The sequence below is a fragment of the Bradyrhizobium ferriligni genome (assembly GCF_056837965.1).
This window is the reverse complement of the sequence record NZ_JBXEJO010000073.1, coordinates 1-50,153: the sequence shown is the minus strand read 5'-3', so window position 1 is coordinate 50,153 and position 50,153 is coordinate 1. Positions and strand designations below refer to the sequence as shown.

The following is a 50,153-nucleotide window of genomic DNA, read 5'->3' as shown; positions in this document are numbered from 1 at the left end:
CCCCAACCCTCCCCCGCAAGCGGGAGAGGGAGCCCTTGCATCGTGCGTCCCTAACGCTTCGTCCCCTTCACCGCCGCCTCAAGGCTCGCTTTCGCCGAGCCGGGCTTGAGCGGCTTCGGCTGGCTTTCATGCGGCGCCCAGCCGGAGAGCCAGACGATGTCGAAGGTGGCGCGGATGCGGCCGTCGGGATCGGCGAAGCGCTCGCCGTAGATCTGCGCCATCCGCAGCATGGTGGCGCGGCGGGTTAAGGTGTGACGGCGCTCGCGCAGCACATTGGTCGCGCCCATGCGCCTGAGATCAGCCATCAGCGCGAACGCGCTGGCATAGCGCACCACGACGCGGTCGACGTCGGTGACCGGAAGCGCGAAGCCGGCCCGCTGCAACAGCGCGCCGATATCGCGCAGATCGGCGAACGGTGCGACGCGCGGCGAGGCCCCGCCCTCGCACTCCGCCTCCGCCGCGGCAAAGCTCTGCCGCAGCTCAGTCAGCGTATCGCCGCCGAGCATCGAAGCGAGCAGCAGCCCGTCCGGCTTCAGCGCCCGGCGGAGCTGCGCCAGCACGCCCGGCAGATCATTGACGAACTGGAAGGCGAGCGCGGAGACCACAAGATCGAGCGACTCCGGCGGCAGGCCGAGCGATTCCGCCTCGCTGAATCCGATCGCATCGACCGCGGCGACACGTCCGCGCAGGGCGTCCGCGAGCCCGTTACCCGGCGTCCAGACGTCGGCCGCCGCCGAAAAGCTGCGCGACACCGCCAGCAAGCGGTCCGCCATGTCCTCGGTGGCACGCTCGAGCAGGAATGTCGCCGCCCCCTCGCGCCGCGCGCGCGCCAGCCGCGCACCGAGCAAGGCGCGATCGAACAGGATGGGGGCTGAGGGCGGGGGCGTTGCCATGCCGCTGGTTACGCCGGACCGCCGCCGCAGGCAACGCCTTGAGCCCGCGTTGCTCAAACGCTAGCCTCGCCCGCCATGGACGCCGAGGCATCACCGACACGCTCCATTACCGGACACGTCCAGCGCGCGCTTGGCGTGGTCGGGGGTGCGTGGCTGCGCACCGCGCGGCTGGCGCTCGATATCGCGCTGCCGACGCTATGCGTTTCGTGCCGTGAGCCGGTCGATGGCGAGGGGGTGTGCGCGGCCTGCTGGGCCAGATTGTCGTTCATCGCGCCGCCGTTCTGCCCGCGACTCGGGATTCCCTTTGTCTACGATCCCGGTCCCGAGCTGCTGTCGATGGAGGCGATCGCCAATCCGCCGGCCTACAGCAGAGCCCGCGCCGCGGTGCGCTACGACGACGTCGCGCGCACGCTGGTGCACGCATTGAAATACCAGGATCGCACCGATCTGGCGCCGACAATGGGTCGCTGGATGGCGCGGGCGGGGAAGGAATTGCTCCGCGACGCCGATCTGCTGGTTCCGGTTCCTCTGCACTGGCGGCGCGGCTGGAGCCGGCGCTACAACCAGTCCGGGGCGCTCGCCAAGGTGATCGCGCGCCAGAGCGGCGTCAAAATGGCTGCCGAAGCGCTGCGGCGCATCCGCGCCACCGAGCAGCAGATCGGGCAGTCACGCAAGGATCGCGCCAGCAATGTCCAGGGTGCATTCGGGGTCGCCGATGAACGCAAGGCTGACGTCCAGGGCCGCCGCGTGATCCTGATCGACGACGTCCTGACCTCGGGCGCGAGAGTGGATGCCTGCGCGCGGGCGCTGCTCCGCGCCAAAGCCGCGCAGGTCGACGTGCTGGTGTTTGCCCGGGTTGTCGATACCCACCGCGCTCCCATATAATCTGACATTCTGGTTCAACCGAGCGCACCATGACCGCTGCCATTGAAATCTACACCCGCCCGGGCTGCGGTTATTGCACCGCGGCCAAATCGCTTTTGACGCGCAAGAACGCCGCGTTCACCGAATTGAACGTCGCCAGCAACCCGGGCTATCGCGACGAGATGTACGGTCGCGCCGGTGCCGGCTCGACCTTCCCGCAGATCTTCATCGGCAAGACCCATGTCGGCGGCTGCGACGAGCTCTACGCACTCGACCGCGAGGGCAAGCTCGACGGCCTGCTCAGCAACGGAGGCGGCGCCTGATGACGGAGAACATTTTCACCGCCGCCATGGTGCAGATGCGCACCGGCCTCTTGCCGGAGCCGAGCCTGGAGCAGGGCACGCGGCTGATCCGCGAGGCGGCGGCGCAAGGTGCCAAATATGTACTGACCCCCGAGGTCAGCAACATGATGCAGCTGAACCGCAAGGCGCTGTTCGAGCATTTGGCGAGCGAAGAGGACGACAAGTCGCTGAAGGCGTATCGCGCGCTCGCGGCCGAACTGAAGATCCATCTGCATATCGGCTCGCTGGCGCTGCGCTACTCGCCGGAGAAGGCGGTCAACCGTTCGTTCCTGATCGGGCCCGAGGGCAATCTGCTCGCGAGCTACGACAAGATCCATATGTTCGATATCGATCTGCCGGGCGGCGAAAGCTACCGCGAATCGGCCAATTACCAGCCCGGCGAGACCGCCGTGATCTCCGATCTGCCCTGGGGCCGGATCGGACTGACGATCTGCTACGACGTGCGCTTCCCGGCACTGTATCGCGCGCTGGCCGAGGCCGGTGCATCGTTCCTCACCGTGCCGTCCGCCTTCACCCGCAAGACCGGCGAAGCGCATTGGCACACGCTGCTGCGCGCCCGCGCCATCGAGACCGGCTGCTTCGTGTTCGCGGCGGCGCAGGCCGGCCTGCATGAGAACAAGCGCGAGACCTTCGGCCATTCGCTGATCATCGACCCCTGGGGCGAGATCCTCGCCGAGGGCGGCGTCGAGCCGGGCGTGTTCCTGGCCGAGATCGATCCGGCCAAGGTCGAGACCGCGCGCAAGACCATTCCCTCGCTGCAGCATGGCAGGCGTTTCGGCATCGCCGACCCCAAGGCCGGCCCGGAACATCTGCACCTCGTCCGGGGTTCGGCATGATCCGCTACACGCTGCGCTGCGAGCGCGGCCACCAGTTCGAGAGCTGGTTCCAGAGCTCCTCGGCCTATGAATCGCAGGAGCGGCGTCACCTGATCGATTGCCCGTCCTGCGGCTCTGACAAGATCGAGCGCGCGATCATGGCACCGCAGGTCGTCAGCAAGAAGGGCCGCGAACCGGCTCAGCCGGCGCCGGCCGCCCCCGTCGAGGCGACGCCTAACGAATCGACGTCGCTGATGATGGCGCAGGAGCGCGAGCTGCGCAGCAAGCTGAAGGAACTGCGCGATCATATCGTGAAAAACGCGGACAATGTCGGCGAGCGCTTCCCGAACGAGGCGCGCAAGATGCATTACGGCGATATCGAGCATCGGCCGATCTACGGCGAGGCCTCGCCCGAAGAGGCGCGCGCGCTGATCGATGAGGGTGTCGAGGTCTCGCCGCTCCCGACGCTGCCGGAAGACCGGAATTGACCTCGACCTGGCAGATCTGGGCGTTTCTTTCCGCCGTCTTCGCCGCGCTGACCGCGATCTTCGCCAAGGTCGGCGTCGAGGGCATCAACTCCGACCTCGCCACCCTGATCCGCACCGTGATCGTGCTGATCACGCTGTCGGCCATCCTGTTCGCGACAGGGCAATTCACCCAGTCCGGGCCGATCTCGGGCAAGAGCTGGCTGTTCCTGCTGCTGTCCGGGCTTGGCACCGGCGCGTCGTGGATCTGCTATTTCCGCGCGCTCAAGCTCGGGCCGGCGACGCTGGTCGCGCCGATCGACAAACTGAGCGTGGTGCTGGTCGCGCTGTTCGGCGCGGTCTTTCTCGGCGAACGCCCCACGGCCTATGGCTGGATCGGGATCGCGCTGATCTCGGCAGGCGCGGTGCTGGTTGCCGTAAAGGGCTGATAGCGTTTTCGAGCGAAGTGGGCACCGGTTCGCGTGAAGACAACGCGTCAAACCAAGAGGCTACGCTGCGATCAAGAGCGCGACGCCGATCACGATCAGGACGATGCCGAACACCTCGCGCAGCGAGAACGGCTGCTTGAGCGAGAAATACGCCACGCCCTGCGCGAACAGTACCTCGATCAGCGCCAGCGTGCGCACGTTGGCGGCGGCGGTGAGCGCGAACGCCAGGAACCAGAATTGCGACGAGAATGCTCCCATGAAGCCCGCGAACATCGAGGGCCGCCACAGGCCGAGGATTTTTCGCAGCACGTCGGGCGCGCGCAGCAACAGATAGACCGACAGGATCAGCGTCTGGACGAACAGACTCCACATCAGCGTGTAGGAGGCCGCCGTCACAAACGAGACGTCCGGCACGGCAATGATGGCGCCGCGGAAGCTCACCGCCGAGATCGCGAACACCGCAGCGGCGCCGAGGCCGAGCACGGTCGGCCGCAGATCGGCAAAGCTCTTTTGACCGCCGGGCCGCAGCGCGGTGATGACGACGCCGATGGTGGCGACCACGATCGCGATTACTTTGAGGGTCGTGAGATGGTCGCCGAGGAAGATGAAGCCGAAGATCGCGGTCTGGATCGCCTCGGTCTTCATGTAGGCCGTGGTGACCACGAAGGAGCGGTCGTTCATCGCCAGCAGCATGAAGCCGGTGCCGACGATCTGGCTCAGCGCGCCGGTCACCAGCCACGGCCAGAACGCCGCCGCCGGCCACGGCACGCGATCGCCGGTCAGCAGCACCGCCAGCGCGAAGAACACCACCGAGAACGGCAGGCCGAACAGGAAACGGATATTGGTCGCGCCCCAGGTCCCGAGCGGCCCGGTCAGATGCCGCTGCATCGCATTGCGCGCCACCTGCCCGAACGCGGCGACGATGGTGAAGGGAATCCAGAGCGAGGCGATCGTGAACATGGGGGATAAGGAAAGCATGCCGGCGGGAGGACACGCACAACGTGCCGATTGCCGCTGATGCGGTCAACCGAGTGGGCGCATGACTGGATTGCGCGATGTCCGCAAACTCCCTGTCGTCCCTGCGAAAGCAGGGACCCATAACCACAGGAAGTGGTTTGGGGCACGATGATTGAACGGGCCGTAACGCCGGTCAGCTTTGGCGAGATGTAGAGCAGAACGCGTCCTGAACTCAGATCGCGCTCAGCAACGTCGGCCGGTGGTTATGGGTCCCTGCTTTCGCAGGGACGACACCTATTGTGTGGCCGAGACCATGGTAATCTAACTCACACCTCTTCCGCCACCACCATGTAGTTCACGTCCATGTCGGTCGAGACGGACCACTTGTCGGCGAGCGGGTTGTAGACCACGCCGGCCTGTTCGGTGACGGTGAGGTTGACGTCGCCGAGATAACGTTCGAGCTCGGCGGGGGTGACGAACTTGCTCCACTCATGGGTGCCGCGCGGCAGCCAGCGCAGCACGTATTCGGCGCCGACGATCGCCAGCGCGAAGCTCTTCCAGTTGCGGTTCAGGGTCGAGACCACCATCAGCCCGCCGGGCTTGAGCATGACCGCGCAGCGCTTGATGAAGGCGCCGACGTCGACGACGTGCTCGACCACCTCCATCGCCAGCACGATGTCGAAGCGCTCGCGGGCGTCCATCTCCTCCACCGTGGTGCAGCGGTAGTCGATCGACAGATGGCCCTTGTCGGCGTGCAGCTTCGCGGCGGCAATGTTGGTGGCGGAAGGATCGATCCCGATCACCTGGGCCCCGAGCCGCGTGAACGGCTCGCACAACAGGCCGGCGCCGCAGCCGATATCGAGCAGGCGCAGGCCGGACAGGCAGTTGAGGCTCTTGGCGTTGCGCTCGAACTTGCGGCAGGCGGCGTCGCGGATATAGGTCAGGCGCAGCGGGTTGATCTTGTGCAGCGGCGCCATCTTGCCGCGCGGATCCCACCATTCATCGGACAGCTTTGAAAATTTCGCGACCTCGGCCGGATCGACCGAGCTGGCGGAGGCATTGGCGGAGAAACCGGCGGAGGAACTGGAAAGAGTTGATTGCGTGGCCATGATTGCGCGCGCCCCTATCGCGCGGTGATCGAATTGCGGAACGACAGCGGCGCGGCGATGGTCTTGATGGTCTCGATGCCCTCGCCGACGCCGCGGATGGTGACGTCGCCATAATTGAGCAGGCGCCCCATGATGCTCTGGTTGACGTCGACGCTCTCGACCTTGTCGAGGCTCATCTCGAAGGTGCGCCGCTTGATGAAGCCGCTCTTGTGCACCACGCGGAAATTGGTGACGTCGGTTTCGGTGGTCCAGCGGTGGAACCAGGCCGCGGCGGTCCAGTACAGCGCCGCGACCGCGACCACGGCGGCGGCCGCCAGGCAGGCCATCACGAGGCCGTCGACCGTCGTCATCCGCGACAGGATCAAGAGCGCCAGCACCACGATCCAGGCCCCGATCGCCGGCAAATAGAACATCCAGTGCGCATTGGTGGAATACAGCACCTTCTCGCCAGGCTGCAGGATCTCGTCGATATAACGTCCCATCCAATCCGCCTTCGAGTTGTCCCGTGTTACCCGTGCGCCACAACCCGCCCGCAACCGGTCAAAACACCCCCAAAAGACACTCGAGGGCCCCCTACCTACCGGCTTGCCCCCGGGCGCGGCGCTATGTATACGCGCGTTTCGGTCCCCGCGCTTGCGGTTTTCGGCGTGGGTTAACCTACTTATCCTCTTAAAGGAATAGACGCGTCGTCATGGGCCGCCTCGTGATGAAATTCGGCGGTACGTCCGTCGCCAATATCGATCGTATCCGCAACGTCGCGCAGCATGTGAAGCGCGAGGTCGACGCGGGCCACGAGGTCGCCGTCGTCGTCTCCGCGATGTCCGGCAAGACCAATGAGCTGGTGGCCTGGTGCACCGATGCCTCGCCGATGCACGACGCGCGCGAATATGACGCGGTGGTCGCCTCCGGCGAACAGGTCACCTCGGGCCTGCTCGCGATCGTGCTGCAGGGCATCGGCATCCAGGCGCGCTCCTGGCAGGGCTGGCAGATCCCGATCAAGACCTCGGAGGCGCATGCCTCGGCGCGCATCCTCGATATCGACGGCACCGAGATCATCACCCGCTTCAAGGAGCGCAAGGAAGTCGCCGTGATCGCCGGCTTCCAGGGCATCAATCCCGACACCAGCCGCATCACCACGCTCGGCCGCGGCGGCTCGGACACCTCGGCGGTGGCGATCGCCGCCGCGCTGCGCGCCGACCGCTGCGACATCTACACCGACGTCGACGGCGTCTACACTACCGATCCCCGCGTGGTGCCGAAGGCGCGCCGACTCGACAAGATCGCCTTCGAGGACATGCTGGAACTGGCCTCGCAGGGCGCCAAGGTGCTGCAGGTTCGCTCGGTGGAACTCGGCATGGTGCACAACATGCCGATCTTCGTGCGCTCCAGCTTCGACAAGCCAGAGGATATCGACCCGCACGCCAACCAGCCGCCGGGCACGCTGATCTGCAGCGAGGAGGAAATCATGGAAATGCACGTCGTCACCGGCATCGCCTTCTCCAAGGACGAAGCCCAGATTTCCGTGCGCCAGATCGAGGACAAGCCCGGCGTCGCCGCCGCGATCTTCGGGCCGCTCGCGGATGCCAACATCAATGTCGACATGATCGTGCAGAACGTGTCCGAGGACGGCAAGACCACCGACCTCACCTTCACCGTTCCGGCCGGCGACTATAACCGCGCCAAGGACACGATTACCGCCGCCAAGGCCAAGATCGGCTACGCCAGGCTCGATACTGCGACCGACGTCGCCAAGGTCTCGGTGATCGGCAGCGGCATGCGCAGCCATGCCGGCGTCGCGGCCAAGGGGTTCAAGGCGCTGGCCGACCGCAACATCAACATCCGCGCCATCACCACCTCCGAGATCAAGTTCTCGGTCCTGATCGACGCCGCCTACACCGAGCTCGCGGTCCGCACGCTGCACACGCTGTACGGCCTGGACCAGGCGTAAATATTACGGGGAACCCTCTCCCCCTGTGGGGGAGGATCGCTTCGCGCAGCGAAGCGGGGTGAGGGTCTATCTCCGCGGATAGAGCCCCCTCATCCGTCGCGGACTTCGCATAGCCGATGCGCAGCATCGGCGTCTTCCAGGTACGGCGGCCCGTGGGCCGCCTACGGACACCTTCTCCCACAGGGGGAGAAGGGAAGAGGGTCTCGCCAGCCTCACCCCGGAGTTAGAATTTCTCTTAGCGGGCGCAGCATTGGGCTGACGCAGACGTTATTTGCTACTGGCAGGCGTTTTGCTTGGCAAAGCAAGCCTCGATTGGCTATACGGCCAGTCAGGTAGGCTGTCGCAAACTGTGGCACAGTTTCGGTGATCGCGAATCGGCGGGAACTGGCGAGCGGCGACACCGAATGACTAAAATTGTTGTTTTTGACGAGTTTTGCGCCAGCGGCCGGCCGCACCGGTGCGCCGGCTTCGTGGGGAGGGACTGAAACACATGCGGAGCGCGTCGGGAGGCCCCCGCATCCTGTTGAGACGGCTTCGCGAGACCATGGCGGAGCAAGTCTCCGCCCAGGAGCGGCTCGACAAGATCGTGGTGCTGATCGCGGCCAACATGGTGGCCGAGGTCTGCTCCTGCTACGTGCTGCGCATCGACAACACCCTCGAGCTCTATGCCACCGAAGGTCTGAACCGCGACGCCGTCCACCGCACCGTGATGAGCGCGCATGAAGGCCTGGTCGGCCTCGTCGCCAGCGAGGCGACGCCGCTCAATCTGTCCGACGCGCAGAGCCATCCGGCTTTCGCCTACCGCCCGGAGACCGGCGAAGAGGCCTACCACTCGTTCCTCGGCGTGCCGATCCTGCGCGCCGGCAACACGCTCGGCGTGCTCGTGGTGCAGAACCGCGCCAAGCGCACCTATGTCGAGGAAGAGGTCGAGGCGCTGCAGACCACCGCCATGGTGCTGGCGGAGATGATCGCCTCCGGCGAGCTTGCCGCGCTGGCGCAGCCCGGCGCCGAGCCCGCCGCGCGGCACTCGCTGCACAAGACCGGCGCGGTGCTCTCCGACGGCATCGCGCTCGGCCATGTCGTGCTGCACGAGCCGCGCGTCGTCATCACCAACTACATCGCCGAGGATCTGCCGAAGGAGATCAAGCGGCTCGACACCGCGCTCGCCAATTTGCGCGCCGATCTCGACCGCATGCTGGAGCGCGGCGATGTCGCCGACGGCGGCGAGCACCGCGAGGTGCTGGAAGCCTACCGCATGTTCGCCAACGACCAGGGCTGGTCGCACAAGCTGCATGAGGCGGTCGCCACCGGCCTCACCGCGGAAGCCGCCGTCGAGCGCGTGCAGTCCGACACCCGCGCGCGCATGCTGCGCTCGACCGATCCCTATCTGCGCGACCGCCTGCACGACCTCGAGGATCTCGGCCATCGCCTGATGCGGCAGCTGGTCGGCCAGGACCATGCGCCCTCGCGCGAGCAGCTGCCCGACAACGCCATCCTGATCGCCCGCGCGATGGGCCCCGCGGCGCTGCTCGACTATGACCGCAAGCGGCTGCGCGGCCTGGTGCTGGAGGAAGGCACCGCGAATTCCCACGTCTCGATCGTGGCGCGCGCGCTCGGCATTCCCGCGGTCGGCGAGGTACCGAACGCGCCCGGCATCGCCGATCCGGGCGATGCCATCATCGTCGACGGCATTTCCGGCGAGATCTATGTCCGCCCCTCGACCGAGATCGAATCCGCCTATGCCGAGCGCGTCCGGTTCCGGGCGCGGCGGCAGGCGCAATATTCGGCGCTGCGCGACAAGGCCTGCGTGACCAAGGACGGCCAGCCGATCGAGCTTTTGATCAATGCCGGCCTGACCATCGACCTGCCGCATATCGACGACACCGGCAGCGCCGGCATCGGCCTGTTCCGCACCGAATTGCAGTTCATGGTGAGCCCGAACCTGCCGCGCTCGAGCGACCAGCTCGCGCTGTACCGCACCGTGCTCGACGCCGCCGGCAGCAAACCCGTCACCTTCCGCACGCTCGACATCGGCGGCGACAAGGCGCTGCCCTATATGGAGACCGTGATCGAGGAAAATCCCGCGCTCGGCTGGCGCGCGATCCGGCTCGGCCTCGACCGTCCCGGCCTTTTGCGCGGCCAGATCCGCGCGCTGCTGCGTGCCGGCGGCGGCCGCGCGCTGAAGATCATGTTCCCGATGATCTCGGACATCGCCGAGTTCGACCAGGCCAAGGCGATCGTCGAGCGCGAGCTGACCTATCTGCGCCAGCACGGCCATTCGTTGCCCGAGCGGATCGATATCGGCACCATGGTCGAGGTGCCGGCGCTGCTCTACCAGCTCGACGAGCTCCTGAAGAAGGTCGACTTCGTCTCGGTCGGCTCCAACGACCTGTTCCAGTTCCTGTTCGCGGTCGACCGCGGCAATGCCAAGGTCTCCGAACGCTTCGACATCCTGTCGGCGCCGATCCTGCGCGCGCTGCGCGACATCGTGCGCAAGGCCAAGGCGGCGAAGAAGGCCGCCTCGCTGTGCGGCGAGATGGCCTCGAAGCCGATCGGCGCGCTGGCGCTGATCGCCATCGGCTACCGTTCGCTTTCATTGTCGGCAACTGCGCACGGCCCGGTCAAGGCGTTGATCCTCGACCTCGATGCCAAGAAGGCCGAGGCGATGATCAATCCGCTGCTGGATGCGCCGGTCGGCAGCGTCTCGATCCGCGCGGCGCTGACGAAGTTTGCGGAAACCGAGGGGCTGGCCTTGTAGCGATGCTGCCGTCGCCGCTGCCGCTCCTCCGTACCTTCCGCAATTCGAGATACCGCCATGCTACCCGAAGCCAAACTCGACGTCCTGCTCGCCCATCATGCCTCGCTCGAGGCCGAGCTGCTCGGCGAGGTCAAGTCCGAGCGCTATGTGCAGATCACGCGCGAGCTCGCCGAGCTCAACCCGTTGATCGACGCGGTGAAGCTCTATCGTTCCGCACGTAGCGAACTCGCCGATACCGAGGCGATGCTGGCGGATGCCGGGACCGACGCCGAAATGCGCAGCATGGCGGAAGCCGAGCTGGAAACGCTGCAGGCGCGGCTCGGCGAGCTCGAGCAGCAGATCCGGATCGCGCTGTTGCCGAAGGACGCGATGGACGACCGCAACGTGATGCTGGAAATCCGCGCGGGCACCGGCGGCGACGAGGCCTCGCTGTTCGCCGGCGACCTGTTCCGGATGTATGAGCGCTTCGCGTCCTTGCAGGGCTGGAAGGTCGAGGTGATCTCGGCGAGCGAAGGCACCGTCGGCGGCTACAAGGAAATCATCGCCGAGGTGCAGGGCCGCGGCGCATTCGCCAAGCTGAAATTCGAATCCGGCGTGCACCGCGTGCAGCGCGTGCCCGACACCGAGACGCAGGGCCGCATCCACACCTCGGCCGCCACGGTCGCCGTGCTGCCCGAGGTCGAGGACGTCGACGTCGATATCAAGGACACCGACTTGAGGATCGAGACCATGCGCGCGGGCGGCGCCGGCGGCCAGCACGTCAACAAGACCGAATCGGCGATCCGCATCACCCATCTGCCGACCGGCATCGTCGTGATGATGCAGGACAGCCGCTCGCAGCACAAGAACCGGGCGTCGGCGATGAACATCCTGCGCTCGCGCATCTATGACGCCGAGCGCCAGCGCGTCGAGGCGGCGCGCTCCGCCGACCGCAAGGAGAAGGTCGGCTCCGGCGACCGCTCCGAGCGCATCCGCACCTATAATTTCCCGCAAGGGCGCGTCACCGACCACCGCATCAACCTGACGCTCTACAAGCTGCCGCAGGTGATCGCGGGCGAAGCGCTCGGCGAATTGATCGACGCGCTGACCACCGAGCACCAGGCGGCACAGCTCGCCGCGCAGGGCGCCGCGGCCTGACGCGCGCCGCCGCTTGCGCCGGCGGATGCTACGCTCAGTCCTCTCCGGAAGACGGCGAGGACTTCAGCAAGCGGCGCAACGCCGGGCTCGCGACGCGGCGCAGTTCCTCGATGTTCTTCTTCGAAACCGCCTGGAGCTTCTGTTCTCCCTTTGCCGTCAGCTTGAGCTGAACCCGCCGCGCGTCGTCGGGATCGGCAAGGCGGCTGACCAGCCCGAGCTTTGCCATGCGGTTCATCAGCTCGACGGCGGAGTGATGCCGGATCAGCAGAAATCGGGCGATGTCGCCGACGGTCGGCGGACCGGGGTCGACGAAACCCTTGATGCCGAGCAGCGCCTGGTGCTGTCGCGGCGTCATTCCGGCCTTCCGGGCCCCCTCCTCGCTGAATGCGAGAAACCTCCGCAACTCGTAGCGAAACTGCGCCAGCGCCCGGTAGTCCACCGTCGCGGCCGCCGCCTTGCGTTTCGTTGCGCCGGCTGGCGCTCGTCGTTGCTTTGGTTGCGGCATTCGATCGTCCTGCTGCTGGCTCGCTCCGCCGGACGGCAGATGCCGCGCAACGCTATCAAGCCGGCGCCGGACGCACCATACTACCGGCCGTCCTTCCACTCATGTTTTCAACGGTTTGACGGTCGAGCGGCGGGATCGGGCAAGCTCAGGGCTGCGGCCAGCGATCGTAGGTCGAGCTCAATATCTTCAGCAGCACGATCTGGAAGGCGACCGGAATCCGCGGGCTCCTGCGGCGGATGGATTTCTCCAGCGCCTCGGTGATCTCGCTCTTGGTGAGATGTCCGGCCGAGGCCCGCGCGACCAGATCGCCCCAGACTTCCGACAATGACTTGCCGGTGTGATGCGGAGACGGGATCGTTATTCCGCGCGTCTCGGCCCAATCGATGATCTCGCGCATGGTTTGCCGTCCGCAGTTTCGCGCCGTCGCGAGATGGCGCGCGGTGAGCAGGCGCAGCAGATCGTCCGACGGCGTCCAGCCCATCTTCGCCGGCACTTCGTCGAGCAGCTCGACCGCCAGCTCCTTCAGGACGTTGACCGCGCGGATGCTCAGGCTGCCCGATTGCTCGGCGCCACCGTGCTCGGTCACGTCGTGACCGTGCTCGGTCACGGCGTGCTCTCCGGCGTTTCCGGTGCGACTTGAAGGCTCCTGGATCATCGCTCCCTCACTTACAGGACCCGCACCCGGTCGGTAAACCCTCGATACATCGTAGAACGATATTATTTCTATCGTAGGCCGATATGATTCGACGAAAGGTGACATTGACTAAATATGCCGGTGGGGAATTGTAGCTGTGACAGGCTGCTCGATTGCAGCCGGCGCATCGTACCGCCGATCGATCCGATCCGGCGACGAGTGAACATGCGCGGCAACAATCAATATAATTGGAGGATACTGAGCGATGAGCACCAAGGATTTTCGGCCGGGCAGCGCCCTGAACGTTTCGCGCCGCACTTTGCTGCAAGCCGGCGCGGGCCTGATCGGCGGCACCGTGCTGCCGGCTTCGATCGCATCGCGGGCATTCGCCGAGGACCATCCGGCGATCGGAACCTATCCCGCGGGCACGTCGGGCTCTTCGGCATTCATCGGCATCTCGGTGCCGCGCACCGGCACCTATGCGGTGCAGGGCGAGGATGAGCTCAAGGGCTATCAGCTCGCGATCGAGCACATCAACAGCGGCCACGAGCTGATCAAGAAGATCTCGCCGAAGACCAGCAAGGGCGTGCTCGGCAAGGAACTGAAGTTCGGCGTCGCGGATTCCGCGGCGAAGCCGAACGAGGCCGTGCAGGCGCAGCAGCGCTTCATCTCCGAGAACAAGGCGGTGATGATCACCGGCGGCACGTCGAGCGCGGTCGCCGTGGCGCTGAACAAGCTGGCGCAGCGCGAGAAGGTGATCTTCGTCTGCGGCATTTCCGGCTCCAACGACACCACCGGCAAGGATTGCGTGCGCTACGGCTTCCGCCAGAACTTCTTCGGCCAGACCGCCGCGGCGGCGATCGCGCCGGTGCTGATCAAGCAGTTCGGCAAGAACAAGAAGGCCGCCTACCTCACGCCCGACTACACCTACGGCCACACCGTCACCAAGTCGATGCAGGACTACCTCGCCCAGGCGGGCTGGACCACCGTCACCAACCAGGTCTCGCCGCTCGGCGCGCCGGACTATTCGTCCTATCTGCTCAACGTCGCGAACTCCGGCGCCGACGTGCTGATCAACGTCAACTGGGGTCACGACGCCGTGCTGTCGACGCAGCAGGCCAAGCAGTTCGGCGTGCTCGACAAGATGAAGCTCGTGGTGCCCTACCAGGTGCCGTTCATCGCCCGCGAGACCGGCGGTCTGATGCAGGGCGTCTACGCCGCGACCGATTATTGGTGGACCATCGAGGACAAGTATCCGCTGGCCAAGATGTTCAACGAGGCCTTCGAGAAGAAGTACGGCTACAAGCCGGAATGGGGCGCCGAGAACGCCTATGTCAGTTTCGCGCACTGGGCCCGCATGGTCGAGGAAGCCGGCAGCTTCTATCCGCCCGACGTCATCAAGGCCTACGAGAAGGGCGAGACGCTGCCTTCGCTGGTCGGCGACGTCCACTATCGCCCCGAGGATCACCAGTGCGTCCGCCCCGTCGTCATCGTCCGCGGCAAGATGGAAAAGGAGATGAAGAACAAGGAGGACTATTACGAGGTGATCGAGATCGTCCCCGGCGACGGCTTGATGCAGAAGCCGGATGCGTTCGGCTGCCATCTCGGCGACTACACCTGATTAACGTGGGAAGACTCGGCGCCGTGGGCGGGGCGACCCGGCCCGCGGCGCCGCTTTTCTCGGAACGCATCCTCCATCGACCGGGCCAGATAAACGGCTGAGTGAACGCGCGCCATGATCAACTGGCCAAATTTCGTCTCGCAACTTTTCAACGGGCTGGCGCTCGGCGCGCTGCTCGCGCTGATCAGCTCCGGATTGACGATCATCTACGGCACGCTCGGGGTGCTCAACCTCGCCCACGGCGCCATGTTCATGATCGGCGGCTACGCCGGATATGTGGCCTATTCCTACACCGGCTCGTTCATCCTCGCCGTCATCGCGGGATCGCTGTTCGTGATGCTGCTCGGCGTCGCGATGGAGCGGATCATCATCCGCCATTTCTACCATCGCCCGCATGAGGACCAGCTGCTGGTCACGTTCGGCCTCGGCATCTGCTTCGTCGAGATCGTGCGGCTGATCTTCACCAGCCAGTCGCAGGTGGTGCCGCCGCCGGCGATGCTGCAGGGCATCACCTCGCTCGGCTTCCTGTTCTACCCGACCTACCGGCTTGCGGTCGTCGGCATCGTCGCGGTCGCGCTCGGCGCGCTGTTCCTGATCCTGTACCGCACCCGGCTCGGCATGATCGTGCGCGCCGGCATCGAGGATTCGGTGATGGTCGATTCGCTCGGCATCAACGTCTACCGCGTCTTCATGATCGTGTTCGGCATCGGCGCGATGGCCGCGGGCTTCGCCGGCATCATCAATGCGCCGGTGGTGTCGCTGACGCCGGGTGTCGGCGACGACATCCTGGTCGAGACCTTCGTGGTGGTGGTGATCGGCGGCGTCGGCTCGTTTCCCGGCGCCATCCTCGGCGGACTGATCGCCGGCGAGATCATCAGCATCACCTCGATGTTCAACCCCGGTTACGCCTACGTCATGCTGTTCGCGGCGATGACGCTCGTGCTGGTGCTCAGACCGCATGGCCTGCTCGGCACGCAGGGCCGCGAATGACGACGGATATTTAGATGCTTAAACAGCGCCCATACCTGATCGAATTCCTGACCGCCGCCGGCCTGATCGTCGCGCCCTTCGTGCTGCCGTGGCTCGGCTTCGCGCCCAACACGGTGAACCGGATCCTGGTCTGGGGCCTGTTCGGCCTCGGCTTCGACATCCTGTTCGGCTTCACCGGCCTGCTGTCGTTCGGCCAGTCGGCCTTTTACGGCACCGGCGGCTTCGTCGCCGCCTATCTGCTGACGCGTGCCGGCTTCCCGTATGTCGTGCTCGCGCTCGTCATCGGCATGATCGCGGCCGCCGCCACCGGCTATCTGATCGGCCTGATCGCGCTGCGCCGCACCGGCATCTATTTCGCGATGATCACGGTGGCGATCGCCGAGGTGTTCTTCTTCGTCGAGTTCAATCCGCTGTCGGACTTCACCGGCGGCGAGAACGGGCTGCCGGGCGTGCCGACCCCGAGCTTCAATCTCGGCTTCACCACGCTGCACTTCACCACTGGCTGGTCGCTCTACCAATTCCTGGCGCTGTGCTACTTCATCGGCGTCGTGATCGCGCTGCGCATCGTGCGCTCGCCGGTCGGCGCCGTGTTCAGCGCGATCCGCGACAATCCGCTGCGCGCCACCGCGGTCGGCCACAACATCCACGGCTACAAGCTCACCGCCTTCGTGATCGCCGCCGCCTATGCCGGCTTTGCCGGCGGGCTGCTCGGCGTGCTGCAGGCCTTCATGCCGCCCGACGCGTTCACCTTCGATACGTCGGGCCAGCTCGTGATGCAGACCGCGATCGGCGGCCGCGGCACGCTGTTCGGGCCGCTGGTCGGCGCCGCGGTGTGGCTGTCGCTGCAGGACTTCCTGCAGGCGGCGCTCGGGCTCGGCGCGGCCTGGAAGCTCGTGCTCGGCATCGTGTTCGTGCTGCTGGTGTGCTTCCTGCGCCGCGGCATCATCGGCGGCCTTGCCGATCTCTACCGCCTCCTGACCGGACAGCGCGGCGCCAAGGAGCCGGACGAGAGCGCACCCGAGGTCGTCGCCATGGCAAGCGACCGGCACGTCGCAGTGCCCGCGCCGAAGCCGGCAGCGCCCCGTGCCGGCGGCAATCCGTCCGGCCCGATCCTCCAGGCCAGGGGCCTGACCAAGCGATATGGCGGGCTGCTCGCCAACAGCGACATCGACTTCACCGTCAATCACGGCGAGCTGCGCGGCATCATCGGCCCGAACGGCGCCGGCAAGTCGACCTTCTTCAAGATGCTGACCTGCGAGGTGCATCCGACTTCGGGCACCATCCTGTTCGAGGGCCGCGATATCACCGGCATGAACGTCACCGACGTCTGTCAGCTCGGCCTGACCAAGAGCTACCAGGTCAACCAGCTGTTTGCCGGGCTGACGGTGCGCGAGAATCTGGTGATCGCAGCGCTATCGGCGCTGCGCGGCAAGTTCAAGCTCGATTTGTTCCGCAGCATCGACAGCATCCCCGGCCTGTCCGAGCGCGTGCAGCAGACGCTCGAGCTGGTCAATCTCACATCCAGGCCGGATACGCCGGTGTCCGAGCTCGCCTATGGCGAGAAGCGGCGGCTCGAGATCGGGCTGGCGCTGGCGACGTCGCCGAGCCTGTTGCTGCTCGACGAACCGCTCGCCGGCATGAGCCCGCGCGAGCGCGTCGAGACCGTCAAGCTGTTGAAATCGATCAGCCAGGGCCGCACCATGATCATCATCGATCACGACATGGATGCGCTGTTCGAGCTCGCCGAGCGCGTCACCGTGCTGCAGGAGGGCCGCGTGCTGGTCGAGGGAACGCCGGAAGAGATCAAGAACAACTCGACCGTCCAGGAGGCCTATCTTGGCGGCGTGCATGGAGTGCTCGCCGCATGAGCCTGCTCGAGGTCAACGGACTGAACAGCTATTACGGGGATTCCCATATCCTGTTCGACGTCTCGATGCGCGTCGAGCGCAACGAGGTGGTGGCGCTGCTCGGCCGCAACGGCGCCGGCAAGAGCACGACGCTGAAGAGCCTGATGGGCGTCGTCACCCCGCGCCGCGGCTCGGTGATGTTCGACGGCGTCGAGATCTCCGGCCGGAAGAGCCACAAGATCGCGCAGGCCGGCATGCAGCTGGTCCATGAGGAGCGCCGCATCTTCGGCAGCCTGAGCGTCGAGGAGAACCTCGTGATCGCCGGCCTGACCGCCTCGCAGCGCTGGCCGCTCGACCGCATCTACGAAATGTTTCCGCGGCTCCGCGAGCGGCGGAGCAATCGCGGCACCGACCTGTCGGGCGGCGAGCAGCAGATGCTGGCGATCGCGCGCGCGCTGGTGCGCGATCCCAAGATCATCCTGCTCGACGAGCCGTTCGAGGGACTGGCGCCGGTGATCGTGCGCGACCTGATGAAGGCGTGCCGCGATCTGGCCGAGGCCGGACAGACCATCGTGCTGGTGGAGCAGAACCTCGCCGCGACGCTGGCGCTGGCGCAGCGCATCTACATCATCAACAACGGGCACATCGTCCACGAAGGTCCCGCGCAGGAGATCAAGGCGCAGCCCGACGTCCTGCAGCGCTATCTCGGGGTTTAACCCGCGAGCGCCGCGATCATGCGTTTGGCGTGATCTGCTAGCACATCCATCTCCGCCTTGACGGTCTGCGCGGGCAGCAGCGCGACGCCGGCCTTCACGGGCATCACATGCATGTGCAGGTGAAACACCACCTGGCCGCTGGCGGGCTCGCTGAACTGCTGGATGATGATGCCGTCGGCGGCGAACGCCTTCATCGCCGCGATGGCGATGCGCTTGGCCGACAGCGCCACGGCGGCGAGGTCGTCTTCCGTGATGTCGAGGATGCCGCGCGCGGGCGCCTTCGGAATCACCAGGGTATGTCCCGGCGATCGCGGCATGATGTCGAGAAAGGCAAAGGTCCGGTCGGTCTCGTAGACCTTGAAGCTCGGGACCTCGCCGCGCAGGATCCTGGCGAAGATGTTCTGGTCGTCATAGCCCGTCATGGTCGCGCGTTCCGGATCGATGGGTTGAGATTTCGACCGTGCGCGCCGGCCGCACGGGGCGCAAGTGATATCGACGCCGCATCGACCATCGGCTAACAACGCGCGATGAGCGAACCCGCAGGACATGGCCAGACCGTCGAGCGTATCAGGCGCAGCCTCGCCGCGCGGCTAAAGGCGGCCGGCAGCGACGCCGCCGAGCTCGATGCGCGACTGCTGGTCGGCGCCGTCCTGGGGCTCGATCTGACCGGCATGATCACGGGCGCCAAACGCACGCTGACGAAGGACGAAGCCGATCACCTCGAGCGCCTCGCGCAGCGCCGCCTCGCCGGCGAACCGGTCGCGCGCATCCTCGGCGTCAAGGAGTTCTGGGGATTGCCGCTGCATCTCTCCACCGCGACGCTGGTGCCGCGCCCGGACACCGAGACCGTGGTCGAGCGCGCACTCGAATTGCTGCGCGCCGACGGCGTGGCCGAGCGCGCCTTGCGGATCGCCGATCTCGGCACCGGTTCTGGCACGATCCTGCTGGCGCTGCTCTCGGAACTACCGAACGCACATGGTTTTGCCACCGACATCTCTGCGGAGGCGCTGCAGACCGCGAGCCGCAACGCCGCCGCGCTCGGACTTAGCCAGCGCACGACATGGATCGAGTGCGACTACGGCAGCGGGCTGGCCGGCGCGTTCGAGCTGATCGTGTCCAACCCGCCCTACATCCCCTCGGCCGAGATCGCCGGTCTCGACATCGAGGTGCGCGCGCATGATCCGCGCGCGGCGCTCGACGGCGGTGCCGACGGGCTCGACGCCTACCGCGCGCTGATTTCGCAATCCGCGGGTCTTCTGACTCCAGGAGGATTTCTGGTTGTGGAAGTCGGACAGGGTCAGAGCGGCGACGTTGAAGCGCTGATGACGGCATCCGGCTTATCCCCAACGGGGCCGCCCAAGGCCGATCTGGGGGGCATCCCGAGGGCCGTTTCCGCCCGCCGGCTGCCCCGATAAAGTCCTATTGGAACGAAAAAAAACCTCTTGGATTATCCCCCGGGAACGACTACGTTCCGGGCACAACATCGGTGCTGGCCCCGTAATCCGTTACGGGTGATGACCAGGGTTCAGCAGAGCCCGCCGATCGAAAGGTTCCAGGAACGCAGGTCACATAGAGCGCAATAGCCGAAGCTGTGCTGCTCTCGACCGCCAAGCGAACGAAAGCCTGTTATTGCGCTTGAAGACTTACGCACGAGAACTGAGCCTGTCTCAACGGGCGGAATGATTTGGTCGCTGGCGCGATTGCCGGCGGTTGGGGAACGCGTCTTTGCTGAACGCGACTTTGCTGAACGAGATGGTCGGCGACATCGAAACCACTTCGAACGGTATTGCGATTCCGTGTGCCTAGGCGCGCGCCGAATCGGACTCTGGGAATCGGACTTCTGAGAAATCGGACTGCTGAGAAATCGGACTGTGGACTGCAATCACTTCAGGGCTGGAATAAAAGGCGACAGATGAGAAACGGTCAGAACAACAAGCGGATGCGCAACCGGAATAACAACAACAATAACAACAACAATAACCGGCGCGGCCAGAATCCCCTGACACGGGTGTACGAATCGAACGGACCCGACATCAAGATCCGCGGCACGGCCTCCCACGTGGCCGAGAAATACGTTCAGCTTGCGCGCGATGCGCGCTCCTCCGGCGATCCGGTGGCGGCTGAGAACTACTACCAGCATGCTGAGCACTACTACCGGATCATCGCGGCCGCGCAGGAGCAGTTCCGGCAAAACCAGCAGCCGCCGCGCCCCGACGCCGAGGTCACCCCGACCGAAGACGGCGACGACGACAGCGACGGCTATTCGAGCTTCGGCCAGGAGCCGGGCTTCGTGCCGCAGCAGCAGCAACCTTTCATGCGCGACAACGGCCAGCAGCCGTACCAGCGCGAGCAGCAGCAGCCGCGCGAGCATCGCGAGCGTGACCAGCAGCCGCGCGAGCACCGCGAGCGCGAGCATCGTCCGCAGCCGCAATATCAGCCGCAGCCGCAGAACCAGCCGCAGCCCGCGATGGCCGATGCCGGCGGCGTCGATCGCCTGCCCTCGTTCATCACCGGCGGCGCGCAGCCGCAGGTCAATGGCACCTATGAAGGCAATGGCGGCGCAGAACGCGGCGAACGAAGCGAGCGCTTTCCGCGCCGCCGCCGCCGCCCGCACGGCCCGCGCCCGGACATGGCGGCGCAGCCCGCGCCGAGCGACGACTTCAATCCGGGCAACGAGTAATCGTGAGAATCTGTCACCCTCCCTTCACAGGGAGGGTGAATTGTCCGCGTCACGACTCTGCGTGAGTCGATTTGCGCGTCGCCGTCGAGGACGGCACCAGCACCGGACGCAATGACGGGATCAGCTGTGTGCGCTCGCGGCGCGCGGGGATCGCGCGATAGACCTGCTTGGTCGCCTCTACGATATGCACGCCGGCGAACGGCATCGACAGCGCTGCGCCGACCCGCTCCCACGCCATCGCCGAGCGCAGGAACCAGCTGCCCTGCACAGGCGGCATGAACAACGCCTCGCCCCACGACGACGGCGTGAACCAGGTCTGCCGCAGCAGCTGCGTGATCTGCGCCCGCGAATAGGGCCGGCCATGGCCAAACGGCGTGGCATCGGTGCGCGTCCAGACGCCGCGGCGATTCGGGATGATCGCGATCAGCCGCCCCGAGGGCGAGAGCACCCGCCACACCTCGCGCAGCAACCGCTCCGGATCATCGGACATCTCCAGCGCGTGCACCAGCAGCACACGGTCGACCGCGGCATCCGGCAGCGGCATCGAGAATTCGTCGATCAGGGTGGCCAGCGCCGGCCGGCCGGTCGGCCATTTCAGCACGCCCTGGGCCGCCGGCATGAAGGCAATGCAGCGCTCGCAGGACTCACGGAACAGGCCGAGATAGGGGGTCGGATAGCCGAGGCCGAGCACGCGCTGACCTTCCGCGTTCGGCCACCGCGCGCGGATACCCCGGTTGATCAGCTGCCGCGCCACGATGCCGAGGCGCTGCGAATAGAAGTCGCGCAGGTCGATGACGTCCATGGTGTTTAGCCTAACACGCCCGCTGCTGCCCGGGTGCGCCGAAAATTGCATTGCCGACGGAGCGTTAACGCCATATTTCACCCCTATATTGGGCGCGTTAAAAGCATGATCCGGGAAAGTCGATACCGGCCTTTTCGAGTACATCATGCTCCAAAATGTCCGTCCCGTTTGTTCGTGGAGATATCATGACCGCCGAAATTCGCACCTTCAGCTGCCTCACCGACAATTTCGGGTATTTGATCCACGATCCCGCGACCAAGGCGACCGCGTCGATCGACGCGCCGGAAGCCGGCCCGATCATCAAGGCGCTGGAGCGCGAAGGCTGGACGCTGACCGATATCCTGATCACGCATCACCATGGCGATCATGTCGGCGGCGTCGCCGAGCTGAAGCAGAAATACGGCTGCCGCGTCGTCGCCCCGCACGACCAGTCGGCCAAGATCGCCAATGTCGATCTGCGTGCCGCCAATGCCGATGTCATCAAGGTCGGCAGCCTCTTGGCCCGTGTGGTCGAAACTCCCGGCCATACCCTCGACCATATCTCCTATGTGTTCGACGGCGAGAAGGCGGTGTTCGCCGCCGACACGCTGTTCTCGATCGGCTGCGGCCGGGTGTTCGAAGGCACCTACCCCATGATGTGGGATTCGCTTTTGAAGCTGCGCTCGCTGCCGGACGATTTCCGTCTCTATTGCGGCCATGAATACACCGCCTCCAACGTGAAGTTCGCGCTCGCCATCGAGCCCGACAATCCGGCCCTGCAGGCGCGCGCCGAGGAAGTGACGAAACTGCGCGCCGAGAACAAGCCGACGATCCCCGTGCTGCTCGGCGACGAGAAGAAGGCCAACGTGTTCCTGCGCGCCGACGAGCCTGTTGTCGCGGCCAAGCTGCACATGAAGGGCGCCGATCCGGCCCTGGTGTTCGGCGAGCTCCGCGAGCGCAAGAACAAGTCGTGATGGCAGACCTCACGGCGGCCGACATCATCGCGCAGCTTGCGCTGAAGCCGCATCCCGAAGGCGGACATTATCGCGAGACGTTTCGTGACGCGCGCTGCGACGCCAATGGCCGCGCGCATTCGACCGCGATCTATTTCCTGCTGGCCCGCGGCGAGCGTTCGCACTGGCATCGCATCGACGCCGTCGAGATGTGGCACTATTACGCCGGCGCGCCGCTGACATTGCGGATCGCGCAGGACGGCGCCCCACATTCGATCACGCTCGGGCCGGATGTGGCGCGCGGCGAGCAGCCACAGGCGATCGTGCCGGCGGACGCATGGCAGGCCGCGGAAAGCAACGGCGACTGGACGCTGGTCGGCTGCACCGTCGCGCCGGGATTCGAGTTCGCGAAATTCGAGCTGGCGCCGAAAGGCTGGGAGCCCGCTTCGTAGGAGCTTTTTTCCGTCATCCCCGCGCAAAGGCTTCGCCTTTGTCGCTGGAGGTGCGAGCCTTGCGGCGCAATTGCGCCGCTGGGCGAGCCTCGAAGGATGAATCGGCCACAGCCGGGGCCGTCGCCCCTTCGAGACGGCCGCGTTGCGGCCTCCTCAGGGTGACGGTGAAACAGTAGCAGCAACCTTCTTCGTAGGATGGGTAGAGCGCAGCGGAACCCATCAACTCGCCGCGTGGATAGAAGTTGATGGGTTTCGCTTCGCTCTACCCATCCTACGTTCTTTTTCTCAACACCATGTCCTTTGCCGCGATCAACCCGCCGCCGGCGATCAGGATCGCGGCGATCGCGATGTTGGCGCTGGGCTTGGCGAAGCCCGCTGCGATCAGGAACGCGGTCGAGAGCAGCGGCGTGGCGTAGGAGGCGGCACCGAGCACGCGGATATCACCGCGCTTCATGCCGATGTCCCAGGCGAAGAACGCAGCCCCCACCGGACCGATGCCGAGCGCGATGACGGCCAGCCATTGCAGCGGCGTCGCGGGCCACACCGTCGTCTCCACCATCATGTGCACCAGCGCGGCAAGCACGGCCGTCGCGAGGCAGAAGCCGGCCACCGCATCGGTCGGCACCGCCTTGAGCCGGCGCGACATCACCGAATAGGACGCCCACACGAACGCCGCGACGAAGGCGGCCGCGAATCCTGGAATCTGCTCTTTTGTGAAGGCACCGGTGTTGCCGGCGAACAGCAGCACGGTGCCGGCGAGGCCGAGCAGCGCGCCGACGATGTGATGCACCGCAAGCCGCTCGCCCGGCAGCAGCGAGGAGAACAATACGATCAACAGCGGCCAGAGATAATTGAGCAGGCCGGCCTCGGCCGGCGGGGCGAAGCGCAGCGCCAGGAAATACAGCGCGTGATAGCCGAACAGCCCGCCGACGCCGACGACCCACGCGACCAGCGGTTGCTTCAATGCGCCGAAGGCTGATGGACGCAACAGGAAGCTCGCGAACGCCACCGCGGCGCCGATCGCAAACGTCATGGCGGCGAGCTGGAACGCCGGGATAGCCCCGGTCGCGACCGTCATGACCGACAGCAGCGACCACATCAGGATGGCGGTCAGTCCGACAAGGGTGGCAGTTCGGGTCGTCATCTCAATTCAATCCGTCGTGGCCGGCATGACTGTTCAAAGGATGGCCGTCTGAAGCCGCGCGCCGATGTCCCGGCGGCCACGTCTTCCTTCGCGGGTGGCGCGTTGTAAAGACGAAAATGCCCGGCACAAGGCCGGGCATTCGCTGGTCGATTGTGCGCGCCTGCGACGCGACGACGCTGCTCGCGTCAGGCGTGATACTGGCCGCCGTTCACGGTCAGCGTCGAGCCGGTGATGAAGCCGGCATCGTCGGCGGCGAGGAAGACCACGGCCCGCGCGATCTCTTCGGGTTCGCCGAGCCGGGCGACCGGAATCTGCGGGATCACGTTCTTCTCGAGCACATCCTTCGGCACCGCCTGCACCATCTCGGTGTTGATATAGCCGGGGCAGATCACGTTCACGGTGATGCCGCCCTTGGCGTTCTCCAGCGCCAGCGCCTTGGTGAAGCCGATGTCGCCGGCCTTGGCCGCCGAGTAATTGACCTGGCCGAACTGACCCTTCTGGCCGTTGATGGAGGAGATCGAGATGACACGGCCGAACTTGCGGGCGCGCATGCCCTCGATCACCTGGCGCGTCATGTTGAACAGCGAGCCGAGGTTGGTGTTGATCACGGCATTCCACTGCTCGACCGTCATCTTGTGAAATGCGGTATCCTTGGTGATGCCGGCATTGTTGACGAGCACGTCGACCGGGCCGAGATCGGCCTCGACCTGCTTGACGCCGGCCGCGCAGGCGTCGAACGACGCGACGTCCCACTTGTAGACCGGAATCCCGCTCTCCGCCTTGAACTTCTCCGCCGCGGCGTCATTGCCGGCGTAGCTCGCCGCCACATTGTAGCCCGCCGCTTTCAGCGCCTTGCTGATCGCAGCTCCAATACCGCGTGTTCCGCCCGTCACCAATGCAACACGTGCCATGTCCGTTTCCTCCTTGGCCGTCTTTTATAACCGGATAACTCCGGCCTACGCACTCACTCAACAAAGCGCGATGAGATCAGGTTGAATCGTCATCGCGCTTTGGCTCCCTTTTTTGAGCATGATCTTCTCGGAAAACAGCTTCACACTTTTCCGGATCATGCTGTCGAAACAAAAATGCCCGGCGCAAAGCCGGGCATCTTATTTATCAGCTCGCTTCGCGGTTGACAGATGATCTTTTCATCACCTAACCGGCCTCGCTGCCTTTTGTTCAGTCGCGTGCAACGCACATAGCGATGCCCATGCCGCCGCCGATGCACAGCGTCGCGAGGCCCTTCTTGGCATCGCGCTTCTGCATCTCGTGCAGCAGCGTCACCAGCACGCGCGCACCCGACGCGCCGACCGGATGGCCGATCGCGATCGCGCCGCCATTGACGTTGACCTTGGCCGGATCCCAGCCGAGGTCCTTGTTCACCGCGCAGGCCTGCGCCGCGAACGCCTCGTTGGCCTCGATCAGGTCGAGGTCGGCGATGTTCCAGCCGGCCTTCTTCAGCGCGGCGCGCGAGGCGGGGATCGGACCGGTGCCCATGATCTTGGGGTCGACGCCGGCCTGGCCCCACGAGACGATGCGGGCCAGCACCTTCTTGCCCTGCTTGGCGGCTTCCTTGGCGGTCATCAGCACGACGGCGGCGGCGCCGTCATTGATGCCCGAGGCGTTGCCCGCGGTCACGGTGCCGTCCTTCTCGAAGGCCGCGCGGAGCTTGGCCATCGCGTCGAGCGTGGCGCCGTGGCGCGGATACTCGTCGGCATCGACCACGATATCGCCCTTGCGGGACTTGATGGTGACCGGGACGATCTCGTCCTTGAACTTGCCGGCCTTCTGCGCCGCCTCGGCCTTGTTCTGCGAAGCGACCGCGAACTCGTCCTGCTGCGAGCGGGTGATCTGGTACTGCTTGGCGACGTTCTCGGCGGTGTTGCCCATGTGGTAGCCGTTGAAGGCATCCCACAGCCCGTCCTTGATCATGGTGTCGATCAGCTCGAGGCCACCCATCTTGACGCCGCCGCGCAGATATTGGGCGTGCGGGGCCATGCTCATGGATTCCTGGCCGCCGGCGACGACGATCGAGGAATCGCCGTTGAGCAGCGCCTGGTAGCCGAGCGCCACCGTGCGCAGGCCGGAGCCGCAGAGCTGGTTGACGCCCCAGGCCGGGCTTTCCACCGGGATGCCGGCCGCGATCGAGGCCTGGCGGGCCGGGTTCTGGCCCTGCGCGGCGGTGAGGATCTGGCCCATGATGACTTCGGAGACCTGACCGCCCTCGACGCCGGCACGCTCCAGCGCCGCCTTGATGGCGATCGCGCCGAGGTCATGGGCCGGGGTGGTGGCGAAAGCGCCGTTGAAGCTACCGACGGGGGTGCGGGCGGCGCTGACGATGACGACATCGTCTGACATGGACATCTCCTATGGGTTGTAGCTGGGTTTCTCGACGGCGGGCGGCCGATTTGGCGGGCCTGTCTCTTGACGGCTATCCTGTAAACCTCGTCGAGACATGTCAATCGCACTGTCGGGCAAATCGCGCCGCGACGCACTCAAAATGACGCCCTTGGCACTTTCCTGAGCAAATCCTATGCTTTGGAATTAACCGCACAGCACAAAACTGTAGCCGAACCGCTTTGAAAATGCTTACCTTTGCTGCGATGCGTTGCATTTTGCCCTGCGGCGATGCCGTAGGGTTCCAGGTTCTTCGGTGTTGAAGTGAGAGCCCATGGCAAAATCTGAACAACCGACCACGATCAAGAAATACGCGAACCGGCGGCTCTATAATACCGGGACGAGCACCTACGTGACGCTCGAGGATCTCGCGGCGATGGTGAAGGAAGGCGAGGATTTTCTCGTCTATGACGCCAAGACCGGCGACGACATCACCCGCTCCGTGCTCGCGCAAATCATCTTCGAGCAGGAAAACAAGGCCGGGCAGAATCTGCTGCCGACCACCTTCCTGCGCCAGCTGATCCGGTTCTACGGCGACAGCATGCAGATGGTGGTGCCGAAATATCTCGAACAGTCGATCGAGACGCTGACCAAGGAACAGGAAAAATTCCGCAAGCAGATCGCGGGCGCGCTGAGCGGCACGCCGTTTGCGCCGCTGGAAGAACAGGTCCGCCGCAACATGGAGCTGTTCCAGCAGACCTTCTCGATGTTCAAGCCGTTCGTGCCGCAACGCGGTGGCGGCGAGGCCGAGAAGGTGCCGGAGCCGACGCCCGATGACGGCAACATCGACGATCTTCGCCGCCAGATGAAGGACATGCAGGAACGCCTCGAGCGCATGTCGCAGCCGACGAAGAAGGACGAGTAGGTCGCTTCGCCGATCGGCCGGACGCACCGGCCGCTATCGTTTCGCGAAATCCTGACGGCGGCAACCCTGGCCGGCGTCAGGCGCCGCTTGCCCCGGGAAGCATGCTCTTGCGGACGATCGCGTGCACGCCCCAATTGCCGTCGGCAACCTGCGTGACGCCGAAATCGACGCCGAGCGAGATCAGCGCCAGCGCCTCGTCCTCGCTGAGGCGGTAACACTCCATCAGGAATTTGCGCGTCACGCGGAACGCGTTGCGCAGCGCCAGATCGACCGACGAGCGCTGGTAGATTTCCGACTGCGCGTTGCGCCCGAGCTCGCGCAGATAATTGCCGTAGCTGAAGCCGTGCAGGATCCACTCCTCCGGTGTTTCCAAAAGCGGGTGCGCCAGCCCTTCGACATGCGGCTTGGTCGCCTTGCCGCTCTTGTGCAGGATGAAGCGAAACTGGCCGGTGAGCGAAAGCTCGAGCGCGGTGCCGTTGACCTCACCATCGCCTTGCGCGAAATGCGGATCGCCGATCGAGAACAGCGCCCCGGGCACAGCGACCGGCAGATAGAGCGTAGTGCCCTTGGTGGCGCGCCAATTGTCGACATTGCCGCCGAAATAGCCGGGCGGAATCGAATCGATGATGTCGGACTCGCGCGGCGCTACCGCCATGAAGCCGAAATGCAGCCGCGCCGGAATCCGCACGCCGGCGAGCGCGCCGGGCTGTTTCTCGACGGTGGCGTGATCGACCGGCACGCCGGGATAATCCATCGTCTCGTGGCGCACGCCGAACGGATCGGTCTGCGGCGTCCAGCGGTAGGAATAGATGGCGCGGGCCCACTCGGCCTCTGCATCGGTCTCGAAGATCGTGATGGTCTCGCGCTTGGCCGGCGGATCGATCAGATCGTTGTACTGAAAGCCCCACCAGGCCGCGGCGTTGCTGCCGAACGACTTGCCGGCGTGGGCCGGGTTGGCTGATGGCCGCGGCCAGATATCGAGGATCTGCACCTCGAGCACATCGCCCGGCTCCGCGCCGCAGACATAGATCGGCCCGGTACAGATGTGCACGCCGAACCCTTCGCCCGCGCCGCGGCCGAAGATCGAACCGTCCATCGGGCCAGCGCCGCGCCGTTCGACCGACTTGCCCTCGGCGGTCCAGCGAAACACGCTCTCCGCGCCGGGATCACCCTTGATCATGCGCTCATAATCATCGAAGGCGTGCTGGGTCAGCGTCTCGATCGTCACCACCGCGCCCGACTGCACGCTCATGACAGGCGGGATGGCGCGGCTGAGATAGCCCCAATGCGCAGTCTCCCTGGACACCTTGAGATGGTGATGCGAGGCGCCCCGCCCCTCCGGCACAGCCGCCGGCGGTTCAACCGGTACGACCGGCTCCAGCGGCGCAACCGTCTCGCGCGCCACCGGGCTTGACGCGAGATTTGGCGCGAGCCGGAACACCGTTGCGGTGCCACGCGCCAGCCGCGGCCGGCCGCGCGTGCGCTCGCCCTCCACATCGCGCGGCACCGCCTTGCGGAAGTCGCGCGGCGAGGTGCCGTAGGTCGCGCTGAACATCCGGCTGAAATGCGCCTGATCGGTGAAGCCCCAGCGGTAGCTGATTTCGGCGATGCGCTGGTCGGCATAGTTCGGATCGATCAGGTCGTTGCAGCAGCGTTCCAGCCGCCGCTCGCGCACATAGGCCGAGAACGTCGTGTTCTGCCGCTCGAACAGCCGTTGCAGATAGCGTTGCGACAGCCCTTCCTGCCGCGCGATGTCGGCGATGGTCAGGCCGGCATTGCCGAGCTGGGCCTCGATCGCGGCATCGACCCGGCGCAGATGGCCGGCCTGGACCTGCGTCATTGCTTCGGCATCGAGCCGCGTCTCGCCGAGCAGCGCGCCGGCGACGAGTTCGGTGACCGCGACCTCGGCGGTGGCGAGATCGGCCTTGTCCAGGATCGCGAAATTGCCGCCCAGGGTCCGCATCACCGGACGCACGGACGCAGCGGCAATCGTCGCGCCGAGCACCGCCGGCAAACGCAAACGATTATGCCCGAGCCGGCCGAGCAGCCGCTCACGCGGCAGTTCGAGCAACAGGATCTCGAAATCCTCCCGCAAGGTCATCCGCCACGGCGATTGCAGATCACACACCGAGACGTCGTTGTCGGCAAACTCGCAGCTGCGTTGGCCGGACGCGATGCTGCCGCGACCGTAGCCGTGGAAGATGATGGCGACCCGCGCCGGCATTCCCGGCGAGGCCGCATGACCGTTACAGACGATCTGCTGCTCGGTCGAACGCAGCAGCGCGAGCTGGCCGCCGCTGGTCGAGCGCTTCGCGGTCAATTCGCCGAACTGGAATTGGCCGGCCTCCGGCAATTCGCAATCGAGCTGCAAACCGGCCAGCGCCTCGCGCCAGACCTCCCGCCGGTTTTGCCGCGGGATCGCATCGACCGAAACCCGATAGGTCGTCGCGACCATCACCCCTCCAGGCCGCAGCACCGCGGCCTTCCACTCACAGAGCCGTGAACGCAGCCTGCACCGATTGCAGGCAGGCGGCAAGCGTGTTGCGACGGCAGATGTTGCCCAGCCTGCGTGCAACGCGCGGAAGCGGCCGCTTTCGCGTGGCAGCGCTATCAGCGGCGAACGCAGTGCAACTTGATCGAATGCGTCCAAATTCTTGACCGCTACGGCCATGCCGCGATGCGAAGGCGGCCGCCGCAGATGCCTCGCGCGCTGTTGCACAGGCCTTTGCGCTGCGACGACAGCGAGCGCGCCGACAAATTATTGGGCGCGCCCGGTCATGTCGGAGCGGCGCGGCGCCATGCACTCTCATGCGCACTTTCGATCCAAGGAGGAGCTCAAGATGTGCGCAGGTGACGACAAGAACTGCCCGGACTTCGAATTGCATCATCGCCAGTTCAAGGAGACGCTCGACCGGGAACGCCGTTCGTTCCTGCGCTCGAGCTTCGCGGCGGCGGGCGGCGCCGCGGCAATGACCGCCGGCGGCATCTCGCTGGTGACGCCGAAAATGGCGGCCGCCGCCGAGAAGCATCAGCCGGCGCAGCGCGCCTATCACCATTTGCCGGCCAATGCCGACACCGTGCATTGGGGCTATTTCAGCAAGTCGTTGAAGCCGCGCGTCGAGATCAATTCCGGCGACTTCATCACCATCGAGGCGCTGACGCATCACGCCAATGACGATGCCGAGCGCATGGTGAAGGGCGATCCCGGCGTCGAGAGCGTCTATCTCTGGACCAAGGAGAAGAAGGGCGTGAACCGGCGCGGCGCCGGCCCTATGGATGCCTCGCTGTTCGGACGCGGCGCCGGCGAAGGCCTCGGCGTGCATATCTGCACCGGGCCGGTGTTCGTGCGCGGCGCCGAGGAAGGCGACGTGCTCGAGCTGCGCATCATCGACGTCGCGCCGCGGCCCTGCGCCAACCCGAAATATTCCGGCAAAGCATTCGGCAGCAACGCCGCGGCATCGTGGGGCTTCCACTACAAGGATCTGCTCACCGAGCCGAAGCCGCGCGAGGTCGTCACCATCTATGAGGTCGACGCGACCGGCGAGCGCAACTGGGCGCGCGCCGTCTACAATTTCACCTGGACGCCGCAGACCGATCCGTCCGGCGTGGTGCACAAGACCATCGATTATCCCGGCGTCCCGGTCGATCATTCGACGGTCAAGGAGAACCACGGCATCCTGAAGAACGTGCGCATCCCGGTGCGTCCGCATTTCGGCGTGATCGGGCTCGCGCCGAAAGAGGCCGAGTTCGTCGATTCGATCCCGCCGAGCTATACCGGCGGCAACATCGACAATTGGCGCATCGGCAAGGGCGCCACGATGTATTACCCGGTGGCGGTCGAAGGCGGACTGCTGTCGGTCGGCGACTCCCACGCCTCGCAGGGCGATTCCGAACTGTGCGGCACGGCGATCGAATGCTCGCTCAACGGCACCTTCCAGATCATCCTGCACAAGAAGGTCGACCTCGCCGGCACCGCGCTGGAAGCGCTCGACTACCCGATGCTGGAGACCCAGGACGAATGGCTGGTGCACGGCTTCAGCTATGCCAACTACCTCAGCGAGCTGGGAGCCGGCGCGCAGACCGAGATCTACAAGAAGTCGTCGGTCGACCTCGCCTTGCGCGATGCCTTCCGCAAGATGCGCAAATTCCTGATGACGACGAAGAAGCTGACCGAGGACGAGGCCATCTCGCTGATCTCGCTCGGTGTCGACTTCGGCGTCACCCAGGTGGTCGACGGCAATTGGGGCGTCCACGCGGTGATCCGCAAGGACATCTTCGCCGGCGGCGAGAGCTGACGAGAATCTGGAGCGCGGTGATCAGCCGATCATCGCGCTTCAGCCCGTGGCGGGCACGGGCTTCTCCGCCGGCGCGTTCCACGGGCGGTCCGGCGAGGCGAGGCCGATCAGGCGGCCCTGGATGAAGTCGCAGCCCCATTCGCGCAGCATCAAGGCGGCTTCCTCGTCCTGCACCCATTCGGCGACTGTCTTGATCTCGAGGCGGCGCGCGAGATCGATCAGCGTCTGCACGAAGGCGCGGTCGTCGGCCGAACGCACGATGTTCTGCACGAAGGCGCCGTCGATCTTCACGATGTCGACGCCGAGCTTGCGCAGATTGCGGAACGAGGTGTAGCCGGCGCCGAAATCGTCGATCGCGATCCGGCTGCCGAAGTTCTTCAGGCGCGTGACGAAGCCACGCACGTCGTCGATATCCTGGATCGCGACCGTTTCGGTGATCTCGACGATCAGCCGCTCGCCGACGCCGGGATGCGCGCGCATCAAGGATTCGATGGTGGCCCACCAGTCCGGATCCATCGTGGTGTCGGGCGAGATGTTGAGGCTGAGCTGTACGCCGGGGGCGGCGGCGAGCTCGGCGATGGCGAGCTCCAGCACGCGGTGATCAACCAGCCGGATCAGGCCGAGCCGCTCGGCGACCGGCACGATATCGGGCGCGAGCAGCGCGCGGCCGTCGTCCTGCTCCATCCGGACCAGGCACTCGTAGAACGCGGGCTGCCGCAGGCGCGCATCGACCACGGGCTCGAAGCCGATCACGATGCGGCGCTCGTTCAGCGCGGTGACGATCTCGTCGGTGACGCGGATGTTGACGCGGCGCTGGGCGTCGCGCTCGACATTCGGCTTCCACAGCGCGAACGATCCGGCGCGGCGGCTCTTGGCCGTCTCCAGCGTCTCCTGGGCGCGATTGACCGCCTCCTCCGCCGACCTCGCATGGCGCGGAATGGTGACGGCGCCGATCGAGACCGTTACCGACACCGGGCCGGACTTGGTCGGCACCACCTCGTCGCGCACCGCGGCGAGGAAGCGCTCGGCCGCGACATTGGTGTCGTCGACGGTGCAGTTGCGCAGGATCAGGCCGAACTTGTTGCCGGAGAAGCGGCCGAGCATGTCGCCGCTGCGCAGCCGCGCACGAATCCGCTTCGCGACCTCGGCGATGACGGCATCCGCAACATCGAAGCCGAAGGCATCGTTGACGCGCGCGAGGTGATCGATGCCGATCAGCATGAAGGCGCAGGAGGAGCGGAAGCGCGCGCATTCCTCCATCGTCTCGGCGAGCGAGGCGATCAGATGGGTGCGGTTGAGCTCGTTGGTCAGCGGATCGTGCCGCGACAGCTTCAACAGCTGCTCGTCGCGGGCGTGCCGCTCATTGTTGATGCGGACGACACCCTGCACGCGCGCCGGCCTGCCGTCGGCGCCGGCAAACCAGCAGCCGGTCTCCTCGATCCAGATCACCGGCGCCGAGGTGACGGCCCGCACGCCATATTCGATCCGGTAGGGAACGCCCTCCCCGCCGCGTACCGGCGCCGGCGCGCCGAGCGCATCGGATCGCACCGAGCGCGATGGCTCGATCAGCTTGGCAAGCTCGGCACCGCTCGCAAGCGCCGCGACCGGGATATCCGGGAAGACCGCCGCCACATTGTCGCTCCAGGCAATCGCATCGGTCGCCAGGTCCCAGGCGAATGTCGCTTGGCCGAGCGAGGCGAGGATGCTGGCAGCTGGCGGGACAGGGGGCATCGAACATGTCTCGATTTGGGACGGCGCCCGGTGATTCTACACGCTCTCAAGATAGTGGTTCCGGCGAATCCAACGCTAGGTGAAGTTGATAAATAATCTGGAAACCACGTTTTCGACTGTCCGGGAACGAACTGGGGACGGCGGGCATGACCCTTGCCACGGGGGTGTTGCGGAGGGACGCAACGTCCCAAACTATGACGCTCCAACGGGTCGCAGACGATGCCGGATATCGATCGATCGGAAATCCTCGACGGTGAGTGCACCGGTGATCCTGCGGCGGCCGGCACGGCGCTGGTGCCGCTGGCCGCGACCACCCATTGGGCGCCCAAGATCCCGCTGCCGCATGCCGATCCGTCGTTTGTGGCTCATCTGATCGCCACCGCCGCACACGAACCGCAGACGCGCGGACAGCGGCGTGGGTCATTGGCCGACGCGCAGAGCGCTTACGGCCCGCATGTCGACGAACGCCGCAGCGTGGCGCGGCGGACCCGGCAAATCATCTAGCAAATCATCTAGAAAGACCGGACGCCGGAACTGGCGTCCAAGCAGCAGGCGATCAGCGGGCCTTGACGGGCCGATCGCCGTGACTGTCCTGCGGCACGCCGCGTTGCAGCGACATGTGGGAATGGATGCCGAGCCAGCGCCCGTCGGCTTGACGCGCGAGAATGATCGTCGCTCGCCCCGGCCGATCAAAGCGGCTGCCGTCCGCATGGAAGCCGGTGCTTATCCAGGGCGTGATCACCGTCGCCATGCCGCCGTCGGCGCTGATCAGCACCGCCGTATGCGCGAGATCGAAGGCGAAATCCGCGGTGCGGGGCCAGACATTGTCCCATTGCATCTCGGTCCAGCGCGCGCGGCCGTGGATGAGTTCCTGATAGGTGCCGAACGAGATGATGTCCGAATGCCAGAACGGACGCGCGGCAGCATAGTCGACCGCCCTGACGCAGGCGGCGAACCGTTCGAGCCAGTCAAAGATGGATTGAGTTGTCGTTGAGTCGGCGATCGGAAGAGGCGTTTCTGCGCTCATGATCGGCCTCGAAAACACTCAGCGCTGCGGCGCGTCCGACGGCGGATGGCCGCCCGGCTGCAAATCCGGTGAAGCGACGGTCGGCTTCGGCGCGGACTGATCGAGCAGCACGGATTCCGCAACCGACGTCGCCGGTGGAACGGGTGCGGCTGGCGGCGGGGCAGCAGGCGCCGGTGCGGCTACGGGCGCGGGCTCGGAACGCGGCGCGGGCGCCTGTGCCGGCGCGGGCTGCGGCGCCTCGGGCTGCGGCTTGCTGACGCTCGGCGCCGCAGGCGCGACCACCGCACGGCGGCGGGTGCGCAGCGCAATTCCGGAAATGAAATCGACCAGCGCCAGCAGCGTGAGCAGGCCATAGGTCGAGTTGCCGAATTTCGGCCAGAGCACGAATTCGGCGGCGGCGGCGCCGAACACGATCAGCGACAGCAGATGGTCGGTGAGATATTTCGCGCCGGGGCGCGCGCCCTTGATGACCTCGAGCAGCAACAGCAGCACGGCGGCCGCGAGCAGCATGTCGCTGAGCGTGATCTGCCACTGCTCGCCCGACAGCAATGTCAGCCTGATCAGCGGGTCCGTGAAGGACACGCCGGGCATCAGGAAAGCGATGATGTTGTAGACCGCGAGCGGAACGAGCAGCAGCGGAAAACCGACCATCGGGGCTTGCGCCTTATTCAGGGAGAACCAGCAATGCGGCGATGCTCATTGGCCTCGCCGCGGACGCGCCCGTCTTGGCCGCACTCGTTGACCGAATTCAGGCGCCGCGCCGCATGGCTGCGGCGCGTAGGCCGAATGTCCGATCAGGACTCTTTCTTGGCCTTCAGGACCTGGCGGCCCTTGTACATGCCGGTCTTCAGGTCGAGATGGTGCGGACGGCGCAGCTCGCCGGAGTCCTTGTCCTCGACATAGGTCGGGGTCTTGATCGCATCGGCCGAACGGCGCATGCCACGGCGCGACGGCGAGGTTTTTCTTCTGGGAACGGCCATGACGGTGTCCTCTAGGGTGTTGCGGAGGCATCGTCCGAAATGCGGACGGCTCAGCGCTTCGAAGCGCAAGCTGCGATGCCGGTAAGGCCGCGCTTATAGAGGAAGGCATCGCGTAAAGCTAGGGTCCGGGCCAGCAAAAAGCGCCCGAAATAGCCCTCAGGAGCCGCGATTTTCGCGCCAGCAGCGCTCCACCGCGTTGGCCCGGACCATGTAGGTCGCGGACAGCCTGCGGACCCCCGGCCCCGGGTTCCGGGCGCTCCTCTTGACCGGATTCGGCAGGATCGCCGCCAAAAGCGCGGCCTCGCGGGGGGACAGCCCCGCCGCCGACCGGCCGAAAGCATATTGGGCGCCGGCCTCGGCGCCGAACTGGCCGGACGGGCCCATTTCCGCGATATTGAGGTAGATTTCCAGGATCCGCTGCTTGGGCAGCACGAGATCGATCCAGAGCGCCAGCGGCAGTTCCAGCCCCTTGCGGATCACGCTGCGGCCGGACCACAGGAACAGGTTCTTGGCGACCTGCTGGGTGATGGTCGAGCCGCCGCGGGCCACCTCGCCATCCTCGGCGTCGTCCAGCACCTCGCGCAGCGCGCCCCAATCGATGCCCCGATGCTTGCAGAAATGAGCATCCTCCGAGCCGACCACGGACCGCGCCAGGTAGGGCGACATCGCGCCGAAATCGATCCAGTGCCGCGTCACCGGGGCCCCGCGCAGGGTCCGCCACGCCATCAGCGCCGAAACCGGATGGCCGGTGCGGTAGAACGGCGCCACCAGATACGGCAGCAACAGCAGGGCCAGCAAAAGCAGCAATAAAATTCGGACGATGCGCAAAACAGGAGTTTCCGGGGAGGACCATTCCAGGAAGGATTTGGGACCCGCCCGCCAGAACACGGCCGGCGCCGTCGACGTCTGCGGGATAATTCACGGTTTTTCCAGCACTTTTAAGGCGCATTCCGTCGCAGGGCAGGAATTGACGAAGCCGATGCCATCAACGATTGTCCGGCCGAAAATCGATCTGGAGCAATTCTTAATGACGACCGGTACTGCAGAGTTTTCCAAGCGGCTGGACCAGACCGCGGAGGATACCGAAGCCCTGCTCGCGAAACTGCTGTCCGACGCGACCGAAAGCGACGAGATCGTGCGCCCGAAGCGGCTGATCGAAGCGATGCGCTATTCGAGCCTCGGCGGCGGCAAGCGGCTGCGGCCGTTCCTCGTGGTCGAGAGCGCGGCGGTGTTCGGCATCCCGCGCGAAGCCGCCCTGCTGGTCGGCGCCGCGCTCGAATGCATCCACTGCTACTCGCTGATCCACGACGACCTGCCGGCGATGGACAATTCCGATCTGCGCCGCGGCCGCCCGACCCTGCACAAGGCCTATGACGACGCTACCGCGATCCTCGCCGGCGACGCGCTGCTCACCATCGCCTTCGACATCATCACCCGCGATGCGATCCACAAGGACGCCCAGGTCCGCCTGCTCTTGACCCGCGCGCTGGCGCGCGCCTCCGGCATCGGCGGCATGGCCGGCGGCCAGATCCTCGACCTCGCCGGCGAAGGCCGCTTCGGCGACCGCGAGCCGGTCGACGTCGCGCGCCTGCAGCAGATGAAGACCGGCGCGCTGCTCCGCTTCGGCTGCATCGCCGGCGCGATCCTCGGCCAGTCCTCGCAGAAGGAATACCAGGCGCTCGACGATTACGGCAAAGCGCTCGGCGAAGCCTTCCAGATCGCCGACGATCTGCTCGACGTCGAGGGCGACGCCGCGGCGCTCGGCAAGCCGGCTGGCGCTGACGCCGCGCTCGGCAAGACCACCTTCGTCACCCAGCTCGGCATCGATGGCGCCAAGCAGCGCGTCCGCGACCTCCTCGCGCGCGCCGATGCCGCGCTGTCGGTGTTCGGCGACCGCGGCGACGTGCTGCGCGCGGCCGCCCGCTTCGTCGCCGAGCGCAAGAACTAGCCGAGAGCAACGCGGGAAATGAACAGGGAGATCGACGACCGCCTTGTTCGCTTCCGCAAGCTGCCGCTGCTGGTCCGCGTCGTCGTGGGCCGGCCGCGCACCTTCGGCTCGATCGCTTTCGGCATCCTGGCTGCGCTGCTGGTGCCGGGAGCACCGCGCATCGTCACGCGCCTGCTCGCGGGCTGGGATGCCTTCGCCGCGCTCTATCTCGTGCTCGCCTATGTGATGATGCTGCGCTGTGGCGTCGCCCATATCAAGCGAAGCGCCATGCTGCAGGACGATGGCCGTTTCCTGATCCTGCTGCTGACCGCGTTCGGCGCGCTGGCGAGCCTCGCCGCCATCGTGTTCGAGCTCGGCGCATCCAAGGGCAGCCCGGCCGGACTGGCGCTGGCAATCGTCACCATCACGCTGTCATGGGCCTTGGTGCACACCGCGTTCGCGCTGCACTACGCCCATGAGTATTATCGCGGCAGGACGCCCGGCGGATTGCAGTTTCCGAGCGGCGAGGAACATGTCGACGCCGATTACTGGGACTTCGTCTATTTCTCGTTCGTGATCGGCATGACGGCGCAGGTCTCCGACGTCGGCATCACCGACAAGATCATCCGCCGCACCGCGACCGTGCACGGCATCATCTCGTTCGTGTTCAACACCGCGCTGCTCGCCCTGATGGTGAACATCGCCGCGAGCGCGATCTAGCCGCGCCGCCTGATGAGATGCCGTGCGCGAGGCGGTCGGCAAGGACTACAAGCAGCACGCCGATGACGTCGCGCGGATCTATTCCCCGCCTTGCGTCACGTGCTCCTGATATTGCGGCAGATCGTCCGTTATCGCGTACCACGGCGCCTTGGAGCCGACGAAGATGTGGGCGGTCGGGCGGATCGCCGGCGCATCGCGCAGCGTGCCCATCGCGACATGGACATAGGCGCCGCCGCGGACCTGCGAATAGAGCAGCGAGCCGCAGCGGCCGCAATGCGCGTCGTGGGTGAGCTCATCGCCATAGATCAGGAGTCCATCAGCGCCGCGGACCACGGTGAATTTGTCGCGCGCGATTCCCGCGAACGGCTTGAACGCCGATCCCGTGGTGCGCCGGCAGTTCGAGCAGTGACAATTGAGCGCATAGGCAAACGCGTCGGCCACCTCGTAGCGCACGTCGCGGCAGAAGCATTCGCCGGTCAGGATATGTTCGTTCGAATTTGCAGATGCGGTCACAACTCGTCCCTCACGCAGAATTTTGTCGCCGGCCATGGCGCAATCAGGCGGTTCATGGCTAAATCGTAGAGCCTTTTCCGTTCCGATTGAATCGGAACGGGGGCTCCAGATTCGAGCTTTGACGCGTTTTCTTCACGCGAACCGGCACCCGCTTCGCTCGAAAACGCTCCAGCCGATCCAATCCTGCCGGGAGGACCAACCAATGAGCCAAGATCGATCCAGCGTCGAAAGCGTCGTGCAAACCTATTTCGACGGTCTCTACGAGAGCAATGTCGACAAGCTCGCCGAGGCTTTTCATCCGAGCGCCGATTTGCGCTGGGTGGAGAAGGGCGAGCTGAAGGTCCTGACCGTGCCGGACTGGCTTGCCCTGGTGCGCAAGCGCACCTCGGCGAAGGCCGAAGGCAAGCCGCGCGAGGATTTTATCGTTACCATCGACCGCTCCGACGACAACACCGCCTTCATCAAGGTGCGCTGCCAGCTGCCGCCGCGCTATTTCACCGACTATCTGGTGGCGATGAAGCTCGCCGACGGCTGGCAGATCGTCTCGAAGTCGTACCGCTACGACCTCAGGGATTGATCGACCGGGCGCGGCGCGCCCCGCGACGGCTTTGTGACACGCCCCCGCGGTCCGGCTCCGGCCGGACCGCATTGACTGGCGGTGGTTTCCGGGCGAATTGAGCCCGTTATGGAAGCCAAGTTTCAGATTTTTCTCACTTTGCTCGGCGTGCTGGCGGGAACCGCCCTGGTGGCGCGGCGGACCGATATCGCGCCCGCGATCCTGCTGCTGCTGGTCGGCATCGTGCTCGCCTTCGTGCCGGGCATGCCGTCGCTGGAACTGCCGCCTGAGCTGGTGCTGCTGGTGGTGCTGCCGCCGCTGATCTATTCGGCGAGCGTCGCGATGAGCTGGCGCGAGTTCAAGGCCAATCTGCGGCCGATCATCCTGCTGTCGGTCGGCTGCGTGATCTTCACCGCCTTCATGGTTGCGGCCGCGACCCATTATCTGATCGGCCTGCCCTGGAGCATCGGCTTCCTGCTCGGCGCCATCGTCGCGCCGCCGGACGTGGTCGCGCCGCTGGCGATCGCCCGCAAGCTCGGCATGCCCCGCCGCATCCTGGTGGTGCTCGAGGGCGAAGGGCTCGCCAATGACGCGACCGCGCTGATCCTCTACCGCTTCGCGCTCGCCGCGATCACCACCGGGCTGTTCTCGCTGCCGAAGGCGACCGGCACCTTTCTCGTCATCGTCGCCGGCGAGATCGCGTTCGGCACCGCGGTCGGCTGGCTCAGCCTGCGCGCCCGCCGCCGCGCCAGGGATCCGCAGGTCGAGATCACGCTCTCGCTGATCACGCCCTATCTCGCCTACTGGATCCCGGAGCATTTCGGCGGCAGCGGCGTGATCGCGACCGTCGCCTGCGGCCTCTACATGAGCTGGAACGGACCGCTGTTGATCTCGGCCGCGACGCGCCTGCAGGGCATCTTCTTCTGGGACTTGATCATCTATCTGATCGAGGGCCTGCTGTTCCTCTTGACCGGCTTCCAGATGCGCTCGCTGTACGAGAAGTCGAAGTCGTTCCCGCTGCACGACATCCTCACCGCGACCGTGCTGGTCGCCGTCATCGTGATCGTCGCGCGCTTCGTCTGGGTGTTTCCCGGCACCTATCTGCCGCGCTGGATCAGCCGGCGCGTGAGCGAGCGCGATCCGCTGCCATCGTGGCGGGCGGTGTTCGTGGTCGCCTTCACCGGCGTGCGCGGCGCGGTCTCGCTCGCCGCGGCGCTGGCGCTGCCCCTGACATTGCCGAACGGGGACGCCTTCCCGTATCGCGACCTGATCCTGTTCGTCGCCTTCGGCGTGATCTTCGTGACGCTGGTCGGGCTCGGCCTCACTTTGCCGCCGGTGGTGCGCTGGCTCGGCCTCGCCAGGGACGGGCGCAGCGAGCACATCGCCGAGCACGAGCAGGAGATCGCGGCGCGGCGCGAGGCGCTGAACGCTGCGCTGAAGTCGCTCGATGCCATCACCGACGACCGCGAGCTTTCCGACGAGGTGATCAAGCTGTTGCGCTCGCGGCACGAGATCCGCATCAACCAGCTGCCCGACTCGCTCAATCCCGACACCCACGACGTCTCCGCCACCGGCACCGAGCTGACGCGGGAGCTGATCGCCTCCGAGCGCAAGTTCATCCATATGCTGCTGCGCGACGGCAAGATCACCGACGAGACCAGGCGGCGCATCGAGCGCGACCTCGACCTCGAGGAAGCCAGCCTCGCCAACCGCGAGTATCGCAGGATTCCGCTGTAGCCCCGATGTCGTCCCGGGCAAGCGAAGCGCGACCCGGGACCCATAACCACCGATCGATGTTATTCGACCAGGCTGCGGCCACAGCCAATTCCAACAATTTCCGACTGTGGTTATGGGTCCCTGCTTTCGCAGGGACGACAGATCACTCCGCGGCGGCGTTCCGGCCGGGACCGCCGACGAAGCCGGCGGGATCGCCGAACCGTTCGATCATCACGGTGGTGAGGTCCTTGGTCTTGCTGGTGACGCAGGCGCCGGAGCGCACGGTGTAGCGGTCCTGGTGCTGAGCATGCGGCGGCGCCTCGCCCTTCTGCAGCGCGCGGGCCGCTTCCATCACCAGCTTGCGGAAATGCATGATGCCGAGATCGGTCGGGCCGAGATGCTCGCGGGTGCGATCGGCGATCGGGCCCTGGCTGTCCTGCACCGCGGCGTCCTGCTCGGAAACGCCCTTGATGCCGGTGTAGCTCTTGGTCCGCTGCAGCTTGCGATCGATCAGATAGTCGTTTGCCTTGTTGCGCAGCGGCACGTAGTTCTCGTCGACCACAGCCATCACGCCATTGCCGTTGGCGTAGCCTTCCCGCTCGGCGTCGGTCAGCGGGCGGTGCGGATTCCAGGCATAGGTATAGATCCAGCAATTGGTGTCGGTGACCGGCACGAAGGTCTGGCCGAACATGTTCTCGCCCGGCATCGAGCTCGGCGCATAGCTGTGGAACGGCATCAGGAACTGGGCGATGCGCCAGTAGATATTGTCGCTGCCGGTGAGACGTCCGCCCGCCACCGTGAGGCCCGCCTCATGCGGATTGATCTTGATCACCGGGCGCGGATCCTCGGCGATCCAGCGCATGTGATCGGTCGCGACCCGCGTCAGCGGGTTCACGAAATGCTTCTTGATGTCGAGGATCTCGTTCTCCTCCTTCTCGAAGGAGAGATGCGCGAAGGTGAAATGCGCGGTGTCGATCGAGCCTTCCACCGCCTGCACCCAGTTGCAGTCCTGCCACTTCTTGGTGACGAAGCGGTGCGAGGCCGGCAGCAGCGCCATCTCCAGCGCCGGCAGTTCGGGCATCGCATCGGCCGGGCCCATATAGGCCCAGATCATGTCGCCCCATTCGCGCACCGGATAGGACTTGATCCGGATCAGGTCCTTTGCGTTGAGGTCGGGATACGAGGTCGGCATGTCGACGCAGCGGCCGTCGGTATCGAACTTCCAGCCGTGATAGACGCAGCGGATGCCGCATTCTTCGTTGCGGCCGAGCCAGAGATTGGCGCCGCGATGCGGGCAGTATTGGTCGATGACGCCGACCACGCCTCTGGTGTCGCGGAAGGCGAGCAGCTCCTCGCCCATGACAACGATCTTCTTCGGATCGCTGTCCGGCTCCGGTAGTTCTTCGGACAGCAGCACCGGAATCCAGAACCGGCGCAGCAATTCGCCCATGCCGGTCCCCTCACTGGATTCGGTGAGGAATTTGTTGTCCTCGGCGCGAAGCATGGGCAACCTCCCGATGGCATTTTTCAGTTCGTAGTTCGCAGGATGGGTGAGCGAAGCGATACCCATCAACTTTTTGAGCCGCACGATGATGGGTTTCGCTGCGCTCTACCCATCCTACGCACCACGCAATCCTCACACCGGCCGCTCTCCCTTCACGGTGACGCGGGTGCCGGAGCGGGTGTGCGGCCAGTAATCCCACATCGCGCGATGCTGGGCGCAGCGGTTGTCCCAGAACGCGATCGCGTTCTCGGTCCAGCGGAAGCGGCACTGGAACAGCGGGTTCTCGGCGTGCTGGTAGAGATAGGCCAGCATGGCGTCGCTCTCATCGCGCGGGATGCCGACGATGAAGCGGGTGAAGCCGCGATTGACGTAGAGCGATTTCTTGCCGGTCACCGGATGGGTGCGGACCACCGGATGCTCGGCGCGAGGATATTCCCGTTTGTCGGAGACGCCGTAGTTGGCATAGAGCCCACGATAGGTCTGTTCGCCGTCATGCAGCGCGGTCAGCCCGTCGAGATAGGCCTTCATGCGGTCCGACAGCGCCTCATAGGCGGCGTACATGTTGGCGAACAGGGTGTCACCGCCGCGCGGCGGGCACTGCTTGATGTAGAGGATCGAGCCCATCGGCGGCTCGAGGTCGCAGGACACGTCGGTGTGCCAGCCCTCGCCATTGGCGCGCGGCGAATCCTTGTCGGCATAGATCTTCATCAGCGCCGGATCGCCCTCATTGGGCGCGGCGGGGTGCACGTGCAGCTCGCCGAACTTGCGGCCGAAGGCGAGATGCTGGTCGGGGCTGATGTGCTGGTCGCGGAAGAAGATGACGAGGTTTTCGGCGAGCGCGCGATGGATCTCGTCCATCTGGCGGTTGGAGCGCGCATCGCCGCCGACGAGCTTGCCGATATCGACGCCGGAAATCTCCGCGCCGATGATCGGCGTCAGCTTCTCGACGCCGATGGTCTCATAGGGCTCGGATTGGTCGGCGAGGTGGCGGTAGCGCGGGCCTTGTTTGCCGGACAGCGAGCTCATGGGCGTTCTCCCGATGGTTCTTGTTTTGACCATCGTAGCCCGGATGGAGCGAAGCGCAATCCGCGCCGCAAGCATATCCGTCGTCCCGGACAAGCGCAGCGAAGCGGAGCGCAGATCCGGGATCCATAATCACAGGGTCGGGTTTTGCGGAGTTTGGTAACCCGCATCTCGCGCCACAACCACCGTCTGTGGTTATGGGTCCCGGCTTTCGCCGGGACGACAGCGGAATGTGTTGCGCGAGCGGCGGACTACTCCGCGGCGCCGGCCTGCTCCGGCAGCTTGGCGCCGTTGCCGTAACGCTGGTCGATATAGTCGATCACCAGTGCCTTGAAGTCGGCGGCGATGCCCGGGCCGCGCAGGGTGCGGAACTTCTTGCCGTCGACGAAGACAGGCGCGGCCGGCGCTTCGCCGGTGCCGGGCAGCGAGATGCCGATATTGGCATGCTTGGATTCGCCGGGACCGTTGACGATGCAGCCCATCACCGCGACGTTGAGCTGCTCGACGCCCGGATATTTGGTCTTCCAGGCCGGCATCTCGTCGCGGATGAAATCCTGGATCGAGCGCGCCAGCTCCTGGAACGTGGTCGAGGTGGTGCGGCCGCAGCCCGGGCAGGCCGCAACCAGCGGCACGAAGGTGCGGAAGCCCATGGTCTGCAGCAATTCCTGCGCGACCTGCACTTCCAGCGTGCGATCGCCGCCGGGCTCCGGCGTCAGCGAGATGCGGATGGTGTCGCCGATGCCCTGCTGCAGGAGGATGCCGAGCGCGGCCGAGGAGGCCACGATGCCCTTCGAGCCCATGCCGGCCTCGGTGAGGCCGAGATGGATCGCATAATCCGAGCGGCGCACCACTTCCTGATAGACCGCGATCAGATCCTGCACGGCCGATACCTTGGCCGACAGGATGATCCGGTTCTTCGGCATGCCAAGCTCTTGCGCGCGCGCCGCCGACAGCAGCGCCGACTGCACCATCGCCTCGCGCGTCACCGCGCGGGCATCGCGCGGATTCGCAGACGCCGTGTTCTCGTCCATCAGCTTGGTGAGCAGCTCTTGGTCGAGCGAGCCCCAATTGGCGCCGATGCGCACCGGCTTGTTGTTCTTGTTGGCGATCTCGATGATGTCGGCGAACTGCGTATCACGCTTGTTCTTGAAGCCGACATTGCCGGGATTGATGCGGTACTTGTCGAGCGCCTCGGCGCAATCAGGATATTCGGCGAGCAGCTTGTGGCCGATGTAGTGGAAGTCGCCGATCAGGGGCGTGGTGATGCCGCGCTTGCGCAGGCCGTCACGGATGTGCGGCACGGCAGCGGCGGCTTCCTCGCGGTCGACCGTGATGCGCACCATCTCGGAGCCGGCGCGGGAGAGCGCGGCGACCTGGGCGATGGTGCCATCGATGTCGGCGGTGTCGGTGTTGGTCATCGACTGCACGACGATCGGCGCACCGCCGCCGACGGCGACGTTGCCGACCATGACCTGCGTGGTTTGGTGCCGCGGCGCGGGGCCGGCGACGTCGTCTTGCGGCAAAATCTCGGGCTTGTTCATGGCGTCTCGAATATCAGGTTTTGGTGACATTCACCAAGGGGGCGATGGGCCTCGCACGCGGCGGGCCAAACGATCATGTTTCGGAGTGAATTCAATAGCTTATGGCGCCGATTGAGGCCAAACGCAAGCCATGCAGCGGCGTCCTGCATGCCCAGCTATATTGGACCGGATTGGGGTGAATCAAAGGGCAAAGTGACAGCTTTTCATGTGACCTCGCGCATCTTAGCATCCTGTTAAGGGCACAGCGGGAGGACGTGAAATGGCCGGCCACAGCGAGCTGATCACCACGGCGGAACTTGCCGAGATCCTGAACCGGCCGGACCTTCGCCTGTTCGACTGCACGACCTATCTGGAGCCGGCCCCCGCCGGCAGCAACGTTCCCTATATTGTCGTCTCGGGCCGCCAGACGTTCGAGGCCGGCCACATCCCGGGCGCGAATTTCCTGGATTTGCAGGCCGAATTCTCCGAGGCCCGTACCGAGCTGCGCTTCATGATGCCGCCGACAGCGCAGCTCGAAGCCGCGTTCGGCCGTCACGGCATCTCGGCGGGCAGCCGCGTCGTGCTCTATTCGATCGGCACTGCAATGTGGGCGACGCGATTCTGGTGGATGCTGCGCTCGCTCGGCTTCGAGGGTGCCGCGGTGCTCGACGGCGGCATCGACAAATGGACCGCCGAAGGACGTGACATCGAGACCGGACTTGCCGGCGGCTATCCGCCGGCGACGTTTCCGGCACGGCCGAAGGACGGCATGTTCGTCGACAAGCATGACGTGCTCGCCGCGACCACGGAGGGCGACACCGTCATCGTCAACGCGCTCGGCCCGCAATTCTACAAGGGACTGGAGCCGAGCCGTTACGGCCGGCCCGGCCGCATCCCCGGCAGCGTCAGCGTGCCGGCGGCGACCTTGATCGATCCCAAGGCCAAGACGTTCGTGCCGCTTGAGGAGGCCGAAGCAACCTTCGCCGCGCAAGGCATCACCAAGGATAAGCGCGTCGTCGCCTATTGCGGCGGCGGCATCTCCGCAACCATCGACCTGTTCCAGCTGCATCGGCTCGGCTACGACAATCTCACGCTCTATGACGGCTCGATGGGTGAATGGGCGAAGGATGCAGAGTTGCCGATCGAGACGGGGTAGCGGACGGGGCGCACAGCTCTCTCCTCACGTCGTCCCGGCGTAGGCCGGGACCCATGACCACCGAATTTGCTTGCGAACGGGAAAGCGGCCCCAGCATCGCGCGACAACCGACATTTGGGGTAATGGGTCCTGGCCTTCGCCAGGACGACGCTGAATGTTTGGCGCGCCTACGAGAGGACACCTGCCACTAAGGCGTCAGCTTTTGTCGCAGCGGCCCGGTGGCGCGGGCGATCAAGCCGGCTTCTTGACGATCTCAAGGCCTCGGGCCGCCAACTCCTTCAAGATGCTCCGTGCGAGGTGGGAGCACTCATCCGGCTTGATCCAGCACGCGCTCCGCCAGTCCGGATCATCCTCCTTGGAGTATGCGGTGAACGCGGAGCGAATACCGGCTTCAATTGCATCGGTGGCATCGATTGGCATCAGCGCGCCTCCACGGCCTTCCTCCCATGGGAGGGTTCACGGAGTATCGGTGGCAGTGTTGATGTAGATCAACACCGCATCAAGCGGCCTCATTCGCCGCCAATGATGTGCCGCGCTCTCACGCAGGCACGTTCGGATCCGGCGTCACCTTCGGGTCGGGCTTATTGACGAGATAGAGCCCGGCGATCACCAGCAGCGCGGCGACGCCGAACACCGCCGTCAGCGTGTCGTGCATGATGAAATAGGCCGCGACGACGCCGAACAGCGGCGTGACGAAGGTGAAGGCGGACAGCTTGCTCGCGGAGTAAGTTTTCACCATCGCAAACCAGATGACGAAGGTGCAGCCCACCACCCAGACGGCCTGATAGGCGAGCAGCGAGATCGACAGCGCGCTCGGCACATGCTCGATGCGCTCGCCCGCGATCCAGGCGGCGAGGCCGAGGATCGGAATCGAGATCGCGACCTGGTAGCCGAGCGCCTTTTCCGGCGCGGCCTTGCGCAGCTGTGTGCCCTTGGCGACCAGCGTGGTTGCCGCCCACAGCGCGCCGCCGCCGACCACCATGAGGTCGCCGAGCAGCACCTTGGCGTCGACGTTCGGCTGCGGCACGCCGATCGCGAGCGCGACGCCGGCAAAGCTCAGCGCAAGCCCGCTCCACTGCACGGTCGAGAGACGCTCGCCGAGGAACTGGTGCGAGCCGAGCGCGACGAAGAACGGCGCGGTGTAGAGGAACACCGAGGCACGCGACGCCGAGGTGAAGACGAGGCCGGTGAAGATCAGCACGAACTCGCAGCCGAACATCAGCCCGGCGATGATGCCGGGCACGAGCGTGCCGTCGCGCTCGAAGAATTTGACGCCGCGCAAGTGGCCGACGATCAGCATCACCGGCAGCGCGCCGGCGGAGCGGATCAACGCCTGCAACATCGGCGGCACGTCGGGCAGCGCGAGTTTCACCGCAAGCTGGTTGAAGCCCCAGCTCACGCACAGCATCAGCATCACGGCGATGGCGCCGGGCGGCAGCCCGTGTCCGACGCTGACGGGCCTCGTGACGCTGGCGGAGATCGCTTGGGTCGACATGTTTCCTCGCGGGCCGGCTTGGTGCCGTGTTGTTAATTGCCGGTTGGGCTCCCTCGCCCCGCTCTTGCGGGGAGAGGGTTGGGGTGAGGGGCCGTCGCCGCAAATTCGATAGAACCGAGCGTGCGGAGAGCCCCCCTCACCCGAAATTCGCTACCGCGAATTTCGACCTCTCCCCGCAAGCGGGGCGAGGTAGCTCGAAAGCAGTGCGAGTTAGCTGAAACCATCGCGCCATCACGTCTTCTGGCAATGCGCGCAGGTGCCGGCGATCTCGACGACGGAGAGTTTCGGGATGAACCCCGAGGCCCGCGCCGCCGCGGTCAGGCTTTGCGCGACGGGGGCGGCCGGGATCTCGCCGACCGAGCCGCAATGGTCGCAGATCAGGAACGCCACCATCGAGGTCTCGTCATGGTCATGCGCGCAGGCGAGGAAGGCGTTGCGGCTCTCGATGCGGTGGACGAGGCCGTTCTCCATCAGGAAGTCGAGCGCGCGGTAGACGGTAATCGGTGCCGGCCGCGGCATCGTCTTGGCCAGCTCGTCGATCACCTCATAGGCGCCGAGCGGGCGATGGCTCGACAGCAGCGCCTGCAGCACCTGACGGCGGATCGGAGTGAATTTCTGGCCGCGGCGCGCACACACCTGCTCGGCATGCGCCATCGCGTCCGCGGCGCAGCGGCCGTGATCGTGGTCGGGGGCAGGAAATGTCGGCTTGGCCAGGCTCATTGCCCCGATATGTAGCATTTGCGCGCCCGTTCCCAAAGCCCGGCTCCCCAGCCCCGGTCCGCCGCCGCGTTGCAGCCATGCCCGCAATGCGGGGCAGCCTCGCGTTAACCCGGCATGCAGAAATCATAAGCAAGCTTATTATATCCCAAGCTTATGGAGGCAGGATCGATGCGCGGTTCGGTGGACACCGATTTCTTGTTTACGCTGGGCGAAGTGTTCCGGCTGATCCGGGTCTACGCCGACAAGGAGGCCGCCCGCTACGGCATCACTCGCGCGCAATGGGCCGTGCTGTCCAAGGTGGAACGCCAGGAAGGGTTGAAGCAGACCGAGCTCGCCGAGCTGCTCGAAGTGCAGCCGATCACGCTGACGCGGCTGATCGACAAGCTCTGCGACAATGGCTGGATCGAACGCCGCAGCGACGAGAACGACCGCCGCGTCAACCGCCTCTATCTGAAGAAGGCCGCGCGCCCGCTGCTCGGCAAGCTCGCCGGCCTCCGCTCCGAACTCACCGCGACCGCGCTCGAGGGCATCAGCCCCGCTGACGCGTATCGCCTGCTCACCCAACTGGAATCGATCAAGGAAAACGTTCGCAATGCCGTCCAAACCCCAGCCGGCGAGCCCTCCCGAAAGGAACAGCGCTATGGCTGAACCCGTCCTCAAGCTGGCGCCCGAGCAGAAGAGCAATCCGGGCGAGCCTGCGCCGTCGGGCAAGGCCAGCCGCGCGCCGCGCCGTCGCCTGATGGCGGGCCTGCGGCGCTATCGCCGGGTGCTGCTGCTGGTCGTGCTGCCGAGCCTCGCTGCGATCGGCGGCATCGTGTTCTATCTCAATGGCGGCCGCTATGTCGGCACCGACGACGCCTATGTCGGCGCGCAGAAGGTGCTGATCACGCCGGAAATCTCCGGCAAGATCGACAAGATCGTCGTGAAGGAAGGCCAGCACGTCAAGAAGGGCGACGAGCTGTTCGAGATCGACCCGGTGCCGTTCCGCCTCGCGGTAGCGCAGGCCAAGGCCGCGCTCGACCAGACCAGGACCACCTATGACAACCTGGTCGACAACATCAAGATCAACGGCAGGATGCTGGAATTCGCCCAGCAGAGCATCGAATTGAAGAAGCGCGACGTCGAACGCAAGTCGACGCTGGCCAAGCAGAATTTCGGCTCGCAGCTCGACCTCGACAACGCGGCGAATGCGCAAGTGACGGCCGAGAGTCTCGCGCAATACATCAGGCAGCAGATCTCCAAGGACAAGACCCAGCTGCTCGGCGATATCGACCTGCCGATCGAGCAGTTCCCGCCTTACGCCCAGGCCAAGGCCAAGCTCGACGACGCCCAGCGCAATCTCGACCACGCCGTGCTGCGCGCGCCGATGGACGGTGTCGCGACCCAGGTCGACCAGATCCAGCTCGGCCGCTTCGTCGCCGCCGGCTCGCCGGTGTTCTCGATCATCGATGTCGACCATCCCTGGGTCGACGCCAATCCGAAGGAGAGCGACTTCACCTATGTCGCGGTCGGCCAGCCGGTTGAGCTCGATGTCGACGCGTTCCCGAACCATCGGTTCAAGGGCGAGGTCGGCTCGCTGTCGCCCGGTACCGGCGCGCAGTTCGCGATCCTGCCGCCGCAGAACGCCACCGGCAACTTCGTCAAGGTGGTGCAGCGTGTGCCGGTGCGGATCTACTTCGACGAGAACGATCCGTTCGTGAGGAAGCTGAAAGCCGGCATGAGCGTCTACGCGACGATCGACACCAACCACCGCCGCACGCTGGCCGGCCTGCTCGGGCTGGCGCCGGCCTCGGCGCACCCGGACCACGAATAGAGATAAGAAGCGGTCGATAGTCGACCGCAGAGACAGTGCGCCCCCTCTCCCGCTTGCGGGGGAGGGCCGGGGCTGGCTCTTATACACATCTGACGCTGCCGACGATCGCATAAGTG

50 protein-coding genes are annotated in these 50,153 nt (G+C 65.6%); 26 read left to right on the top strand and 24 right to left on the bottom strand.

Annotation, left to right across the window (positions count from 1 at the left end; genetic code table 11):
- Positions 1-50: 50 nt before the first annotated feature.
- Complete coding sequence (locus AC1VNY_RS33675) at positions 51-893, bottom strand: methyltransferase domain-containing protein (RefSeq protein WP_482408404.1); 843 nt, start codon at positions 891-893, stop codon at positions 51-53.
- 75 nt (positions 894-968) lie between these two features.
- Here AC1VNY_RS33675 and AC1VNY_RS33670 point away from each other — a divergent pair, with 75 nt between their 5' ends.
- The 5 genes from AC1VNY_RS33670 to AC1VNY_RS33650 are packed head-to-tail and all read left to right on the top strand — an operon-like array spanning position 969 to position 3,847.
- Positions 969-1,778: a ComF family protein gene (locus AC1VNY_RS33670; RefSeq protein ID WP_482408403.1), complete on the top strand. Its 810-nt coding sequence runs from the start codon at positions 969-971 to the stop codon at positions 1,776-1,778.
- Between the two features lie 29 nt (positions 1,779-1,807).
- A complete protein-coding gene (gene grxC / locus AC1VNY_RS33665) occupies positions 1,808-2,080 on the top strand; it encodes a glutaredoxin 3 (protein WP_482408402.1) in 273 nt (90 codons plus the stop codon).
- Complete coding sequence (locus tag AC1VNY_RS33660; RefSeq protein WP_482408401.1) at positions 2,080-2,955, top strand: carbon-nitrogen hydrolase family protein; 876 nt, start codon at positions 2,080-2,082, stop codon at positions 2,953-2,955. Before grxC ends, AC1VNY_RS33660 begins: the two co-directional genes overlap by 1 nt.
- Entirely contained in the window at positions 2,952-3,422 is a 471-nt protein-coding gene (locus AC1VNY_RS33655; protein WP_482408400.1) for a DUF1178 family protein, read from the top strand. The genes AC1VNY_RS33660 and AC1VNY_RS33655 overlap by 4 nt, the downstream gene beginning before the upstream one ends.
- Positions 3,419-3,847, top strand: coding sequence for an EamA family transporter (locus AC1VNY_RS33650; RefSeq protein WP_482408399.1), 429 nt, complete (start codon positions 3,419-3,421; stop codon positions 3,845-3,847). Before AC1VNY_RS33655 ends, AC1VNY_RS33650 begins: the two co-directional genes overlap by 4 nt.
- 60 nt (positions 3,848-3,907) lie before the next feature.
- Here the strand turns inward: AC1VNY_RS33650 and AC1VNY_RS33645 are convergent, their stop codons facing one another.
- The 3 genes from AC1VNY_RS33645 to AC1VNY_RS33635 all read right to left on the bottom strand — a co-directional run bounded on the left by AC1VNY_RS33645 (position 3,908) and on the right by AC1VNY_RS33635 (position 6,395).
- On the bottom strand, positions 3,908-4,807 hold the full coding sequence (locus AC1VNY_RS33645) for an EamA family transporter (protein WP_482408398.1): 900 nt from the start codon (positions 4,805-4,807) through the stop codon (positions 3,908-3,910).
- Positions 4,808-5,130: 323 nt separating this feature from the next.
- Positions 5,131-5,913, bottom strand: coding sequence for a bifunctional 2-polyprenyl-6-hydroxyphenol methylase/3-demethylubiquinol 3-O-methyltransferase UbiG (gene ubiG, locus AC1VNY_RS33640; protein ID WP_482408397.1), 783 nt, complete (start codon positions 5,911-5,913; stop codon positions 5,131-5,133).
- 14 nt (positions 5,914-5,927) lie between these two features.
- On the bottom strand, positions 5,928-6,395 hold the full coding sequence (locus AC1VNY_RS33635) for a PH domain-containing protein (RefSeq protein ID WP_482408396.1): 468 nt from the start codon (positions 6,393-6,395) through the stop codon (positions 5,928-5,930).
- Between the two features lie 209 nt (positions 6,396-6,604).
- Between AC1VNY_RS33635 and AC1VNY_RS33630 the strand changes: the two genes are divergently transcribed.
- The 3 genes from AC1VNY_RS33630 (at position 6,605) to prfA (ending at position 11,756) form a co-directional block, all read left to right on the top strand.
- Positions 6,605-7,861: an aspartate kinase gene (locus tag AC1VNY_RS33630; protein ID WP_482408395.1), complete on the top strand. Its 1,257-nt coding sequence runs from the start codon at positions 6,605-6,607 to the stop codon at positions 7,859-7,861.
- A 490-nt stretch (positions 7,862-8,351) separates the two neighbouring features.
- Positions 8,352-10,619: a phosphoenolpyruvate--protein phosphotransferase gene (gene ptsP, locus AC1VNY_RS33625; RefSeq protein WP_028343590.1), complete on the top strand. Its 2,268-nt coding sequence runs from the start codon at positions 8,352-8,354 to the stop codon at positions 10,617-10,619.
- A gap of 57 nt (positions 10,620-10,676) precedes the next feature.
- A complete protein-coding gene (prfA, locus tag AC1VNY_RS33620; RefSeq protein ID WP_018269196.1) occupies positions 10,677-11,756 on the top strand; it encodes a peptide chain release factor 1 in 1,080 nt (359 codons plus the stop codon).
- Positions 11,757-11,790: 34 nt separating this feature from the next.
- On the opposite strand, the gene AC1VNY_RS33615 is transcribed toward prfA, so the two are convergent.
- A complete protein-coding gene (locus AC1VNY_RS33615; protein ID WP_283065749.1) occupies positions 11,791-12,261 on the bottom strand; it encodes a MarR family winged helix-turn-helix transcriptional regulator in 471 nt (156 codons plus the stop codon).
- Between the two features lie 145 nt (positions 12,262-12,406).
- Positions 12,407-12,868, bottom strand: coding sequence for a hypothetical protein (locus AC1VNY_RS33610; RefSeq protein ID WP_482408394.1), 462 nt, complete (start codon positions 12,866-12,868; stop codon positions 12,407-12,409).
- A 292-nt stretch (positions 12,869-13,160) separates the two neighbouring features.
- Here AC1VNY_RS33610 and AC1VNY_RS33605 point away from each other — a divergent pair, with 292 nt between their 5' ends.
- From AC1VNY_RS33605 to AC1VNY_RS33590, 4 genes are all read left to right on the top strand, one after another.
- Positions 13,161-14,516, top strand: coding sequence for a substrate-binding protein (locus AC1VNY_RS33605; protein WP_482408393.1), 1,356 nt, complete (start codon positions 13,161-13,163; stop codon positions 14,514-14,516).
- Between the two features lie 114 nt (positions 14,517-14,630).
- Positions 14,631-15,506 carry a branched-chain amino acid ABC transporter permease gene (locus tag AC1VNY_RS33600; RefSeq protein WP_482408392.1) on the top strand — a complete coding sequence of 292 codons (876 nt, stop codon included), beginning with the start codon at positions 14,631-14,633 and terminating at the stop codon, positions 15,504-15,506.
- Between the two features lie 14 nt (positions 15,507-15,520).
- Positions 15,521-17,374: a branched-chain amino acid ABC transporter ATP-binding protein/permease gene (locus AC1VNY_RS33595; RefSeq protein WP_482408391.1), complete on the top strand. Its 1,854-nt coding sequence runs from the start codon at positions 15,521-15,523 to the stop codon at positions 17,372-17,374.
- Entirely contained in the window at positions 17,371-18,069 is a 699-nt protein-coding gene (locus AC1VNY_RS33590; protein ID WP_038387064.1) for an ABC transporter ATP-binding protein, read from the top strand. Before AC1VNY_RS33595 ends, AC1VNY_RS33590 begins: the two co-directional genes overlap by 4 nt.
- Here the strand turns inward: AC1VNY_RS33590 and AC1VNY_RS33585 are convergent.
- Entirely contained in the window at positions 18,066-18,491 is a 426-nt protein-coding gene (locus tag AC1VNY_RS33585; protein WP_482408390.1) for an HIT domain-containing protein, read from the bottom strand. The genes AC1VNY_RS33590 and AC1VNY_RS33585 overlap by 4 nt on opposite strands.
- A gap of 105 nt (positions 18,492-18,596) precedes the next feature.
- On the opposite strand from AC1VNY_RS33585, the gene prmC reads away from it, so the two are divergent.
- Together prmC and AC1VNY_RS33575 are read left to right on the top strand one after the other, a co-directional pair.
- A complete protein-coding gene (gene prmC, locus AC1VNY_RS33580) occupies positions 18,597-19,484 on the top strand; it encodes a peptide chain release factor N(5)-glutamine methyltransferase (protein WP_482408389.1) in 888 nt (295 codons plus the stop codon).
- A gap of 497 nt (positions 19,485-19,981) precedes the next feature.
- Positions 19,982-20,749 carry a DUF4167 domain-containing protein gene (locus AC1VNY_RS33575; RefSeq protein ID WP_482408388.1) on the top strand — a complete coding sequence of 256 codons (768 nt, stop codon included), beginning with the start codon at positions 19,982-19,984 and terminating at the stop codon, positions 20,747-20,749.
- 49 nt (positions 20,750-20,798) lie between these two features.
- Here AC1VNY_RS33575 and AC1VNY_RS33570 read toward each other — a convergent pair whose 3' ends face one another.
- Positions 20,799-21,551 carry a class I SAM-dependent methyltransferase gene (locus AC1VNY_RS33570; RefSeq protein ID WP_028343579.1) on the bottom strand — a complete coding sequence of 251 codons (753 nt, stop codon included), beginning with the start codon at positions 21,549-21,551 and terminating at the stop codon, positions 20,799-20,801.
- A 185-nt stretch (positions 21,552-21,736) separates the two neighbouring features.
- On the opposite strand from AC1VNY_RS33570, the gene gloB reads away from it, so the two are divergent.
- Both gloB and AC1VNY_RS33560 read left to right on the top strand, forming a co-directional pair.
- On the top strand, positions 21,737-22,504 hold the full coding sequence (gloB, locus tag AC1VNY_RS33565; RefSeq protein ID WP_482408387.1) for a hydroxyacylglutathione hydrolase: 768 nt from the start codon (positions 21,737-21,739) through the stop codon (positions 22,502-22,504).
- Positions 22,504-22,935 (top strand): cupin domain-containing protein, encoded by a 432-nt coding sequence (locus tag AC1VNY_RS33560; RefSeq protein WP_482408386.1) that lies wholly within the window; start codon positions 22,504-22,506, stop codon positions 22,933-22,935. The genes gloB and AC1VNY_RS33560 overlap by 1 nt, the downstream gene beginning before the upstream one ends.
- Before the next feature lie 271 nt (positions 22,936-23,206).
- On the opposite strand, the gene yddG is transcribed toward AC1VNY_RS33560, so the two are convergent.
- From yddG to AC1VNY_RS33545, 3 genes are all read right to left on the bottom strand, one after another.
- The gene (yddG, locus tag AC1VNY_RS33555; RefSeq protein ID WP_253594013.1) at positions 23,207-24,079 is read right to left on the bottom strand and encodes an aromatic amino acid exporter YddG; all 873 of its coding nucleotides are present in this window, start codon (positions 24,077-24,079) and stop codon (positions 23,207-23,209) included.
- A 185-nt stretch (positions 24,080-24,264) separates the two neighbouring features.
- Entirely contained in the window at positions 24,265-24,990 is a 726-nt protein-coding gene (gene phbB, locus AC1VNY_RS33550; protein ID WP_092083092.1) for an acetoacetyl-CoA reductase, read from the bottom strand.
- Positions 24,991-25,258: 268 nt separating this feature from the next.
- A complete protein-coding gene (locus AC1VNY_RS33545) occupies positions 25,259-26,437 on the bottom strand; it encodes an acetyl-CoA C-acetyltransferase (protein WP_038387076.1) in 1,179 nt (392 codons plus the stop codon).
- A gap of 313 nt (positions 26,438-26,750) precedes the next feature.
- On the opposite strand from AC1VNY_RS33545, the gene phaR reads away from it, so the two are divergent.
- Positions 26,751-27,341, top strand: coding sequence for a polyhydroxyalkanoate synthesis repressor PhaR (gene phaR, locus AC1VNY_RS33540; RefSeq protein ID WP_438076672.1), 591 nt, complete (start codon positions 26,751-26,753; stop codon positions 27,339-27,341).
- A 76-nt stretch (positions 27,342-27,417) separates the two neighbouring features.
- Here phaR and AC1VNY_RS33535 read toward each other — a convergent pair whose 3' ends face one another.
- A complete protein-coding gene (locus AC1VNY_RS33535) occupies positions 27,418-29,796 on the bottom strand; it encodes an acetamidase/formamidase family protein (protein WP_482408385.1) in 2,379 nt (792 codons plus the stop codon).
- Positions 29,797-30,181: 385 nt separating this feature from the next.
- Here AC1VNY_RS33535 and AC1VNY_RS33530 point away from each other — a divergent pair, with 385 nt between their 5' ends.
- On the top strand, positions 30,182-31,636 hold the full coding sequence (locus AC1VNY_RS33530) for an acetamidase/formamidase family protein (RefSeq protein ID WP_482408384.1): 1,455 nt from the start codon (positions 30,182-30,184) through the stop codon (positions 31,634-31,636).
- A 39-nt stretch (positions 31,637-31,675) separates the two neighbouring features.
- Here the strand turns inward: AC1VNY_RS33530 and AC1VNY_RS33525 are convergent, their stop codons facing one another.
- Entirely contained in the window at positions 31,676-33,367 is a 1,692-nt protein-coding gene (locus tag AC1VNY_RS33525) for a putative bifunctional diguanylate cyclase/phosphodiesterase (protein WP_482408383.1), read from the bottom strand.
- Between the two features lie 219 nt (positions 33,368-33,586).
- Here AC1VNY_RS33525 and AC1VNY_RS33520 point away from each other — a divergent pair, with 219 nt between their 5' ends.
- Entirely contained in the window at positions 33,587-33,871 is a 285-nt protein-coding gene (locus AC1VNY_RS33520; RefSeq protein WP_482408382.1) for a hypothetical protein, read from the top strand.
- 52 nt (positions 33,872-33,923) lie between these two features.
- Here AC1VNY_RS33520 and AC1VNY_RS33515 read toward each other — a convergent pair whose 3' ends face one another.
- From AC1VNY_RS33515 to mtgA, 4 genes are all read right to left on the bottom strand, one after another.
- Positions 33,924-34,394, bottom strand: a complete 471-nt coding sequence (locus AC1VNY_RS33515; protein ID WP_482408381.1) for a YybH family protein — start codon at positions 34,392-34,394, stop codon at positions 33,924-33,926.
- Between the two features lie 18 nt (positions 34,395-34,412).
- Positions 34,413-35,045, bottom strand: coding sequence for a hypothetical protein (locus AC1VNY_RS33510; protein ID WP_482408380.1), 633 nt, complete (start codon positions 35,043-35,045; stop codon positions 34,413-34,415).
- Positions 35,046-35,188: 143 nt separating this feature from the next.
- On the bottom strand, positions 35,189-35,374 hold the full coding sequence (gene rpmF, locus AC1VNY_RS33505; RefSeq protein WP_021077536.1) for a 50S ribosomal protein L32: 186 nt from the start codon (positions 35,372-35,374) through the stop codon (positions 35,189-35,191).
- A gap of 156 nt (positions 35,375-35,530) precedes the next feature.
- Complete coding sequence (gene mtgA / locus AC1VNY_RS33500; RefSeq protein ID WP_482408379.1) at positions 35,531-36,202, bottom strand: monofunctional biosynthetic peptidoglycan transglycosylase; 672 nt, start codon at positions 36,200-36,202, stop codon at positions 35,531-35,533.
- 199 nt (positions 36,203-36,401) lie between these two features.
- On the opposite strand from mtgA, the gene AC1VNY_RS33495 reads away from it, so the two are divergent.
- Complete coding sequence (locus AC1VNY_RS33495; RefSeq protein ID WP_304557356.1) at positions 36,402-37,322, top strand: polyprenyl synthetase family protein; 921 nt, start codon at positions 36,402-36,404, stop codon at positions 37,320-37,322.
- A gap of 18 nt (positions 37,323-37,340) precedes the next feature.
- Entirely contained in the window at positions 37,341-38,021 is a 681-nt protein-coding gene (locus AC1VNY_RS33490) for a DUF1345 domain-containing protein (protein ID WP_482408378.1), read from the top strand.
- A gap of 78 nt (positions 38,022-38,099) precedes the next feature.
- On the opposite strand, the gene AC1VNY_RS33485 is transcribed toward AC1VNY_RS33490, so the two are convergent.
- A complete protein-coding gene (locus tag AC1VNY_RS33485; protein WP_482408377.1) occupies positions 38,100-38,534 on the bottom strand; it encodes a GFA family protein in 435 nt (144 codons plus the stop codon).
- A gap of 202 nt (positions 38,535-38,736) precedes the next feature.
- On the opposite strand from AC1VNY_RS33485, the gene AC1VNY_RS33480 reads away from it, so the two are divergent.
- Positions 38,737-39,111 (top strand): nuclear transport factor 2 family protein, encoded by a 375-nt coding sequence (locus tag AC1VNY_RS33480; RefSeq protein ID WP_482408376.1) that lies wholly within the window; start codon positions 38,737-38,739, stop codon positions 39,109-39,111.
- 108 nt (positions 39,112-39,219) lie between these two features.
- On the top strand, positions 39,220-40,827 hold the full coding sequence (locus AC1VNY_RS33475) for a Na+/H+ antiporter (protein ID WP_482408375.1): 1,608 nt from the start codon (positions 39,220-39,222) through the stop codon (positions 40,825-40,827).
- 142 nt (positions 40,828-40,969) lie between these two features.
- On the opposite strand, the gene AC1VNY_RS33470 is transcribed toward AC1VNY_RS33475, so the two are convergent.
- The 3 genes from AC1VNY_RS33470 to ispG all read right to left on the bottom strand — a co-directional run bounded on the left by AC1VNY_RS33470 (position 40,970) and on the right by ispG (position 44,874).
- Positions 40,970-42,310: a Rieske 2Fe-2S domain-containing protein gene (locus AC1VNY_RS33470; protein WP_482408374.1), complete on the bottom strand. Its 1,341-nt coding sequence runs from the start codon at positions 42,308-42,310 to the stop codon at positions 40,970-40,972.
- A 132-nt stretch (positions 42,311-42,442) separates the two neighbouring features.
- Positions 42,443-43,336: a TauD/TfdA dioxygenase family protein gene (locus AC1VNY_RS33465; RefSeq protein WP_482408373.1), complete on the bottom strand. Its 894-nt coding sequence runs from the start codon at positions 43,334-43,336 to the stop codon at positions 42,443-42,445.
- A gap of 248 nt (positions 43,337-43,584) precedes the next feature.
- Positions 43,585-44,874, bottom strand: a complete 1,290-nt coding sequence (gene ispG / locus AC1VNY_RS33460) for a flavodoxin-dependent (E)-4-hydroxy-3-methylbut-2-enyl-diphosphate synthase (protein WP_482408372.1) — start codon at positions 44,872-44,874, stop codon at positions 43,585-43,587.
- 259 nt (positions 44,875-45,133) lie between these two features.
- Here ispG and AC1VNY_RS33455 point away from each other — a divergent pair, with 259 nt between their 5' ends.
- Positions 45,134-46,009, top strand: a complete 876-nt coding sequence (locus AC1VNY_RS33455; RefSeq protein WP_482408371.1) for a sulfurtransferase — start codon at positions 45,134-45,136, stop codon at positions 46,007-46,009.
- A 231-nt stretch (positions 46,010-46,240) separates the two neighbouring features.
- Here the strand turns inward: AC1VNY_RS33455 and AC1VNY_RS33450 are convergent, their stop codons facing one another.
- From AC1VNY_RS33450 to AC1VNY_RS33440, 3 genes are all read right to left on the bottom strand, one after another.
- Positions 46,241-46,429, bottom strand: a complete 189-nt coding sequence (locus AC1VNY_RS33450; RefSeq protein ID WP_038387623.1) for a hypothetical protein — start codon at positions 46,427-46,429, stop codon at positions 46,241-46,243.
- A 118-nt stretch (positions 46,430-46,547) separates the two neighbouring features.
- Positions 46,548-47,504 (bottom strand): DMT family transporter, encoded by a 957-nt coding sequence (locus AC1VNY_RS33445; protein WP_170991753.1) that lies wholly within the window; start codon positions 47,502-47,504, stop codon positions 46,548-46,550.
- A gap of 231 nt (positions 47,505-47,735) precedes the next feature.
- Entirely contained in the window at positions 47,736-48,224 is a 489-nt protein-coding gene (locus AC1VNY_RS33440; RefSeq protein WP_026191999.1) for a Fur family transcriptional regulator, read from the bottom strand.
- 168 nt (positions 48,225-48,392) lie between these two features.
- Between AC1VNY_RS33440 and AC1VNY_RS33435 the strand changes: the two genes are divergently transcribed.
- Together AC1VNY_RS33435 and AC1VNY_RS33430 are read left to right on the top strand one after the other, a co-directional pair.
- Entirely contained in the window at positions 48,393-48,872 is a 480-nt protein-coding gene (locus tag AC1VNY_RS33435; RefSeq protein ID WP_085970781.1) for a MarR family winged helix-turn-helix transcriptional regulator, read from the top strand.
- Complete coding sequence (locus tag AC1VNY_RS33430) at positions 48,865-50,037, top strand: HlyD family secretion protein (RefSeq protein ID WP_482408370.1); 1,173 nt, start codon at positions 48,865-48,867, stop codon at positions 50,035-50,037. The genes AC1VNY_RS33435 and AC1VNY_RS33430 overlap by 8 nt, the downstream gene beginning before the upstream one ends.
- The last annotated feature ends 116 nt before the right edge of the window (positions 50,038-50,153 follow it).

What these genes read in the sequence shown, in the direction of transcription:
- AC1VNY_RS33675 (WP_482408404.1), bottom strand. Translation starts at nt 893, where the DNA reads ATGGCAACGCCCCCGCCCTCAGCCCCCATCCTGTTCGATCGCGCCTTG.
- AC1VNY_RS33670 (WP_482408403.1), top strand. Translation starts at nt 969, where the DNA reads ATGGACGCCGAGGCATCACCGACACGCTCCATTACCGGACACGTCCAG.
- grxC (WP_482408402.1), top strand. Translation starts at nt 1,808, where the DNA reads ATGACCGCTGCCATTGAAATCTACACCCGCCCGGGCTGCGGTTATTGC.
- AC1VNY_RS33660 (WP_482408401.1), top strand. Translation starts at nt 2,080, where the DNA reads ATGACGGAGAACATTTTCACCGCCGCCATGGTGCAGATGCGCACCGGC.
- AC1VNY_RS33655 (WP_482408400.1), top strand. Translation starts at nt 2,952, where the DNA reads ATGATCCGCTACACGCTGCGCTGCGAGCGCGGCCACCAGTTCGAGAGC.
- AC1VNY_RS33645 (WP_482408398.1), bottom strand. Translation starts at nt 4,807, where the DNA reads ATGTTCACGATCGCCTCGCTCTGGATTCCCTTCACCATCGTCGCCGCG.
- ubiG (WP_482408397.1), bottom strand. Translation starts at nt 5,913, where the DNA reads ATGGCCACGCAATCAACTCTTTCCAGTTCCTCCGCCGGTTTCTCCGCC.
- AC1VNY_RS33635 (WP_482408396.1), bottom strand. Translation starts at nt 6,395, where the DNA reads ATGGGACGTTATATCGACGAGATCCTGCAGCCTGGCGAGAAGGTGCTG.
- AC1VNY_RS33630 (WP_482408395.1), top strand. Translation starts at nt 6,605, where the DNA reads ATGGGCCGCCTCGTGATGAAATTCGGCGGTACGTCCGTCGCCAATATC.
- ptsP (WP_028343590.1), top strand. Translation starts at nt 8,352, where the DNA reads ATGCGGAGCGCGTCGGGAGGCCCCCGCATCCTGTTGAGACGGCTTCGC.
- prfA (WP_018269196.1), top strand. Translation starts at nt 10,677, where the DNA reads ATGCTACCCGAAGCCAAACTCGACGTCCTGCTCGCCCATCATGCCTCG.
- AC1VNY_RS33615 (WP_283065749.1), bottom strand. Translation starts at nt 12,261, where the DNA reads ATGCCGCAACCAAAGCAACGACGAGCGCCAGCCGGCGCAACGAAACGC.
- AC1VNY_RS33605 (WP_482408393.1), top strand. Translation starts at nt 13,161, where the DNA reads ATGAGCACCAAGGATTTTCGGCCGGGCAGCGCCCTGAACGTTTCGCGC.
- AC1VNY_RS33600 (WP_482408392.1), top strand. Translation starts at nt 14,631, where the DNA reads ATGATCAACTGGCCAAATTTCGTCTCGCAACTTTTCAACGGGCTGGCG.
- AC1VNY_RS33595 (WP_482408391.1), top strand. Translation starts at nt 15,521, where the DNA reads ATGCTTAAACAGCGCCCATACCTGATCGAATTCCTGACCGCCGCCGGC.
- AC1VNY_RS33590 (WP_038387064.1), top strand. Translation starts at nt 17,371, where the DNA reads ATGAGCCTGCTCGAGGTCAACGGACTGAACAGCTATTACGGGGATTCC.
- AC1VNY_RS33585 (WP_482408390.1), bottom strand. Translation starts at nt 18,491, where the DNA reads ATGACGGGCTATGACGACCAGAACATCTTCGCCAGGATCCTGCGCGGC.
- prmC (WP_482408389.1), top strand. Translation starts at nt 18,597, where the DNA reads ATGAGCGAACCCGCAGGACATGGCCAGACCGTCGAGCGTATCAGGCGC.
- AC1VNY_RS33575 (WP_482408388.1), top strand. Translation starts at nt 19,982, where the DNA reads ATGAGAAACGGTCAGAACAACAAGCGGATGCGCAACCGGAATAACAAC.
- AC1VNY_RS33570 (WP_028343579.1), bottom strand. Translation starts at nt 21,551, where the DNA reads ATGGACGTCATCGACCTGCGCGACTTCTATTCGCAGCGCCTCGGCATC.
- gloB (WP_482408387.1), top strand. Translation starts at nt 21,737, where the DNA reads ATGACCGCCGAAATTCGCACCTTCAGCTGCCTCACCGACAATTTCGGG.
- AC1VNY_RS33560 (WP_482408386.1), top strand. Translation starts at nt 22,504, where the DNA reads ATGGCAGACCTCACGGCGGCCGACATCATCGCGCAGCTTGCGCTGAAG.
- yddG (WP_253594013.1), bottom strand. Translation starts at nt 24,079, where the DNA reads ATGACGACCCGAACTGCCACCCTTGTCGGACTGACCGCCATCCTGATG.
- phbB (WP_092083092.1), bottom strand. Translation starts at nt 24,990, where the DNA reads ATGGCACGTGTTGCATTGGTGACGGGCGGAACACGCGGTATTGGAGCT.
- AC1VNY_RS33545 (WP_038387076.1), bottom strand. Translation starts at nt 26,437, where the DNA reads ATGTCAGACGATGTCGTCATCGTCAGCGCCGCCCGCACCCCCGTCGGT.
- phaR (WP_438076672.1), top strand. Translation starts at nt 26,751, where the DNA reads ATGGCAAAATCTGAACAACCGACCACGATCAAGAAATACGCGAACCGG.
- AC1VNY_RS33535 (WP_482408385.1), bottom strand. Translation starts at nt 29,796, where the DNA reads ATGGTCGCGACGACCTATCGGGTTTCGGTCGATGCGATCCCGCGGCAA.
- AC1VNY_RS33530 (WP_482408384.1), top strand. Translation starts at nt 30,182, where the DNA reads ATGTGCGCAGGTGACGACAAGAACTGCCCGGACTTCGAATTGCATCAT.
- AC1VNY_RS33525 (WP_482408383.1), bottom strand. Translation starts at nt 33,367, where the DNA reads ATGCCCCCTGTCCCGCCAGCTGCCAGCATCCTCGCCTCGCTCGGCCAA.
- AC1VNY_RS33520 (WP_482408382.1), top strand. Translation starts at nt 33,587, where the DNA reads ATGCCGGATATCGATCGATCGGAAATCCTCGACGGTGAGTGCACCGGT.
- AC1VNY_RS33515 (WP_482408381.1), bottom strand. Translation starts at nt 34,394, where the DNA reads ATGAGCGCAGAAACGCCTCTTCCGATCGCCGACTCAACGACAACTCAA.
- AC1VNY_RS33510 (WP_482408380.1), bottom strand. Translation starts at nt 35,045, where the DNA reads ATGGTCGGTTTTCCGCTGCTGCTCGTTCCGCTCGCGGTCTACAACATC.
- rpmF (WP_021077536.1), bottom strand. Translation starts at nt 35,374, where the DNA reads ATGGCCGTTCCCAGAAGAAAAACCTCGCCGTCGCGCCGTGGCATGCGC.
- AC1VNY_RS33495 (WP_304557356.1), top strand. Translation starts at nt 36,402, where the DNA reads ATGACGACCGGTACTGCAGAGTTTTCCAAGCGGCTGGACCAGACCGCG.
- AC1VNY_RS33490 (WP_482408378.1), top strand. Translation starts at nt 37,341, where the DNA reads ATGAACAGGGAGATCGACGACCGCCTTGTTCGCTTCCGCAAGCTGCCG.
- AC1VNY_RS33480 (WP_482408376.1), top strand. Translation starts at nt 38,737, where the DNA reads ATGAGCCAAGATCGATCCAGCGTCGAAAGCGTCGTGCAAACCTATTTC.
- AC1VNY_RS33475 (WP_482408375.1), top strand. Translation starts at nt 39,220, where the DNA reads ATGGAAGCCAAGTTTCAGATTTTTCTCACTTTGCTCGGCGTGCTGGCG.
- AC1VNY_RS33470 (WP_482408374.1), bottom strand. Translation starts at nt 42,310, where the DNA reads ATGCTTCGCGCCGAGGACAACAAATTCCTCACCGAATCCAGTGAGGGG.
- AC1VNY_RS33465 (WP_482408373.1), bottom strand. Translation starts at nt 43,336, where the DNA reads ATGAGCTCGCTGTCCGGCAAACAAGGCCCGCGCTACCGCCACCTCGCC.
- ispG (WP_482408372.1), bottom strand. Translation starts at nt 44,874, where the DNA reads ATGAACAAGCCCGAGATTTTGCCGCAAGACGACGTCGCCGGCCCCGCG.
- AC1VNY_RS33455 (WP_482408371.1), top strand. Translation starts at nt 45,134, where the DNA reads ATGGCCGGCCACAGCGAGCTGATCACCACGGCGGAACTTGCCGAGATC.
- AC1VNY_RS33450 (WP_038387623.1), bottom strand. Translation starts at nt 46,429, where the DNA reads ATGCCAATCGATGCCACCGATGCAATTGAAGCCGGTATTCGCTCCGCG.
- AC1VNY_RS33445 (WP_170991753.1), bottom strand. Translation starts at nt 47,504, where the DNA reads ATGTCGACCCAAGCGATCTCCGCCAGCGTCACGAGGCCCGTCAGCGTC.
- AC1VNY_RS33440 (WP_026191999.1), bottom strand. Translation starts at nt 48,224, where the DNA reads ATGAGCCTGGCCAAGCCGACATTTCCTGCCCCCGACCACGATCACGGC.
- AC1VNY_RS33435 (WP_085970781.1), top strand. Translation starts at nt 48,393, where the DNA reads ATGCGCGGTTCGGTGGACACCGATTTCTTGTTTACGCTGGGCGAAGTG.
- AC1VNY_RS33430 (WP_482408370.1), top strand. Translation starts at nt 48,865, where the DNA reads ATGGCTGAACCCGTCCTCAAGCTGGCGCCCGAGCAGAAGAGCAATCCG.